The 57,671-nt window shown below is 63.5% G+C and carries 52 protein-coding genes (1 of these 52 running past the window's edge); 36 read left to right on the forward strand and 16 right to left on the reverse strand.

The genetic code is table 11. The features are described 5' to 3' along the window. Positions 1-4 precede the first annotated feature (4 nt). From hrpA to GTP90_RS11180, 4 genes are all read left to right on the forward strand, one after another. Positions 5-3,991, forward strand: a complete 3,987-nt coding sequence (hrpA, locus tag GTP90_RS11165; RefSeq protein WP_161083679.1) for an ATP-dependent RNA helicase HrpA — start codon at positions 5-7, stop codon at positions 3,989-3,991. Between the two features lie 77 nt (positions 3,992-4,068). Then, the gene (locus GTP90_RS11170; RefSeq protein WP_254451822.1) at positions 4,069-5,256 is read left to right on the forward strand and encodes an extracellular catalytic domain type 1 short-chain-length polyhydroxyalkanoate depolymerase; all 1,188 of its coding nucleotides are present in this window, start codon (positions 4,069-4,071) and stop codon (positions 5,254-5,256) included. 110 nt (positions 5,257-5,366) lie between these two features. Continuing rightward, positions 5,367-5,654, forward strand: coding sequence for a type II toxin-antitoxin system RelE/ParE family toxin (locus GTP90_RS11175; RefSeq protein ID WP_161083596.1), 288 nt, complete (start codon positions 5,367-5,369; stop codon positions 5,652-5,654). Positions 5,655-5,660: 6 nt separating this feature from the next. Continuing rightward, positions 5,661-6,014: an addiction module antidote protein gene (locus GTP90_RS11180; protein ID WP_161083681.1), complete on the forward strand. Its 354-nt coding sequence runs from the start codon at positions 5,661-5,663 to the stop codon at positions 6,012-6,014. Here the strand turns inward: GTP90_RS11180 and GTP90_RS11185 are convergent. Then, on the reverse strand, positions 5,950-7,203 hold the full coding sequence (locus GTP90_RS11185; RefSeq protein ID WP_161083597.1) for a putative Na+/H+ antiporter: 1,254 nt from the start codon (positions 7,201-7,203) through the stop codon (positions 5,950-5,952). The two genes, GTP90_RS11180 and GTP90_RS11185, sit on opposite strands and share 65 nt — an antisense overlap. Positions 7,204-7,341: 138 nt before the next feature. On the opposite strand from GTP90_RS11185, the gene imuA reads away from it, so the two are divergent. The 4 genes from imuA to GTP90_RS11205 all read left to right on the forward strand — a co-directional run bounded on the left by imuA (position 7,342) and on the right by GTP90_RS11205 (position 11,330). After that, positions 7,342-8,061 carry a translesion DNA synthesis-associated protein ImuA gene (imuA, locus tag GTP90_RS11190; RefSeq protein ID WP_028819599.1) on the forward strand — a complete coding sequence of 240 codons (720 nt, stop codon included), beginning with the start codon at positions 7,342-7,344 and terminating at the stop codon, positions 8,059-8,061. Further along, complete coding sequence (locus tag GTP90_RS11195) at positions 7,991-9,469, forward strand: Y-family DNA polymerase (protein ID WP_161083598.1); 1,479 nt, start codon at positions 7,991-7,993, stop codon at positions 9,467-9,469. Before imuA ends, GTP90_RS11195 begins: the two co-directional genes overlap by 71 nt. Positions 9,470-9,512: 43 nt before the next feature. Beyond that, the gene (locus GTP90_RS11200) at positions 9,513-10,268 is read left to right on the forward strand and encodes an alpha/beta hydrolase family protein (protein ID WP_161083599.1); all 756 of its coding nucleotides are present in this window, start codon (positions 9,513-9,515) and stop codon (positions 10,266-10,268) included. A gap of 69 nt (positions 10,269-10,337) precedes the next feature. After that, positions 10,338-11,330, forward strand: coding sequence for a thioredoxin fold domain-containing protein (locus GTP90_RS11205; RefSeq protein ID WP_161083600.1), 993 nt, complete (start codon positions 10,338-10,340; stop codon positions 11,328-11,330). A gap of 3 nt (positions 11,331-11,333) precedes the next feature. Here GTP90_RS11205 and GTP90_RS11210 read toward each other — a convergent pair whose 3' ends face one another. The 3 genes from GTP90_RS11210 to GTP90_RS11220 form a co-directional block, all read right to left on the reverse strand. Beyond that, positions 11,334-11,681 (reverse strand): hypothetical protein, encoded by a 348-nt coding sequence (locus GTP90_RS11210; protein ID WP_028819595.1) that lies wholly within the window; start codon positions 11,679-11,681, stop codon positions 11,334-11,336. A 57-nt stretch (positions 11,682-11,738) separates the two neighbouring features. Then, on the reverse strand, positions 11,739-12,608 hold the full coding sequence (locus tag GTP90_RS11215; RefSeq protein WP_371875043.1) for a sensor domain-containing diguanylate cyclase: 870 nt from the start codon (positions 12,606-12,608) through the stop codon (positions 11,739-11,741). Between the two features lie 120 nt (positions 12,609-12,728). After that, positions 12,729-14,603, reverse strand: a complete 1,875-nt coding sequence (locus GTP90_RS11220; protein ID WP_254451823.1) for a M61 family metallopeptidase — start codon at positions 14,601-14,603, stop codon at positions 12,729-12,731. Between the two features lie 257 nt (positions 14,604-14,860). On the opposite strand from GTP90_RS11220, the gene GTP90_RS11225 reads away from it, so the two are divergent. From GTP90_RS11225 to GTP90_RS11250, 6 genes are all read left to right on the forward strand, one after another. Then, positions 14,861-15,319, forward strand: coding sequence for an Hsp20 family protein (locus tag GTP90_RS11225; protein WP_117011535.1), 459 nt, complete (start codon positions 14,861-14,863; stop codon positions 15,317-15,319). Between the two features lie 166 nt (positions 15,320-15,485). Beyond that, on the forward strand, positions 15,486-16,991 hold the full coding sequence (locus GTP90_RS11230) for a DegQ family serine endoprotease (protein ID WP_161083603.1): 1,506 nt from the start codon (positions 15,486-15,488) through the stop codon (positions 16,989-16,991). Between the two features lie 43 nt (positions 16,992-17,034). Next, complete coding sequence (locus tag GTP90_RS11235) at positions 17,035-17,694, forward strand: response regulator (protein ID WP_161083604.1); 660 nt, start codon at positions 17,035-17,037, stop codon at positions 17,692-17,694. Between the two features lie 5 nt (positions 17,695-17,699). Then, the gene (locus tag GTP90_RS11240) at positions 17,700-19,091 is read left to right on the forward strand and encodes an ATP-binding protein (protein ID WP_161083682.1); all 1,392 of its coding nucleotides are present in this window, start codon (positions 17,700-17,702) and stop codon (positions 19,089-19,091) included. A 32-nt stretch (positions 19,092-19,123) separates the two neighbouring features. Continuing rightward, positions 19,124-20,272 carry a pantetheine-phosphate adenylyltransferase gene (coaD, locus tag GTP90_RS11245; protein ID WP_161083605.1) on the forward strand — a complete coding sequence of 383 codons (1,149 nt, stop codon included), beginning with the start codon at positions 19,124-19,126 and terminating at the stop codon, positions 20,270-20,272. A 133-nt stretch (positions 20,273-20,405) separates the two neighbouring features. Beyond that, positions 20,406-22,070, forward strand: a complete 1,665-nt coding sequence (locus GTP90_RS11250; RefSeq protein WP_161083606.1) for a phospholipase D-like domain-containing protein — start codon at positions 20,406-20,408, stop codon at positions 22,068-22,070. 4 nt (positions 22,071-22,074) lie between these two features. On the opposite strand, the gene GTP90_RS11255 is transcribed toward GTP90_RS11250, so the two are convergent. From GTP90_RS11255 to GTP90_RS11270, 4 genes are all read right to left on the reverse strand, one after another. Continuing rightward, complete coding sequence (locus GTP90_RS11255) at positions 22,075-22,581, reverse strand: hemerythrin domain-containing protein (RefSeq protein WP_161083607.1); 507 nt, start codon at positions 22,579-22,581, stop codon at positions 22,075-22,077. Positions 22,582-22,958: 377 nt separating this feature from the next. Beyond that, positions 22,959-23,702 carry a tetratricopeptide repeat protein gene (locus GTP90_RS11260; protein ID WP_161083608.1) on the reverse strand — a complete coding sequence of 248 codons (744 nt, stop codon included), beginning with the start codon at positions 23,700-23,702 and terminating at the stop codon, positions 22,959-22,961. Positions 23,703-23,754: 52 nt separating this feature from the next. Continuing rightward, on the reverse strand, positions 23,755-25,851 hold the full coding sequence (locus tag GTP90_RS11265) for a bifunctional 2',3'-cyclic-nucleotide 2'-phosphodiesterase/3'-nucleotidase (protein ID WP_161083609.1): 2,097 nt from the start codon (positions 25,849-25,851) through the stop codon (positions 23,755-23,757). Between the two features lie 97 nt (positions 25,852-25,948). Then, positions 25,949-26,863, reverse strand: a complete 915-nt coding sequence (locus tag GTP90_RS11270; protein ID WP_161083610.1) for a DMT family transporter — start codon at positions 26,861-26,863, stop codon at positions 25,949-25,951. Between the two features lie 99 nt (positions 26,864-26,962). On the opposite strand from GTP90_RS11270, the gene GTP90_RS11275 reads away from it, so the two are divergent. Continuing rightward, a complete protein-coding gene (locus tag GTP90_RS11275) occupies positions 26,963-27,886 on the forward strand; it encodes a LysR family transcriptional regulator (protein WP_161083611.1) in 924 nt (307 codons plus the stop codon). Between the two features lie 12 nt (positions 27,887-27,898). Here GTP90_RS11275 and GTP90_RS11280 read toward each other — a convergent pair whose 3' ends face one another. The 7 genes from GTP90_RS11280 to GTP90_RS11310 all read right to left on the reverse strand — a co-directional run bounded on the left by GTP90_RS11280 (position 27,899) and on the right by GTP90_RS11310 (position 37,555). Further along, a complete protein-coding gene (locus GTP90_RS11280; protein ID WP_161083612.1) occupies positions 27,899-29,674 on the reverse strand; it encodes a DUF3443 domain-containing protein in 1,776 nt (591 codons plus the stop codon). An 11-nt stretch (positions 29,675-29,685) separates the two neighbouring features. Next, on the reverse strand, positions 29,686-30,126 hold the full coding sequence (locus tag GTP90_RS11285; RefSeq protein WP_254451824.1) for a DUF2844 domain-containing protein: 441 nt from the start codon (positions 30,124-30,126) through the stop codon (positions 29,686-29,688). Positions 30,127-30,250: 124 nt separating this feature from the next. Next, positions 30,251-31,591, reverse strand: coding sequence for a glucarate dehydratase (gene gudD, locus GTP90_RS11290; protein ID WP_161083614.1), 1,341 nt, complete (start codon positions 31,589-31,591; stop codon positions 30,251-30,253). 9 nt (positions 31,592-31,600) lie between these two features. Further along, a complete protein-coding gene (locus tag GTP90_RS11295) occupies positions 31,601-32,899 on the reverse strand; it encodes an MFS transporter (RefSeq protein ID WP_161083683.1) in 1,299 nt (432 codons plus the stop codon). Positions 32,900-32,984: 85 nt separating this feature from the next. Beyond that, positions 32,985-34,058, reverse strand: coding sequence for a porin (locus GTP90_RS11300; protein WP_161083615.1), 1,074 nt, complete (start codon positions 34,056-34,058; stop codon positions 32,985-32,987). A 114-nt stretch (positions 34,059-34,172) separates the two neighbouring features. Beyond that, positions 34,173-35,057 carry a LysR substrate-binding domain-containing protein gene (locus GTP90_RS11305; RefSeq protein ID WP_161083616.1) on the reverse strand — a complete coding sequence of 295 codons (885 nt, stop codon included), beginning with the start codon at positions 35,055-35,057 and terminating at the stop codon, positions 34,173-34,175. 95 nt (positions 35,058-35,152) lie between these two features. Continuing rightward, a complete protein-coding gene (locus tag GTP90_RS11310) occupies positions 35,153-37,555 on the reverse strand; it encodes a TonB-dependent receptor plug domain-containing protein (RefSeq protein ID WP_161083617.1) in 2,403 nt (800 codons plus the stop codon). Positions 37,556-37,753: 198 nt separating this feature from the next. Here GTP90_RS11310 and GTP90_RS11315 point away from each other — a divergent pair, with 198 nt between their 5' ends. After that, entirely contained in the window at positions 37,754-40,906 is a 3,153-nt protein-coding gene (locus tag GTP90_RS11315) for an error-prone DNA polymerase (RefSeq protein ID WP_161083618.1), read from the forward strand. On the opposite strand, the gene GTP90_RS11320 is transcribed toward GTP90_RS11315, so the two are convergent. Next, positions 40,907-41,329 carry a PRC-barrel domain-containing protein gene (locus tag GTP90_RS11320; RefSeq protein WP_161083619.1) on the reverse strand — a complete coding sequence of 141 codons (423 nt, stop codon included), beginning with the start codon at positions 41,327-41,329 and terminating at the stop codon, positions 40,907-40,909. A 203-nt stretch (positions 41,330-41,532) separates the two neighbouring features. Between GTP90_RS11320 and pyrG the strand changes: the two genes are divergently transcribed. The 20 genes from pyrG to GTP90_RS11420 form a co-directional block, all read left to right on the forward strand. Next, positions 41,533-43,221, forward strand: a complete 1,689-nt coding sequence (gene pyrG, locus GTP90_RS11325; protein ID WP_161083620.1) for a CTP synthase — start codon at positions 41,533-41,535, stop codon at positions 43,219-43,221. Then, a complete protein-coding gene (gene kdsA, locus GTP90_RS11330) occupies positions 43,218-44,072 on the forward strand; it encodes a 3-deoxy-8-phosphooctulonate synthase (protein ID WP_161083621.1) in 855 nt (284 codons plus the stop codon). Before pyrG ends, kdsA begins: the two co-directional genes overlap by 4 nt. Before the next feature lie 129 nt (positions 44,073-44,201). Then, positions 44,202-45,485, forward strand: a complete 1,284-nt coding sequence (gene eno / locus GTP90_RS11335; protein ID WP_161083622.1) for a phosphopyruvate hydratase — start codon at positions 44,202-44,204, stop codon at positions 45,483-45,485. A gap of 43 nt (positions 45,486-45,528) precedes the next feature. After that, positions 45,529-45,849 carry a cell division protein FtsB gene (gene ftsB / locus GTP90_RS11340; protein WP_116990291.1) on the forward strand — a complete coding sequence of 107 codons (321 nt, stop codon included), beginning with the start codon at positions 45,529-45,531 and terminating at the stop codon, positions 45,847-45,849. A 6-nt stretch (positions 45,850-45,855) separates the two neighbouring features. Next, complete coding sequence (locus GTP90_RS11345; protein ID WP_161083623.1) at positions 45,856-46,653, forward strand: substrate-binding periplasmic protein; 798 nt, start codon at positions 45,856-45,858, stop codon at positions 46,651-46,653. Positions 46,654-46,657: 4 nt separating this feature from the next. Continuing rightward, positions 46,658-47,056, forward strand: a complete 399-nt coding sequence (locus GTP90_RS11350) for a VOC family protein (RefSeq protein ID WP_161083624.1) — start codon at positions 46,658-46,660, stop codon at positions 47,054-47,056. Between the two features lie 7 nt (positions 47,057-47,063). Next, positions 47,064-48,020 (forward strand): SRPBCC family protein, encoded by a 957-nt coding sequence (locus GTP90_RS11355; RefSeq protein ID WP_254451825.1) that lies wholly within the window; start codon positions 47,064-47,066, stop codon positions 48,018-48,020. A 38-nt stretch (positions 48,021-48,058) separates the two neighbouring features. Continuing rightward, positions 48,059-48,973 (forward strand): L,D-transpeptidase family protein, encoded by a 915-nt coding sequence (locus GTP90_RS11360; protein ID WP_161083625.1) that lies wholly within the window; start codon positions 48,059-48,061, stop codon positions 48,971-48,973. Between the two features lie 78 nt (positions 48,974-49,051). After that, the gene (locus GTP90_RS11365) at positions 49,052-49,360 is read left to right on the forward strand and encodes a DUF4124 domain-containing protein (RefSeq protein WP_161083626.1); all 309 of its coding nucleotides are present in this window, start codon (positions 49,052-49,054) and stop codon (positions 49,358-49,360) included. Positions 49,361-49,479: 119 nt separating this feature from the next. Continuing rightward, a complete protein-coding gene (locus GTP90_RS11370; protein ID WP_161083627.1) occupies positions 49,480-49,887 on the forward strand; it encodes a DUF3997 domain-containing protein in 408 nt (135 codons plus the stop codon). 1,050 nt (positions 49,888-50,937) lie between these two features. Then, the gene (locus tag GTP90_RS11375) at positions 50,938-51,231 is read left to right on the forward strand and encodes an ExbD/TolR family protein (RefSeq protein ID WP_161083628.1); all 294 of its coding nucleotides are present in this window, start codon (positions 50,938-50,940) and stop codon (positions 51,229-51,231) included. Positions 51,232-51,292: 61 nt separating this feature from the next. Further along, positions 51,293-51,934 carry a DUF6928 family protein gene (locus GTP90_RS11380; RefSeq protein ID WP_161083629.1) on the forward strand — a complete coding sequence of 214 codons (642 nt, stop codon included), beginning with the start codon at positions 51,293-51,295 and terminating at the stop codon, positions 51,932-51,934. A 46-nt stretch (positions 51,935-51,980) separates the two neighbouring features. Next, the gene (locus GTP90_RS11385) at positions 51,981-52,508 is read left to right on the forward strand and encodes a hypothetical protein (RefSeq protein WP_161083630.1); all 528 of its coding nucleotides are present in this window, start codon (positions 51,981-51,983) and stop codon (positions 52,506-52,508) included. A gap of 503 nt (positions 52,509-53,011) precedes the next feature. Further along, complete coding sequence (locus GTP90_RS11390) at positions 53,012-53,392, forward strand: hypothetical protein (RefSeq protein ID WP_161083631.1); 381 nt, start codon at positions 53,012-53,014, stop codon at positions 53,390-53,392. A gap of 106 nt (positions 53,393-53,498) precedes the next feature. Next, on the forward strand, positions 53,499-53,693 hold the full coding sequence (locus GTP90_RS11395) for a hypothetical protein (RefSeq protein WP_161083632.1): 195 nt from the start codon (positions 53,499-53,501) through the stop codon (positions 53,691-53,693). 792 nt (positions 53,694-54,485) lie between these two features. Then, positions 54,486-55,349, forward strand: coding sequence for a hypothetical protein (locus tag GTP90_RS11400; protein ID WP_161083633.1), 864 nt, complete (start codon positions 54,486-54,488; stop codon positions 55,347-55,349). Positions 55,350-55,548: 199 nt separating this feature from the next. Continuing rightward, the gene (locus GTP90_RS11405; RefSeq protein ID WP_254451826.1) at positions 55,549-55,857 is read left to right on the forward strand and encodes a VOC family protein; all 309 of its coding nucleotides are present in this window, start codon (positions 55,549-55,551) and stop codon (positions 55,855-55,857) included. A gap of 85 nt (positions 55,858-55,942) precedes the next feature. After that, complete coding sequence (locus GTP90_RS11410) at positions 55,943-56,635, forward strand: aspartate/glutamate racemase family protein (protein WP_161083634.1); 693 nt, start codon at positions 55,943-55,945, stop codon at positions 56,633-56,635. Between the two features lie 15 nt (positions 56,636-56,650). After that, the gene (locus tag GTP90_RS11415; protein ID WP_161083635.1) at positions 56,651-57,271 is read left to right on the forward strand and encodes a glutathione S-transferase family protein; all 621 of its coding nucleotides are present in this window, start codon (positions 56,651-56,653) and stop codon (positions 57,269-57,271) included. Between the two features lie 19 nt (positions 57,272-57,290). Further along, a protein-coding gene (locus GTP90_RS11420; RefSeq protein ID WP_161083636.1) for a gamma carbonic anhydrase family protein crosses the window boundary here: on the forward strand, positions 57,291-57,671 show its 5' portion. 150 nt of this gene lie beyond the right edge of the window; the window shows 381 of its 531 coding nt (coding positions 1-381); the start codon lies at positions 57,291-57,293; the stop codon falls past the right edge of the window.

Genomic DNA, 57,671 nt, shown 5'->3' on the forward strand with positions numbered 1-57,671 from the left:
CGCGCTGCCGCCGCCGCGCCGCGAGGGCCGGCCGCCGCGCCTGACGCCCGAGGAACTGGCCGCCCGCGAAGCCGAACGCGCCTTCCGCAACCCGCTGCCGCCGATCACCTACCCTGAAGACCTGCCGGTCTCCGGCCGCCGCGACGAAATCGCCGAAGCGCTGCAAGGCCACCAGGTCATCATCGTCTCCGGCGAGACCGGCTCCGGCAAGACCACCCAGCTGCCGAAGATCTGCCTGGAGCTGGGCCGAGGCCAGAAAGGCCTGATCGGCCACACGCAGCCGCGCCGGATCGCCGCCTCGTCCACCGCCAAGCGCATCGCGCAGGAACTGGGCACGCCGCTGGGCGTCACGGTCGGCTTCAAGGTGCGCTTCGCCGACACGCTGACCAAGGGCGCCTCGGTCAAGCTGATGACCGACGGTATCCTGCTGGCCGAAACGCAGACCGACCCGCTGCTGAAGAACTACGACACCATCATCATCGATGAAGCGCACGAGCGCAGCCTGAACATCGACTTCCTGCTCGGCTACCTGAAGCAGTTGCTGCCGCGCCGCCCGGACCTGAAGGTGATCATCACCTCCGCGACCATCGACGCCGACCGCTTCTCGCGCCACTTCGGCACGCCGGAGAAACCGGCGCCGGTGATCGAGGTCTCGGGCCGCCTGTACAAGGTGGAAGTGCGCTACCGCCCAATTGAAAGCGACGTGCAGAATCCGGCCGTGGCCAACGCCGAAGGCAAAGGCCAGCGCACCGCCGCCGCCCGCGAAAAGCGCGACCTGATGGACGCCGTGGTCGACGGCGTCGACGAACTGGCGCGTCTCGGCTCGGGCGACGTGCTGGTGTTCCTGCCCGGCGAACGCGAAATCCGCGACGCCGCCGAAGCCCTGCGCAAGCACCATCCGCCGCACGTGGAAATCCTGCCGCTGTTCGCCCGCCTGTCGGCCGAGGAGCAGGAGCGCGTGTTCAAGCTGACCAACGCGCGCCGCATCGTCCTGGCCACCAACGTCGCCGAAACCTCGCTGACCGTGCCGGGCATCCGCTACGTGGTGGACGCTGGCCTGGCGCGCGTGAAGCGCTACAGCTACCGCAACAAGGTCGAGCAGCTGCAGATCGAACCGATCGCGCAATCGGCGGCCAACCAGCGCGCCGGCCGATGCGGCCGCGTGGCCGATGGCGTCTGCATCCGCCTGTACGAAGAGCAGGACTTCCTGCAACGGCCCAAATTCACCGAGCCGGAAATCCTGCGCTCGTCGCTGGCGTCGGTCATCCTGCGCATGAAGTCCCTGCACCTGACGGACGTGGAGACCTTCCCGTTCATCGAACCGCCGCTGGCGCGCGCCATCGCCGACGGCTACCAGCTGCTGCAGGAACTGGGCGCGGTCGACGAATACAACCAGCTCACGCCACTGGGCAAGAAGCTCGCCAAGCTGCCGCTGGACCCGCGCGTGGGCCGCATGATTTTGGCTGCGCTGGACAACGTCTGCCTGGACGAGATGCTGATCATCGCCTCCGCGCTGTCGGTGCAGGACCCGCGCGACCGGCCGATGGAGCACCAGCAGGCCGCCGACGAGGCGCACAAGAAGTTCGCCGACGAGAAGTCGGAGTTCCTCAGTTATATCAAGATCTGGAAATGGTTCGAAAACGCGATTGAGCACAAGAAGACCAATCGCCAGCTGATGGACAACTGCCGCACCAACTTCCTGTCGCAACTGCGGCTGCGCGAGTGGCGCGACGTGCACTCGCAGCTGCTGACCATCGTCAAGGAGCAGGGCTGGCGCATCAACGAAACCCCGGCCACGTACGAGAACCTGCACCTGGCGCTGCTCACTGGCCTGCTGGGTAACATCGGCTTCAAGAGCGAGGACGAACCGGGCGCCGGCTACCTGGGCGCGCGCGGCATCAAGTTCAACATCTGGCCGGGTTCCTCGCTGCTGAAGAAGCCGGGCAAGTGGATCATGGCGGCGGAACTGGTCGACACCACGCGCCTGTACGCGCGCTGCGTGGCGCAGATCCAGCCGGAGTGGCTGGAGAAGGTCGGCGGCCACCTGCTGAAAAAATCGTGGGGCGAACCGCGTTGGGAAAAGAGATCGGCGCAGGTTACCGCGTCCGAACGCGCCACGCTGTATGGGCTGGTGGTGTACAGCCAGCGCCGCATCAACTACGGCTTGTTCAACCCGGTGGAGGCGCGCGAGATCTTCATCCGCGATGCGCTGGTCGGTGGCGACTACGAAACGCGCGCGCCGTTCTTCGCGCACAACCATAAGCTGATCAAGGAAATCGAAAACCTTGAGCACAAGTCGCGCCGCCTCGACGTGCTGGTGGACGATGAACTGATCGCCGCCTTCTACGACAAGCTGATTCCGGCCGATGTGGTCAACGGCGCCGGCTTCGAGAAGTGGCACAAGGATGCGACGGCCGCCGAGCCGAAGCTGCTGTACCTGAACCGCGACGAATTGATGCGCCACGAAGCGGCCGGCGTGACCACCGACCTGTTCCCGAAGATGATGTCGGTGACGGGGCTGGAGATGCAGCTGACCTATCACTTCGAACCGGGCAGCGTGCGCGATGGCGTGACCATGGCCGTGCCGCTATACGCCTTGAACCAGCTGCCGCGCGAGCGTTGCGAGTGGCTGGTGCCGGGCATGTTGAAGGAGAAGGTTCACCTGCTGCTCAAATCCCTGCCGCAGAAGCTGCGCCGCCATTGTGTGCCGCTGCCGGACTACGCCGCCAAGTTCTGCGAGCGTGTGCACGAAGCGGGCGTGTTCGGACGGGGCGACTTGATCGACGCGATCATCGCCGACATCCGCGCGCAGATCACCATCTCGGTGCTGACCAGCGACTTCAAGCCGGAGACGCTGCCGGCGCACCACTTCATGAACTTCAAGGTGATCGACGAGCACGGACGCCAGCTGGAGATGGGCCGCAACCTCGCCACGTTGCAGGCGGAATTCGGCACACAGGCACGCGAGAGCTTCCAGAAGATGGCCGAGTCGTCGGGCGGGCAGGGCGTGAGCATGCGCGCGTTGGGCACGGGCGGCAGCGCAGCGCCGTCCGCGTCGGCGAAAGCCGGTGCGCCAGCGGCGGCGCAAGGCAAGGGCGCGCAGGCGACGGCCGCCGCGCCGACCGCCACCAGCGGCATCACGCTGACCGGCCTGACCTCGTGGACCTTCGGCGAGCTGCCGGAGCTGCTGGAAATCGCCCAGGGCAAGCTGACGCTGATCGGCTTCCCGGCGCTGGTGGACAAGGGCACGCACTGCGACCTGGAAGTGTTCGACGATCCGACCGTGGCCGCGCGCACGCACCGCATCGGCCTGCGCCGCCTGTTCGCGCTGCAGATGAAGGACCAGATCAAGTTCATCGAAAAGAGCATCCCCGGCCTGCAGCAGATGGGCATGCAGTTCATGAGCATGGGCACGCAGGAAGAGCTGCGCGAACAGATCATCAACAAGGCTCTGGACATCGCCTGCTTGCAGGATCCGCTGCCGATCGACGCGGCCAGTTTCGCCAAGCGCAAGGACGAAGGCAAATCGCGCCTGGTGCTGCTGGTGAACGAGATCGCGCGCCTGCTGTCGCAAGTGCTGACCGAGTTCCACGGCCTGCCCAAGCGCCTGCAAGGGCTGCCCGCGCAGGCGGCGGCCGACATGCAGTCGCAGTTGCAGGGATTGGTCAACAAGCGTTTCCTGTCGGAGAACGAGTACAGCCAGCTGTCGCACTTCCCGCGCTACCTGAAGGCGATGAACGTGCGCATCGAGAAGCTGCGCGGCGACCCCGCGCGCGACGCCAAGCTGATGGCCGAATGGCAGCAGGCCGCGATGCTCTACCAGCGCGCCAACAAGGACAAATCGGCCGGCAAGAACACCGATCCGAAGATGGTGGAATTCCGCTGGATGCTGGAGGAGTTGCGCGTGTCCCTGTTCGCGCAGGAGCTGCGCACGCCGATGCCGGTATCGGCCAAACGGCTGCAGAAAGTATGGGAGTCGATGCAGCGCTAAGCACCTGTTATGCGCGCTGGCGCACGCAGGCTGGGGCGGGTTTCAAGTAGACTTTATCGCAACAGGAGAACGCCGCGATGAAGAAAGCCGCCAGCAGTTTGTTGCGCACCTTGGTCCGCTCGGGGACGCGGCAAAGCCGCTCCGTCAGCAAGCTCGTGACGGCACTGTTCAGCGCCCCTGCCGCCGCCAAGCCCAAACGAAAACGCAAGCCCGCCGCCAAGGTGGCCAAGCCGGCCAAGCCGGCTGCCCCACGAGTGCGCGTCGCCACGCCACTCGCCGCGCCGCGAGTTCGCACCACGCCGCCCGCAGCGCCAGACGCCACGATCCGCCGCAGCGCCGCTCCATCGCCCGCCGCACACGTCCCGCCGTCGCCGGGCAAATGGCTGGCATCGCACTACGCCACCCCGACACGCCGCATGAGCTACTGGCTCTACCTGCCAAACAATCCGCCTGAAGAAACGCAACGCAAAGGCCTGCCCCTGCTGGTGATGCTGCACGGCTGCCACCAGACCGCGACCCAATTCGCACAAGGCACGCGCATGAACCAGTGGGCCGAGCAAATGGGCTACGCCGTGCTTTACCCGCAGCAACTGGTCAGCGTGCAGGCGCAACGCTGCTGGAAATGGTACGACCGCGCCACGCAGGAAGGTGGCGGCGACGTCCCCACCATCGTCGGCATGATCGGCAAGGTGATGACGCAATACGCCATCGACCGTTCGCGCATCTACATCGCCGGCATCTCGGCCGGCGCCGGCATGGCCAACATCATCGCGCTGAATCATCCGCAATTGTTCGCCGCCGTCGGACTGCATTCAGGCCCGGTCTTCGGCGCGGGCCACAACACCATCGGCGCGCTGGGTGTGATGCAGCACGGCGCCGCCACACGATCCGAGGCCGCCGCACAAGAAGTGCTGACGCGCCATCCGCAATTCCCCGGCATGCCCGCGATCCTGATCCAGGGCGAAGGCGACCAGGTAGTCCGACCGATCAACCAACTCCAGCTGCTCCGCCAAAGCCGGTTGTTGAATAACTTGTCCGCCGCACCGAAGATCACCCACAAGCCTCAAGGACGCGGAGGCCGCCACAACGCCCACCAACTGCACGATTTTTACGAAGGCAGAAAATTGCTGCTACGCGTCGCCCGGATCGCCGACCTCGAGCACGCCTGGAGCGGCGGCGACCCCGCACTAGCCTTCAACGCCAAAGCCGGCCCCGATGCCAGCAAGATGATGCTGGAATTTTTCTCACGCCATCGGCGCACCTGATGCATATCATTGAAGTTCGCAGTTGCTCATTCTGATGCCGAATGATGGGATAAAATCGTCCTTGTCTTGGTGTATCCCATGGAATACAATCAGATTAGGCCCTCTGGAATATGGATATCCTTCAGACCGAACTTTTTAGTTCATGGTTTCGTTGCCTGAGAGACCGTAGAGCCCGTACCTACATTCAGGTACGTATTGATCGAGCGGAGGACGGCAACCTGGGCGATCATAAGTTTGTAGGAGATGGCGTTTCCGAGATGCGTATCGATTATGGTCCCGGATATCGCCTGTACTACACGTTCCGAGGTGCTTCGCTGATTATTTTGTTGGCGGGCGGAGATAAATCGTCCCAGGCCAAGGACATCGTAGCTGCGCAAGCGCTGGCACAACAACTGTAGGAGGTCATAGTGGAGCTGAAATTAAAAAAATGGGATAGTGCCGAACATCTTCAGACCAAAGAAGACATGGCTCTGTACTTTGAGGTTTGCCTTGAGGAGGCGGGCGATGACGTGGCGTTCATTGCCAAGGCGCTTGGCAACATCGCCCGTGCCTACGGGATGACGCAACTTGCCAACGAGACTGGCATGGGCCGCGAAAGTTTATATAAAGCCCTGTCCGCCGATGGCAATCCAAGCTTCGCGACCATCCTGAAAGTCGTGCGCGCGCTTGGATTGAAATTCCACGTCGGAGTGCTTACAGCAGAAAAGCCAGCGCAGCCACGATCGTCGGCGCCAGCGCGCCGGCCAGCAGGCCGATAGCGCCTATCGATTCATCCTGGAAGCCGCGCCGCAGCAGCGAGACGCCGGCTGGATTCGGCGCGTTGGCGATCACCGTCAAGCCGCCGCCGGCCACCGCGCCAGCCACCAGCATGTATTGCGACTGCGCCGAAATCCCCTGGATCAGCGAACCGAGATAGGTCAGCGCGGCGTTGTCGGTAATCGCCGTCAGCCCAAGCGCGCTGAAGAACAGCGCCGTCGGCGGCAAGCTTTCGACGATGGGCTGCAACCACCATTGCTGCATGCCGCCCAACACCACCAGCCCGGCCAGGAAGAAGCCCACCAGCAAGCCCTCCTTGATGATCAGCGGATTCTGGTAGCGCTGGTAAGCCTGCGTGAATCCCAGGAACAGCATGAAGATGCCGAGGAACAGCACCGGATGATGGCCCAGCAGCACCACCGCCGCCAGGAAGGCCAGGTGGATCGCGGTGACCGCCAACGGCACCGCCGGCGCCGCAGCAGCCTCAGCCGACGGCGCGGCCGGCGTCCGCAGATGTTTGCGCAGCATGAAAGTGACAGCGGTCGCGTTGATGGCCACCGCGACGGCCGCCTTCCAGCCGAAATGCGTGACCATGAAAGCGCTGTCCCATTGCCAGGTGCCGGCCACCATCAGCACCGGCGGCGCGGCGTAGGCGGTCAGCGTGCCGCCGATCGAGACGTTGACAAACAACACGCCCAGTGCGCCGTACTTCAGCCACTCCGGCATGCCGTCGCGGAACACCAGCGGCGCCAGCATCAGCGCGGCCAGCGTCATCGCGGCCGGCTCCGTGATCAGCGAACCGGTCAGCGGCACCAGCGCCAGGCCGAACCACACCAGCGCCAGTTCGACCCGCATCGGCAGCAGCTTCGCCAGCACCAGCAGCAGGCGCTCCATGATGTCGAGCACCGGCCGCGAGGCGGCCACCACCATCACGGTGAACACGAACAGCGGCTCGGTGTATTGGCGCGACTCGGCGTAATGGACGGCCGCCTCGCCACCGCTCAGCAGCGCGATGGCGGCGATCAGGATGAAGGCCCAGAAGCCGAACACCACCTCCACCTCGCCCAGCAGGTGGAACAGGCCCGCGTGGCGCGGGTGGCGGTGCGACAGGATTTCAAAGGATTTGGCCGCGAAAGTGTGCAGCAGCGCCAGTCCGAACAGGATGGCGCCGACCAGTTGAATGGTTTGCAAAGGATGTCCTTATTGTTAAGTTGCCTGAACCACATGGTACAGCATGGGGCGCACGATACAGAGATCGGCCTTGCCAAAAGCCGCCGCAAATAGTACTGTGTATTTGTACAGTATTTGCGGTAGAATCCCATCCACACCATGAGCCGATCCGCCACCTCTTCAGCCACCCTGGCGCCCGAAGCCGTCCACCCATCGTTATGGCTGGCGTCGCAACTGGCGCACAGCGCCACCCGCTGCGCCGACACCGGCTTTGCCGCCTTGTCGGCCCAGCTGCCGGGCGGCGGCTGGCCGCTGGGTGTGCTGATCGACCTGCTGGTGCAGCAGCACGGCATCGGCGAGCTGCGGCTGTTGCGGCCGGCGTTGCTGGGGCTGGGCAAGCGGCCCATCGTGCTGCTGCAGCCGCCGCACGCGCCGCAGGCATTGGCGCTGGCCGCGCTGGGGCTGGAACCGTCGCAGCTGGTGTGGATACGCAGCGGCGCCAAGAGCGGCGACGCTTTATGGGCGGCCGAACAAGTGCTGCGCAGCGGCTGCTGCGGCGCGCTGCTGCTGTGGCAAAACCACGCGCGCGGCGAAACGCTGCGCCGCCTGCACCTGGCGGCGCAAAGCGGGGACACGCTGTTTTGCATGCTGCGTCCGCTGGCCGCCGCGCAGGATGCCTCGCCGGCGCCGCTGCGGCTGTCGCTGCACACGGCGCCGGGCGGCGTCAACATCGGCTTTGTCAAGCGACGAGGGCCGCAGCGCGACACGCCCTTGTTCTTGCCCCTAACCCCATCGCTCTTACAACGCCATGCGCCTCTGGATCGGACTACACCTGCCACGGCTCCCGCTCGAAGTATTCTGCCCGCGCTGGTCGGCTGACCACTGCACCGTGGTGCTGGAGCAGGAGCGGGTGGTGGCCATGTCGGCGCTGGCGCGGCAGGCCGGCGTCGAGGCCGGCATGCGGCGCGGCGGCGCGCTGATGCTGGCGCCGCAATCGCAGTTCCAGCAGCGCGCGCCGCAGCTGGAGGCGGACGCGCAGCACGCGGTGGCGATGGCGCTGCTGCAGTTCACGCCGCAGCTGGCGCAGGCGGAGGAGGGCACGCTGCTGCTCGACATCGGCGCCAGCCTGCGCCTGTTCGGCGGCATCCGCGCGCTGTGCCGGCAGGTGGCGGCCAGCATGGAGGCGCTTGGTTTCACGGCCTGGCTGAGCTGCGCGCCCACCGCGCGCGGCGCCTGGCTGCTGGCCCGCAGCAACGCCGGGCGGGCCTTGACGATGGACGCGTTAGTGCGGCGCATGGACCGCTTGCCCTGCAGCCTGCTGCCTCCGGCTCGGCCCTACCTGAGCTGGTTGGAAGGCATCGGGTGCTTGACGCTGGGTGAGATGCGCCGCCTACCGCGTCCCGGCTTGCAGCGCCGCTGCGGCCGCGCCTTGCTGGACATGCTGGACGACGCCCACGGCGAGCGCGCCGAGATGCACCAATGGCTGGAGGCGCCGGCCAGCTTCCGCGCCAGGCTGGAATTGTTCGACCGCGTGGAAAACGCCGAGGCGCTGCTGTTCGGCGCGCGCCGCCTGTTGCAGCAGCTGACCGGCTGGCTCAGCGCGCGCCAGTTCGCGGTCGAGCGCATCCGCCTGCTGCTGGAGCACGAGCGCGGCAAGGTGGCCGGCCCGCCGACCGTGATCGACATCGTGCTGGCCGAGCCGACCTGGCGCGATGAGCATCTGGTGCGGCTGCTCAAGGAGCGCCTGGCCAAGCAGGTGCTGGATGCGCCGGTGATCGGCCTGTGCCTGGAGGCGCCGCAGGTGCAGCCGATGGCGCCGCCGAGCGACTCGCTGTTCCCCGAGCCGGGCGGCAGCAAGGAGGACTGGCAGCGCCTGCTGGAACTGCTGACCGCGCGGCTGGGGCCGGAGAACGTGCTGCAGGCGGCCCCGCGCGCCGACTACCGCCCCGAGCAGGCCAATGCCTGGGTCAGCGTGCAGGAAAAAATCCGTCCGGCCGACGCCCGCGCCCAGCTGCCGCCGGACATGCCCAGCCTGCCGCGTCCGGCGTGGCTGCTGGCCAAGCCCATCCCCCTGCTGATGCGCGACCACCGGCCCTACTACGGCTCGCCGCTGAAGATCATGTCGACCGGTGAGCGCATCGAGGCCGGCTGGTGGGGCGCCATGCAAACCCGCGACTACTTCATGGCCGAGGGCGAGGACCACGCCCACTACTGGCTGTACCGCGAGCGCACCGGCCACGAGGGCGAGCAGTCGGCGCGCTGGTATCTGCACGGTTTGTTTGGTTAAATAGCGTCTGCCATCAACCACGGGACAGGGACAAGGACAGCGCATGCGATCACATCGACAGGAATTCCACGGCGCCGACGGCCAGAAGCTGGCCGCGCGGCTGGACGTGCCGGACGGCGCCATCCGCGCCTACGCCTTGTTCGCCCACTGTTTCACCTGCGGCAAGGACGTGTTTGCCGCCAGCCGCATCGCGCAGGCGCTCACCGAGCATGGCTTTGCCGTGCTGCGCTTCGACTTCACCGGCTTGGGCGCGAGCGAGGGCGAGTTCGCCAACACCAATTTCTCGTCGAACCTGGCGGACCTGCTGGCGGCGGCCGCCTACCTGCGCGCCAGCCACCAGGCGCCCAGCCTGCTGATCGGCCACAGCCTGGGCGGGTCGGCGGTGCTGGCGGTGGCTGGCGATGTGCCGGAGGCCAAGGCGGTGGTGACGCTGGCCGCGCCCAGCCATCCGGTGCGCGTGACGGGTCTGTTCAGCCAGCACCTCGACCAGATCGCCGTCGAGGGCGAGGCGCAGGTGCAGCTGGCGGGCAGGCCTTTCCGCATCCGGCAACAGTTTGTCGAGGATGCGGGCGGGCACAATTTGAAGGTGAAGATCGCGGCCCTGAAGCGGGCCTTGCTGGTGATGCACGCGCCGGGCGACGACACGGTCGACATCAGCAACGCGATGGAGATTTTTACCGCCGCCAAGCATCCGAAAAGCTTCATCTCGCTCGACAGCGCGGATCACCTGCTGACCGACCGCGACGACGCCGTCTACGTGGCCAACCTGATCGCGGCCTGGAGCGATCGCTATATCTGAATAACGTTGATATATAATATTTTCTTTTGTTTAATTCCCGGCGACGCCGGCACATCAGGGATATTAGCGATGAACGTATTCAAACAGAGCATCGGACAGTGGCGCGTACTCGGCGCCGTCATGGGCTTGGCTGGCGCGCTGCTGGCGCCGCCCGCGCAGGCGGATGGCCGCAGCGCGACGCACAACCTGCTGGCCAATATGGCGCGCGCCAACCGGACCTTGGGCATCACCGAAAACAATAGCCGCGCCATACCGACGCTGGTGCGCGGCATGTACGTGTTGAACGACAACACGGGCGCGTTCGTCGGCATCATCAACGAAGCGGGCACGATCTACGGCGACATCAACGGCTTCCAGGTGCTGAGCACCACCACCACCCCGCCACGCAAGATGACCGGCGAAGAGCTGCGCGATCTGCAGCAGGAAGTGCTCGCGGCCATCGATTACGACAAGCTGATCAAGGTCAGCTACGGCGATGGCGGCGGCCGCAAGATCGTGCTGTTCTCGGCGGTCGACTGCGGCTTCTGCCAGCGCTTCGAGCAGGACTTCATGAAAAAAGGCAGCGGCGTGAACACTACTTTCTACGTCGTGCCGATGTCGCTGCAGGATTACAGTGGCGGCGTGGCGAAGTGGCAGACCGTGTCGCGCATCTGGTGCGCCGACAACAACACCGCGGCGTGGAGGAAGTATTGGACCACGCTGGACGCGGCGCCAAGCCATGGCTGCGAATTCGATCCCAAGAATGCCGAGCAGGCGGCGCGCTATCTGAAGCAGGTGCTGGCGGCGGTGGGCAGCCGCGCCGGCGGTACGCCCAGCTTTGTGCGTGAAGACGGCTCCATCCTGAACAACAAGGCCGATATGGATCTTGCCTACATGAAGAAGACCTTCGGCGCTGAAGCCATGCCCAAGCTGGCGGCGCCCAAGCCGGCGCAGTGGCTGGTGGCGGCGGCGGACATGCCCTCCGATGCGCAGCAGCCCGCTGCCGTCCAGCCGGGCGAGCAGCAGCAGTCGAAGAAAATCAAGATCGACGTGAAGGATGCGTTGAAGAAGTTATTTAACTAAGGCTTATTCGTCGCCGAATTCTTCGGCGAGGTCTTTCCAGCCCTTGCCGGCGGCGAAGGTGTTGAATTCGTCCGGCGCTTCCAGCACCAGCAGCTTGCTTTCCTGGAGCACGGAATCGCCGGCGGTCAGGGCCGGGCCCTTGTAGCCGACGGTGCGCAGTTGCGCGACCACGGCGTCGATCAGCGATTTGTCCTTGTGCAGGCCGCTGATCGAACCGGAAAAGTCCACATACACGTCGATCGCGCCGTAACCTTCGTCGAAGATGCGGATCGCCTTGGCGTCGTGGGCACGGCCGGAGCCGTCGGTGGCCTTGAAAGGGCCGCTGAGTTGGATGTCGGTGTCTTTGTTCATAGCGCTCAGCATACACCAAAATCCGCAAACGCCAAGGCCGGGCCAGGGCGGGGCAGCCTAGCGCGAAACGGTGTTGCGCCCCAGGCGCTTGGCCCGGTACAAGGCCTGGTCGGCCTGTTCGTAGACCTGCTCCTGGCTCAACGCCGCGTCCGGCGCGATGAAGGCCAGCCCCAGCGACAGCGTCACATGGCCGCTCGGCGCGTTGCCCTGGTGCGGGATGCGGCGCGCCGCCACGTCGGCGCGGATGCGCTCGGCCAGCACCTGGCTTTCATCGGCGCTGTTGCTGACGAACAGACAGGCGAACTCGTCGCCGCCGATGCGGAAGCACAAATCGCCCGGACGGTTGAGCGCGTGGCGCATGGCGTCGGCCACCGCCTTGAGCACCTGGTCGCCCCGCGGGTGGCCGTAGCTGTCGTTGTATTCCTTGAAGCGGTCGACGTCGATCAAGAGCAGCGTCAGCAGGCGCTGGTCGCGGCGGGCGCGCTTCAGTTCCTCGCCGAAGCGGATGTTGAGGTAGCGGCGGTTTTTCAAGCCGGTCAGCTCGTCGGTCACGCTGTCGATCTGCGCGGCCTTGGTGTCCGTGATGTCGGTCGAGACGGCGCAGGTGGCGTAGACCCGGCCCTCGTCGTCGAGCAGCGGGAACTTCACGGTCATGTAGGTGTGCAGCGTCTTGTCTCGATGGTAGACCGTTTCCTCCTCATGGATGGCGCGCCGCTCCAGCGCCGCCGTGCGGTCGTTGCGCCACAGCTGTTCGGCGATCTCGCGCGGGAACAGCTCGAACACGTTGGCGCCGACATAGTGGGCGGCGTCGTAGCCGTCGAGGATGTCGAAATGGCGGTTGGCCATCGTGATATTGCCTTGCAAATCCTTGGTCGATATCAGGATGGGAGCGTTGTCGAGCAGGGCGTGGAAAATGCGGTCGGACACGCGCAGCTGGTCTAGCTCGGTGCGCGGTGGAGGGCGGGGATCGGTCCGGTCTGGCATGGAACCAGTATAACCCGGCGGGGCGCCGCCACAAGCGGCCGGCGCCCCGTCGAAACGACAATGTTACTTCAGCGGTTGCAGAATTGCCTCAAGACGGTCCGGCGTGCCCTCGATGCGCTCCAGGCGCGGATACTTCAGGCCGCCGTGGTAGTCGAGCGCATAGGTCTGGTACAAGCTGCCCTTCTTGACCAGCAGGTTGATCGGCTCCTTGCCGGTCCTGGCGGCCGTGACGGCGGCGCGCAGCACCTCGGCCTTGTAGGCGCGGCCGTTGACGGCCAGCAGCGTGCTGCCGCCCGACAGGCCGGCCTTGAAGCCCACGCCTTCCCACACGAAGCCTTCCAGCTTGCCGTCCGAGCCCACCGAGAAGCCCAGCGAGTACTGGAAGTTGGCCGACTTGCTTTGGTCTTCCCTGGCTTTCAGGAACTCGGTCTGCTTGTCGGTGTAGACCAGCTTCCAGCCGGCGCGCGCCAGGCCGTCCAGCGGCGCGCCGGGGCCGTGGCCGTCCAGGCGGGTGCGCAGGAAGCCGGCCCAGTCGTACGGCTGCACCGCGTTGAGCGCCTTCACCACGTCGTCGAAGGTGTAGTGTTTGGCCACGCTGACGCCGTCGTCGACGCCGAAGAAGCTGCGGGCGAAGTCGTTGAGCGAGCGCTTGTCGCCGGATTTTTCGCGGATCAGCGTGTCGGCGTCCAGCCAGATCAACTCGCCTTCCGAGTAGTAGTCCTCGGCGCGCTGCCAGTTGTTCCAGCCTTGCGGACGGCGGGCGTTGACGATCGGGTCGTTGGTGGTGTCCTGCACCGCGCGCCATTCGCGGCCGCGGGTGTTGTCGTAGCGGGCGGCGGTGGCGGCCAGCAGGTCACGCGTGTGCTCGGGCTTGATCAGGCCCGAGCGCGCCGCGATCACCGCGCCCCAGTACTGGGTCTGGCCCTCGTACACCCACAGCAGCGAGTTCTGCAGCGGCGTGTTGAAGTTGGGGACGTTCTGGTCGGCCGGGCGGCGGAACTTGCCGTTCCATGAGTGCGTGAATTCATGCGGCAGCAGTTCGCGGCCGGCCTCGTTCTTGGCCCAGTCGGTGAAGTAACCCGTCCTGACGCCGTTCTCGCTCGACTGGTGATGCTCGCGGCCGATGCCGCCGAACTCGTCGCTGATGGCGAACAGGAAGTCGTAGTGCTGGTAGTGCCGCGAGTTGAACAGCTTGTAGGCCTGCTGCACCATGGCGCGGTGCGGGGCGAGCTGTTCCGGCGTCGCCTCCAGCTGCTCGGGCGTGTCGGCCACCACGTTCAGGTGCACCGGCACCGTGGCGCCCGGATCGAGGTCGTAGCGGCGGAAGTAGCGGCCGGCGAACAGCGGCGAATCCATCATCGCCTCCAGGTCCAGCGGCTTGAAGGCGATCTCGTCGCCGTTGCGCGCGGCCGTTTCCAGCGCGGAGCCGTACTGCCAGCCGGCCGGCAGCGTCAGGTTGGGCTGCATGGTGATGCGGCGGCTGTTGTAGCCGGCCGGGTACAGCGTCACCGATTGCCACTGCACGCCGAGGATGTCGTTGGTCATCGTGTTGCGGCCCTGGTTGGCCTCGGTCGGCGACAGGTACTGGAACTCCACGTCCACCGCCGACGCGTCCCTGGGCACCTCCAGGTGGAAGGCGTAGACGTTGACGGTGTCGCGCTTCCATTCCAGCGGCTTGCCGTTGGCGCTGACCTTGAGGCCGGCGAACTGGCTGAGCGCGCCGCTGGGGCCGTGGTTGCCGACCACCCACTGCGGATACAGCAGGGTCAGCTTGCCGGGCTTGGCGGGGATGGTTTCGCGCACGCGGAAGATCTGCTGCGCCGTGTTGGTGGCGTCCACTTTCAAGACGATGGTGCCTGGGTAAGGCTGTTCGGAGATGGCTTCTGCCTGGGCGCTGAAGGCGGTAGCCAACAGGATGGCGAGGGCGGCACGGGACATGGACATGTGGTCGATAACGAGGTTGGACAAGAAGGCGAGTGTAGCACGCAGGCAACTTATAAATCTTGCAAAAGCATGGCGCGCCGCAGCGAAAATATTTTTAAAATTTTTGCGGCGCTGGGGATCTTGAGGCCGTTTTTCAAGCCCTTGAAAGGCCCGAAAACCATCCTTATATCGGACTCAGTGGTTGCCCAGATGGGGACCACCGAGGGGAATCTTCCCCGCCCATATCGCTTAACTTGAAAAGGATATTCACCATGCGTACTTTTGACCTGACCCCACTGTATCGTTCCGCCATCGGCTTTGACCGCCTGGCACAAATGCTCAACGACGCCCAGCGCGGCGATTCGACCCCGAGCTATCCACCGTATAACATCGAACTCGTTTCGGAAGACAAGTACCGCATCGTCATGGCGCTGGCCGGCTTCGACCGTTCGGAAATCGACATCACCTTCGAGCGCGATTCGCTGCACGTTGTCGGCCGCAAGCAGAAGGACACCACCGAGCGCACCTATCTGCACCGCGGCATCGCGGCGCGCGATTTCGAGCAGCGCTTCCAGCTGGCCAACCACGTCAAGGTGACCGGCGCGACCTTCGACAACGGCATGCTCAACATCGAGCTGGTGCGTGAAGTGCCCGAGGCGCTCAAGCCACGCAAGATCGTCATCGACGGCAGCGACAACGTCACCGCCCTGGAGCAGCGCCAGGCCGCCTGAGCTTCCGTAACTGAGTAGGACGACTGGCCGGTATATCCGGCCAGTTTTGCGTAAACTTTCACATAAGCTCGGCTGCTTGTAAGCAATTGTATTGTTAAGACGGGTCTAAGTTTTTACCTTCATATTGGATACATCTACAAACCTCATTCAATTCAGGAGTGCAGCTATGTCCGAATCTACTCTCAAACGTGCAGCCCTCGCCGTGGCAGTGCTGGGCGTGATAGGCGTGGGTGGCGCCGCCGTTGTCAAACAAGGGAATGCCGTCGCCGCCGCCCCCGTCGTGGTGCAAGCGGCCGCGCCGGTGCAGGCTGCCGCGCCAGTCGCCGTGCCTGCGCCGCCCATCGCGCTGCCCGACTTCAGCGTCATCGTGGCCCACAACGGCCCGGCCGTGGTCAACATCAGCGTCACCGGCAGCACCAAGACCGCCTCCTACGACGGCGACCAGGGCGGCCGTGGCGATCCCTTCGCCGACGATCCCTTCTACGAATTCTTCCGCCGCTTCCAGGGCCCGCAGCAGCGCGGCGGCCAGCGCAGCATGCCGACCCACGGCCTGGGCTCGGGCTTCATCATCAGCGCCGACGGCATCATCCTGACCAATGCCCACGTGGTGCGCGACGCCAGCGAGGTGGTGGTCAAGCTGACCGACCGCCGCGAGTTCCGCGCCAAGGTGCTGGGCTCGGATCCGAAGAGCGACGTGGCCGTGCTGAAGATCGACGCCAAGAACCTGCCGGTGGTCCCGCTGGCCAAGGGCAACGACCTGAAAGTGGGCGAGTGGGTGCTGGCGATCGGCTCGCCATATGGCCTCGACAATACCGTCACCGCCGGCGTGGTCAGCGCCAAGGGCCGCTCGCTGCCCGACGGGAACGTGCCCTTCATCCAGACCGACGTCGCCGTCAATCCCGGCAACTCGGGCGGACCGCTGTTCAACACGCGCGGCGAGGTGGTCGGCATCAACTCGCAGATCTACAGCCAGACCGGCGGCTACCAGGGCCTGTCGTTCGCGATACCGATCGAGGTGGCCGGCAAGATCAAGGACCAGATCGTCTCCACGGGCAAGGTCACCCACGCCAAGCTGGGCGTGACCGTGCAGGAGGTCAACCAGGGCTTTGCCGATTCGTTCAACCTGGCCACGCCGGAAGGCGCGCTGGTGGCCAACGTCGAGAAGGGCAGCCCCGGCGACAAGGCCGGCCTGAAGGCGGGCGATGTGATCCGCACCATCAACGGCACCAAGATCATCAGCTCGGGCGATTTGCCGGCCATCGTCGGCCTGGCCTCGCCGGGTGATAAAGTGACGCTGGAAGTCTGGCGCCAGGGTAAGCCGGTACAATTGAGCGCCACGCTGGGCAACGCCAACGACAAGGTCGCGGCCGCCGATGGCGACGAGCGCACCGGCCAGGCCAGCGCCAAGCTGAAACTGGGCTTGTCGCTGCGTCCGCTGGAAGTCATCGAGAAGCGCCAGTCCGGCATCCCGAACGGCCTGCTGATCGAGGATGCGCGCGGCGCGGCGGCCAACGCCGGCGTGCAGCCGGGCGATGTACTGCTGTCGGTGAACGGCCGGCCGGTCAACAGCGTGGAGCAGGTGCGCGAGGTGGTCGACAAGTCCGGCAAGTCGGTGGCGTTGCTGATCCAGCGCGGCGACGATAAAATCTTCATTCCGGTGCGACTCGGTTAAGTCGGGCCGGCAGAACGCAACACAAAAACAGAAAGGAAACAATATGCGACTTCTGCTGGTGGAAGACGATACGATGATCGGCGAAGTGGTGCTCGACCTGCTCAGGGCCGAGCACTACGCGGTGGACTGGGTCAAGGACGGCGCGATGGCCGACACCGCGCTGCAGACCCAGACCTACGACCTGGTGCTGCTGGACCTGGGCCTGCCGCGCAAGGACGGCCTGGAAGTGCTGCGCTCGATGCGCGCGCGCAAGGAGCTCACTCCGGTGCTGATCGCCACCGCGCGCGACGCCAAGGAACAGCGCATCGCCGGCCTGGACGCCGGCGCCGACGATTATGTGCTCAAACCCTACGACCTCGACGAACTGCTGGCGCGCATCCGCGCCTTGCTGCGCCGTTCAGCCGGCCGCGCCGAGCCGGTGTTCGAACACGGCGGCGTCAGCGTCAATCCGCAAACCCGCGAAGTGATCGCCGACGGCAAGCAGGTCAGCCTGTCGGCGCGCGAATGGGCGGTGCTGGAGGCGCTGATCGCGCGCCCCGGCATCGTGCTGTCGCGCCACCAGCTGGAGGAAAAACTGTACAGCTGGAAGGATGAAGTCAACAGCAACGCGGTCGAAGTCTACATCCACGGCCTGCGCAAGAAGCTCGGCGCGGAACTGATCCAGAACGTGCGCGGCCTGGGATACATGGTCCCCAAGCTATGAAGGCCATGAAGGTCAAGCTGCCGTCGCTGCCACGGGTGCCCGTGGTGACGCACTCGCTGCGCGGACGCCTGCTGTGGTTCCTGCTGGCGGCGATCACCATGGCCGCGCTCGCGCAGGCCATGATCGCCTACCGCAGCGCGCTCAGCGACGCCGACCAGATCTTCGACTATCACATGCAGCAGATGGCGATGTCGCTGCGGTCCAGCGCCACGCTGACCAACAAGGCGGCCGACACGGCCGCCGATCCCGAGAACGACGACCTGGTGGTGCAGGTGTGGACGCCGGACGGCGCACAGGTGTTCCGTTCGCTGTCGCGCGCGGCGCTGCCGCAGCGCGCCGTGCTGGGCTTCTCCAACGTCAAGGCCAACAACACGACCTACCGCATCTTCTCCGTGCAGACCAGCAACCAGACGGTGCAGGTGGCGCAGGACATGGCGGTGCGCCAGCGCATGGCCGGCACCTTGGCGCTGCGCACGGTCGGCCCGATCGCCGTCATGGCGCCGGTGCTGATGCTGGTGGTGTGGTGGGTGGTCAGCGGCTCACTGGCGCCGGTGTCGCGGGTCAAGCGGCAGGTGGCGGCGCGCCAGGCGGACGATTTGTCTCCCGTCTCCGAAAACGATTTGCCCGACGAGGTGCTGCCGCTGGTGCACGAGCTCAACCTGCTGTTCGGCCGCGTGCGCACCGCCTTTGACGCCCAGCAGCACTTCGTGGCCGACGCCGCGCACGAGTTGCGCTCGCCGCTGGCCGCGCTCAAGCTGCAGGTGCTGAGCCTGGAGCGCGCGCAGGACGAGGCGGCGCGCAGCGTGGCCATCGGCCGCGTCACGGCCGGCATCGAGCGCGCCACGCGGCTGGTGGAACAGTTGCTGGTGCTGGCGCGCCAGGAGGGCTCGGCCAACGACGTCAAGCTGGAGCCGGTCAACCTGAGCGAGCTGGTCAAGCGCACGCTGGGCGACATGGCCGGGCTGGCGCAGGCGCGCCAGATCGACCTGGGCCTGCACCACGCCGACGACGACGCGTCGGTGGGCGGCCAGCCGGACGCGCTGATCATCCTGCTGCGCAACCTGGTCGACAACGCCATCAAGTACACGCCGGCTGGCGGTACCGTCGATATCGACCTGCGCCGTAGCGCCGGCGCCACAAAAGCGGCGGCCGGCCGCGTGGTGCTCAGCGTCGAGGATTCCGGCCCCGGCATCCCGCCCGAGGAGCGCGAGCGCGTGTTCGGCCGCTTCTACCGCGTGCCGGGCAGCCAGGCCGGCGGCAGCGGTCTGGGGCTGGCGATCATCAAATCCATCGCCGAGCGCCACGGCGCCGTGCTGACCCTGGGCCAGTCCGAGCGCCTGGGCGGCTTGCTGGTCAAAGTCGATTTTCCCGAGACTGCAAAGGCCACTCCAGTCTAAAATGCCAGTTTGACATGGCGTTGGAGCGGCGTATGAGGAAAATCGGCTTTTCGGGCACACTGGACCCTATCACCAACGGACACATGTGGGTGATGAACGAAGCCCGTTCGCTGGCGGACGAGGTGGTGGTCTTCCTGTCCGAGAACCCGGCCAAGAAGCCCAAGTTCACGGCGGAGGAGCGCAAGAGCATCATCGCCCTCAGCTGCGCGGAGCAGGGCTGGGACAATGTGCAGGTGGTCATCGTCAAGGGCGACTACACGGCGCGCGCGGCCAAGAAGCAGGGCGTGCACTGCCTGATCCGCGGCATCCGCACCACCGCCGATTTCGACTACGAAAACCTGATCCAGCAAACCAACGTCGACGTGCTGCAGGGCGCCAAGACCATCTTCGTCATGCCGCCGCGCGACCTGGGCTCGGTCAGCTCCAGCTTCGTCAAGGCGCTGGAAGGGCCGATCGGCTGGAACTGGATCATGAAGAAGTTCGTGCCCGGCCCGGCCTACCACGCCTGGGTGCTGAGCTGGCTGCGCAAGGAGTGGGAGGCGCTGTGGGACTACGAGCACCGCGACGCCACCGCCATCGCCCACGCCGACCAGTGGTTCGTGCAATTGACCGGCGCCACGGCCTACGGCGGCCCGGCGCGCCACTACCACAACCTCGACCACCTGGTGCACGGCCTGTGCGAGATCCGCGTGTGGGCGGCCAACACGCGGCCCGATCCGGTGGACGTGGACATCGTCAAGCAGGCGTTCTGGTTCCATGACGCCGAGTACGGCCACAGCGGCGAGCCGGGCGCGCTGACCAACGAGGAAGCCAGCGCCCAGCTGTGGCTGGGCAGCCACCTGGGCCAGGAGATGGCCGACGCCGCCGAACTGATACGCGCCACCGACCACTTCCAGGAAGCCTCGATCAGCCACCGCCTGAAGGACACCATGCTCAGCGTGGACCTGGCGATCCTGGGCCAGGACGACGAGGTCTACCAGAACTATGCGCGTGCCATCCGCCAGGAATACATCCACCTGCCGGACGCCAAGTACCGCGAGCAGCGCGGCGGCGCGCTGGCCCACCTGTGCCGCAAGGCGGAGTCGGGATTGCTGTTCGGCAACGACTACTTTGCCGACCAGTACAACGAGCGCGCCATCGACAATATGCAGCGCGAGATGGAACGCCTGGCTGGATCGTGAAATAATTTCACGTTACCCGCCGTCATAGCGGCGGGGCGGCCGGCAGCGGCTTCCGGTGAGAAAGTGCGTAGATGTTGCTGCACATTGCGAACTATAGTGCATTGACTTTCCGCAAACTTTCTGAGGGGGCACTATGGCTGCAAATCTGCAAGTGGTGACGAATTCCGATGACGCGCTGCTGGCCTGGACGCCAGATCCCTGGAGCGACGACCTGGTCGGCTTCCGTCTGGAACGCAAGGATCTGAAGACCGGCAACGTCACGGTCCTCAACAACCGCATTCCGGCCGGGGCCGACGGCACGCAGGTGCCGGTGGGCGGCCTTGCCTCGACCGCGTCGCCGATTCGCCGCTGCATGTGGGTGGACCACGATGTCGAACAGGCCGGCCACGCCGCCTACCGGGTCACGCCGATGGCGGCCTCAGCCGATGGTTTCGTGGTGCGCGAGGGCGAGGCCTCGCCCTGGGTATCGGCCGAGGCGCCGGACAGCGACGACGAGGGCACGGCCGTGTACTTCAATCGCGGCACGATCATGTCGCAGGTGGTGTCGCGGCTGGCCGGCGGCGAGGTCAGCCCCAAGTCGCTCAAGGCCCTGAAGGCCCACCTGGCCGAGCCCGGCTATCCGGGCCGGCGCTACCTGGCCGGGCAGGCGCGCCACGCGCTGCTGGACTTCATGGCCAACGCCGACCGTCGCGGCAACCACATCTACGCGGCCCTGTACGAGCTCAACGATCCCGAACTGGTCGCCGGCCTGAAGGCGTTCGGCGCACGCTGCCATCTGCTGCTGGGCAACGGCAGCTCGACCTTCGACGACACCGCGCACGAGCTGGAGGCGGCCGATGTCATCGTCAAGCACCGCGACCTGTCGCACACGGGCGCGTCCAGCCCCAGCGTGCACAACAAGTTCGTGGTGGAGGTGGACACCGCCAGCGGCCAGGCGCTGCGCATGCTGACCGGCAGCACCAACTGGACCACGACCGGCCTGTGCACACAGCTCAACAACGTGCTGGTGCTGGAGCGTCCCGGCACGGCCAACCGTTTCTACCAGCAATGGCGCAAGCTGGCCGAAGTGGGCGACGACATGCCCGAGCAGCTGCGCATCGACAACGGCAAGGCCTCGGTCGACGGCAACATCACCACCTTGTTCGCGGCCACCAAGGGCCAGGCGGAATTCGCGCCGGTGCTGGACGCCATCGCCAAGGCCAAACATGGCGTGCTGTTCCTGATGTTCATGCCGGGCCAGTCGCCGCTGCTGGAGGCGCTGCTGGCGCGCGTGGCCGAGGCGGACGCGCCCTACATCCGCGGCGTGGTGTCGGCGGTGACGCAGAGCGAGAAGGGCGTGGTCACCGAGCACAACGCGCAGGTGATCGCCAACGGCGTTGATCCCGAACGCTTCCACAACGAGGTGCTCAAGCCGGACGGCCTGCCGCCAGCCAACCTGCCCAAGTGGGCGCTGGAGGAATTCCAGCGCAGCATGTACCTGAGCGCCGGGCTGAACGCGATCGTCCATTCGAAGACGCTGGTGATCGATCCGTTCTCGGACGATTGCGTGGTGGTGACCGGCTCGCACAACTTCTCGCCGGCGGCGTCCGGCAGGAACGACGAGAACCTGGTCATCATCCGTGGCGACAAGGCGCTGGCGCAGGCGTACGCGGTGCACATCGAAGGCGTGTACGACCACTTTGCCTGGCGCGCCTTCCTGTCGAACGGCGGCGACCCGGCGTCCATCTACCAGCCGCTGACCGGCTGGCAGAGCGGCAACCGCGCCAGGGAACTGGCGTTCTGGATGAACCGGGCCTAGCGCATTAGTGCGGCGGCAGCTCGATTTGCTCCTTGCGCGCGGCGATCTCGGCGCCGAGCGCATCGAGGTCCAGCTTGGCGTTGCGGGCCTTGGGGAAGACCTCGCCTTCCTCTTCCTGGACATGGTGCTCGATCAGCTCCGACAGCACCTTGACCTTGGCGTCGTACAGATCGTCGGTGGCCTCCATCGAGATGATCTGTGCGATCAAGTCCTTGGCGGACGCGTGCTCGACCAGGGCTTCGTCCATCAGGTCGTCGGCCTTGGTTGCGGCGCGCACGGCGGGGTAGAAAATTTCCTCTTCCGCCGTGGCGTGCTTGGTCAGTTCGGTGCAGATCTGCAGGGCCAGTTTTTGCTTGCTGACATGCGCGCGGTCGCCCAGTTCTTCGTATTGCTCGAACAGCGACTTGACGTGTTCATGGTCTTCCGTCAGCAGCGTGATGGCGTCCTGCGGCTCGGTCTCGGTGGGGAGGGGCTTGGGCATTTTGTCTTGCGGGCGGGAGGTGGTTCTCATATCGGCTCCTTGCGTGGCGAATGAATGGGATACTGCGGACCCAGTCTAGGAGCGCGATCAACGACGGTCTGTGCGATGTTCAACGGAGTCGTTGTTGCCGTTGGCTTTGGATGGCGAGCTCAAGGCGTGCCATGCTCAGGGAATAAAAGTTCTAGGTACTGGCGGTGGAATTGTTTCGCCAGCAGCGCGTTTTTCTAGATAGATGCTGACCTCCGCCCAAGGGACCGACTGCTGGTTCTTTAAGAATTCCTCGAACCGATCATCAGCGATCGCGTAGACCGCTAATTTGACGGTGAATTTGGCATGGCAGTCTCCCGCAGTGAGTGACAATTTTAGCACTGCGGATTGACCGGTCTTCCAGCTGAATCAAACGCGCGTCAGAAGCGATTCCAGTTGTTGTGGCGGTGCTCGGCGGCTTCCTTGAGCAGGTAGCCGGCGCGGCGTTCGTCTTTTGGGCTGAGGGCGTCGCCCAGCTGCACCGTCATCGCCAGTTCCTGGATCGCCGGCGGATATTCGTTCTCGGCGGCTTCCTCCAGCAGATGGCGCGCCTGGGCGCTGTCCTGCGCCACGCCACGGCCGTCCCGGTAAATGTAGGACAGCAGAAACATGGCGTGCGGATTGCCAAGATCGCTGGCGACCTTGAGCCACTGCGCCGCCTGCGCATCGTCGCGCGCGACGCCGTCGCCGTTCTTGTAGAGCATGCCCAGCATCAGCGCCGCGCGCGCGTGACGCTGCCTGGCCGCCATCTCATACCACGTTGCCGCAGCGGCCGGCGCCGCCGCCACGCCGGCCACGCCCACGCGCAACATCTCGCCCAATTGATAGGCCGCGTCCACATCGCCGCCGCGCGCCGCCTGCTCGAACAGCTTCAGCGACTGCGCCCGCTGCTCGGGACGGGTCTGGTACAACAGCCCCAGCTCACGCTGCGCCACCGGCATGTTCTGCGCCGACCACGACATCAGCTTGCGCTCGGCGCTGGCGTCGGCCTGCTGCATGGCCTTCATGCCGACCGTCTCGATTTGCGCCGAAGTCGGCTTCTCCTGCTGCAACTGGCAGCCGAACAGGAACACACCGGCCAGCAGGCCAATCAACGCAACGCCGGGATAATTTTTCACTTGCATGATAGTGACCTCACGATAAACGGAGCCGGCCAAGCCAGCTCCGCACATCCACTTACTTGCTCAGATCGATAGCGTACTTGGCGAAGCCGCTGGCATCCAGTGCGCCCTCGGCCGTGACGGCGGTGATGCCGCTGCTCTTGGCCAGTGCCAGGTGGCCCGGCGCCGAGCGCAGGATCACCGGACCGGCCGTCGCCACCTTGACGAAGCTCCAGCTGCGCGCGCTGCCGTTGCCCGCCAGCGTGACCTTGCCGCTGGCCGCGCCCTGCGCCGTCAGGTAGTTGCTGACCACGGTCTGGTTGGCGTCCGGCGACTTGATGATGGTCTTGCTGCCGTCGATGCCAGGCACGGCGCCGCCGCCACCGGCGCGGTAGTCGTTGGTGGCGACGATGAAGTCGTCACCATCGGCCACCGCCTTGCCCAGGTAGGTCAGGTTGACGATGCGGCTGCCGACCGGCTTGGTCACGTCGATCTGGTAAGTCAGCGCGTTGTTCTCGGCGTAGAACACGTCATAGTTGTAGATCGTGCCGTACGACGGCACCAGGTCCTGCTCGGTGGTCTTGGCCGGGTCGATCTGGCCGAACTGCTTGGCCGCCGTCTCCAGCCAGGCCTTCAGGTCCGAACCCTTGATCTTCACCGCCTGCAGGTTGTTGTTGCTGTACAGGTAGAGGTCGCCCGGATTGCGTACCTGCAGGCCGACCGGCGCGGCCGCGCTGGCGCCTGGCGCCACGTCGGTGAAGTCGGAAGGACCGTTGCGGCCGGCCTTGAACGGCGCGCTGCACGAGATCACCGGAATGTTCTTGTAGCTGGCGATGGTGGCGTCGGTGCTGGCGGCGATGAATTTTTTCACGTAGTCCAGCTGCGCCTGGTTGACCAGCTGGATCGCGCTGACGTCGCCCACCAGCGAGAAGTAGGCTGACATTTCGAAGTCGGTGCTCACGCCCAGCGGCTGCTTGGCGTAGGCGATGGTGGCCGCGTGCTCGGTGGCGACGATGGGCGCGATGGCCGGATCGGCCTTGACGATGGTGGCGCCATCGGCGTACTTGAAGCCGCGCGATTCCACGCTGGTCTTATCCTGCTGCACCACCCACTTGCCCCCGGTGTAGACCAGGGTCATCTTGATGATGCCCAGACGGCGGCCCCAGCTTTGCGCCATCACGGTCGGCACGCCGTTGACGAAGCCGTTGATGGCGTCGATCTTGGCGCTGGCCGGGAAGGCCGCGAACGACGAGTCCAGCGGGGCCGCGCCGGTTTCCTTACCCTTCGGGAAGATCAGGTGCGAATGGCCGATCAGCAGCGCGTCGATGCCGGTGCTGGTCAGGTGATAGCTGCCGTTTTCCATTTTCGGGCTGTAGGCGCTCGGGTCCAGGCCGCCGTGCGACAGCGCCACCACCAGGTCGGCGCCCTTGGTGCGCATCTCCGGCACGTACTGCTTGGCCGCTTCCTGCACGCCGGTCACGGCGACCTTGCCGGCCAGGTTCTTCTGGTCCCAGTCCAGGATCTGCGGCGGCACAAAGCTCATGATGCCGATGTTCAGTTTGACGTCCACCTTGCTGCCGTCCGGCTTGGTGGCGGTGAAGGTGCGCGGCAGCAGCGTGTACGGCTGCACGATGGGCTTGTTGCTGGCCACGCCGGTGACGTTGGTCAGCACCAGCGGGAAGGCCGGCGCGCCGCAGGTGCCGCTCGGCTTGGCCACGCCGGGAATGCCGAAGTCGGTGTTGGTGATCTGGCTCAGCAGCGGCAGGCCGTAGTTGAACTCGTGGTTGCCGAAGCCGCCGCCGTCGTATTTCATCGCGTTCATGACCTTGTGCACGGCCATGGTGTCGGTGCAGGCGATCGGTTTGGTGACGGCCTGCATGTCGCCCAGCAGCGTGCCCTGGATCACGTCGCCGTCGTCCAGCAACACGTTGTTCGGGTTTTCCGCACGCGCGGCAGTGACCAGGGTCGAAGTGCGTTCCAGGCCCAGGCTGGTGTCTTCCGCCAGTGAGTAGTAGTTGTAGCTCATTACGTTGGCGTGGATGTCGGTGGTCTCCATCAGCGCCAGTGTGACGGTCGTGCCTTCCGCGATGGCCGGCGGTGGCGTGTAATCGCCACCGCAACCGACCAGACCCGCTGCCGTCATCGCAGCCAACATCACCAGATTCAGTTTCATTGCTTCCCCGCAAATTTAGAAAATTTAAGCTGGGAACTGTATCCAATTTACGTGACATTGTCGTGACAATACAAAAACATTGTGCACCCGGCTGCCGTCACCTGGCCGGGCCGCCGCTCCACCGGTTCGCCATGCCCAGCCAGACACCCGACAGCGCCAGCAGGCCGCCCAGCGCGTGGTAGCCGTGCAAGCGTTCATGCAGCAGCACGGCGGCGGCCAGCGCCACGAATACCGGCAGCAAGTTCATGAACAGGCTGGCGCGTGCGGGACCCAGGTGCTTGATGCCGCTCATCCAGCAGAACGGCGCGCCGATCGACGCCAGCGTGCCCGCATACAGGATCAGCGGCATGCTGGCCGCCGTCACCGGCGATGGCGGCGCCAGCCACCAGAAAGGCAGGATGAGCAGCAGGCCGCAGGCGATCTGCACATACAGCTGCAGCCATGTCGACAGCGGCATCGCCCATCGCTTGATCAGCACGCCGTACAGGGCGTTGGAGCCCACCGCCACCAGCATCAGGCCGTCGCCGGCGTGCACCGCGCCCTGCAGCAGGCCGAGCGGCTGGCCGCGTGTGCTCAGGATGACCAGCCCGGCCAGCGACAAGCCCGCGCCGCACAGCCGCTCCACCGACAACGATTCGCCCGCAAGCCGGCTCGACAGCAGCGCCGACATCAACGGCATCGTTGCCACGATGACGCCCATATTGATGGCCGATGTGGTCTGCGCGGCCTGGTACGCCAGGCCCTGGTAGAGGCCCATGCCGAGGCAACCCAGCAGCGCCAGGCGCGGCAACTGCGTGAGCACGGCCGCGCGTTGCCGGATCAGCGACGGCAGCACGAACGGCGTTAGCACCAGGCCGGCCAGCAGCCAGCGATAGAAAGTGATGGCGGAGGGCGCAATCAGGCCGGCCGCCGCCTTGGTGACCAGGGTGTTGCCGGTCCAGATCAGCACGGCGAGCAGCGGGTAGATGGAAAACGCGGGCGCCGCCTGGCGCGCAACGGGGGAAGATGACATCGGAGATCCTTGCTTGGTCGGGTTGCAAGGATCGTCTCACGCGGTTCATTGCTGTGTACAGTGATATGATTGCACGAAATAAATGCATGGGATGCACGAATGAGCCAAGTCGATTTCAATATGCTGCTGGACCTGGATGCGCTGCTGCGCGAAGGCAGCGTGGTGGGCGCCGCGCAGGCCCTGCATGTCAGCCCGTCGGCGATGAGCCGCCGCCTGGCGCGGTTGCGCGAGGCCGCCGCCGATCCATTGTTTGTCGCCGCAGGGCGGGGACTGGCGCCGACCCAGCGCGCGCTGGCCATGCACGAGCGGGTACGCGCGGCGATCGACGAGGTGCGCAGTATTTTCTTCTCCGACGAGCTCGACCTTTCGCAACTGCGGCGCACCTTCACGCTGCGCGCCAGCGACGGCTTCGTCGGCGTCTGGGCCACGCGTCTGGTGAGCGCGATGATGGCGGAGGCGCCTGGCGTCAGCCTGCGCTTCGTGCCGCGCGCGAACAAGAACACCGATGTGCTGCGCAGTGGAGCGATTGATCTGGACATCGGCGTGCCGGCGGCATCGGAGCCGGACATCGTTGATGAGGCGCTGTTCGAGAGTTCATTCGTCGGCGTGGTGCGGCAAGGGCACCCGCTGTTTGCCAACGGACCCCGCAGCAAGGTTGGCTTGAAGGCGTTTGTGGCCTGGCCGCATATCTCGGCGTCCCAACACGGCTCGGGCATCAGCCGGCTCGACGCGGCGCTGGAGGCGGCGGGCGTGCGGCGCAACGTCGCCATCGTCGCGCCCGGCGTGCAGGCGGCGCTGGTCATGGCCTCCACCTCGGATTTCATCGCGGCCATGCCCGAGCCGTTTGCGCGCTGGGGCAAGGAACATCACCGGCTGCAGCTGTTTCGCCTGCCTATCGAGGCGCCGACGGTGCAGGTGTCGCAAAGCTGGCACAAGCGCCACCAGGCCGATCCCGCACACCGCTGGCTGCGCGCGCACGTCGGCGCGATCTGCGCGGCCGGCGTGCGCGCCATGCAGGGGTAGGCAAGCGGCGCGTTAGTACGCCCAGAGCGGTCCGCTCTTGCCGTTGACGCTGGCGCCCTCCATCACCACGAACACGCGGCGGCCGTAGAAGAAGGGCAGGCCCCAGTCGAAGTAGTTGCCGGTGCCGGCGGTCCCGCCGACCTGCGCCGCCGAGATGGTCGATGCCAGCTGCACCAGGTTGGCCACGTTGAAGTTGACCACGCCGCTGGCGCTGCCGTCGGAAGCGGCGTTGGTCGCGCTGAGCGACAGCGTGCTGGCCGGGCAGTAGAAATCGCCGCCCGAGCACGTGCGTATCGTGCTGTCGTTGAAGAAGTAGCCGTTCGAGCCGCTGTCGATGAAGCTGGCGCCGTAGGTCTTGCCCTTGTAGGTGGTGCTGAAGTCGCCGCCGCTGTTGGTGGTGAACAGCGTCTCGCCGGCGATGGTGTTGTTGGCCTGCGTGTTGACGCCGAAGATCAGCGTGCCGCTGACCGAGGTCAGGCCGGACGCGCCCACGCCGGGCAGCACCAGCAGCACGCCGTTGTTGTTGACCGCGAACGAGGCCACAGGATTGCTGACCTGCGAGGCCAGCGCCATGCTGCTGGCGACGCAGCCGTTGCCGGTGCAGGCGTAGTAGGCGCCGGCGACCGCCGAGCGGGCGCAGCTGTCGCCGCAATCCTGCTTGAACAGGCCGACGCCGAGGATGCCCTTGGCGCCCAGCGCCGCCAGCGTGCCGAGGTTGTTGCCGGCGCTGCTGCAGCTGGACGGCGTGGCCGCGTAGTTGGCGCCGCTGTCGCCGATCACCTGGATCGAAATCCCGGACGCGGTCTCGTCCGCCATCTTGACGTCGGCCTGGCGCACCGCGCCCCAGGTGTAGCCGCTGATGAACTTGCCGCATGTGCCGGCGTCGGCGCCGGACGGCGTCTGCACCGCCGGCAGGTTCAGTGCCGCGTCGAGCGGCGCCAGCAGGCGCAGTCCGTAGGAGCCGGTGTCGAGCAGCACATGGTCGATGGTCTGGCAGGTGGTGGTGCCGGGCCGGCACACCGTCACGCTGACGTACGGGATGTTGATGGCGCCGTTGACGCCGGTCGGGCCGCTGTCGACCACGATGGCGGTGCTGTTGCTGAGCGGTGCGGTCACGCTCAGCGCGGCGCTGGCGTTGACGGTGCCGCCGTCGCCGGCGCAAGACAGCGTGTAGACGTAATTGCCCGCCACGCTGGACGCGATGCTGATCGAGCCGGAGCTGGCCTTGGCGCCGCTCCACGCGCCGCTTGCCGTGCAGGCACTGGCGTTGGCCGACGACCAGCTCAGCACCGAGGTCTGCGCGGTGGTGATGCTGGCCGGCGCCAGCGTCAGGTTGACGGTGGGCGAGGGCGGCGGCGAGCTGACGATCACGCTGGTGGTCTTGCTGACTTCGCCGCAAGTGACGGTGTAGTAGGCGGTGCCGGCCGCGCCGGCCGTGACGGTGCGCGAGCCGCTGTTGTCCAGCGCGCCGCTCCAGGCGCCGGACGCGGTGCAGCCGGTCGCGGTGGGGTTGCTGACGCTCCAGCTCAGGGTGATGACCTGGCCGACGGTGGCGGCGGTCGGCGTGGCGCTGATGCTGACCACCGGCGTGCCGGTGCCGGCCTGGCTGGTGGATTGCGTGGTCTGCGCGGCGGACGTTGCGGCGGCGCTGCCACCGCCACCGCAGGCGCTGAGCATCAGCGCGAGCATGAAGCTGGCAAGGAAGATGAACCAGGTCGAGCCGGACGCGGCCAGCAGGGCCGCGCCGGCGCGCTGGCGCAGCCGGCCGATGGCGAGGGAACGGTGCATGCGCCTCACCCCTATTCGATGACCGACGTGTCGAAACCGGCCGGCAGCGCGGCCGGGATCCACGCGTGGCCGGCGTAGGCGCGCATGTGTCCGCCCGAGACGATCACCACATCCTGCTGCGCCAGCGCCAGCTGCGAGTGCCCCGCCTTGGGACGCTTGGCGGCGGCGTTGGTCAGCACGGCGAACTTATCGCCCAGCAGGGTGCGCAGGTCGGGCAGGGTTGGGCCGTTCCAGCTGACGGCGAACACCTTGCCGTCGGCATTGACGTATTCGCGCACCACGGTGCCGCTGTCGAGCGTGCTCTGGCTGACGGTGTAGACGGCCGTGCTGTCGGCGCCGGCCGCAGCCAGGCTGCGCGCGGCCTGCCTGACGGGCGTCGCGCCGAAATTGGAGGGCGAACTGCCCAGCGCCGCATAGGCCAGCGCGCCTTGCAGCAGGGAGAGCAACAACATGAGTAGGAATGCCCGGCGCATCAATCGCTCCTGTGCCTAAGATGCAGGCAGTGTAAAACGGCGCCGGGTTGGATGGCGTTAGCGATGTGTAAGCAAACGTTACACATCGACGGTGGACAACGCCTCAGCGCACCAGGCAAGGGCGCTTGTTGTCGAACTTCCAGCCCGGGACCAGGAACTGCATCGCCACGGCATCATCGCGCGCGCCGAGCCCCATATTCTTGTAGGCCTGATGGGCCTTCTCCAACTCGACCGGATCGAGCTCGATACCCAAGCCGGGCCGGGCCGGTACATGGATCATCCCGCCCTCGATTTTCAACGGCGCCTTGGTCAGGCGCTGGCCGTCCTGCCAGATCCAGTGGGTATCGATCGCGGTCACCTTGCCCGGGGCCGCCGCGCCGACGTGGGTGAACATCGCCAGCGAAATATCGAAGTGGTTGTTCGAGTGCGAACCCCAGGTCAGGCCGAACATCTGGCACAGCTGCGCGACGCGCACCGAACCCTGCATGGTCCAGAAGTGCGGGTCGGCCAGCGGGATATCCACCGATTGCAGCTGGATCGAATGCGCCATCTGGCGCCAGTCGGTCGCGATCATGTTGGTGGCGGTCGGCAGGCCCGTCGCGCGGCGGAACTCTGCCATCACTTCGCGGCCCGAGTAGCCATCCTCCGCGCCGCACGGGTCTTCCGCATACGCCAGGACGCCGTGCTTGTCGCGGCAGACGCGGATCGCGTCCTTGAGCAGCCAGCCGCCGTTCGGGTCCAGCGTCACGCGGGCTTCGGGGAAGCGCTCGTGCAGGGCGACGATGGCCTCCATCTCCTCGTCGGCGGACAACACGCCACCCTTCAGCTTGAAATCGTTGAAGCCGTAGCGCGCGTGCGTCGCTTCGGCCAGGCGCACGATGGCTTCCGGCGTCAGCGCTTCCTCGTTGCGCAGCCTGAACCATGCATCATCGGCGCCGGGCTCGCTGCGATAGGCCGTCGGCGTCTTGTTGCGGTCGCCGACGTAGAACAGATAGCCCAGCATCTCGACCGCGTTACGCTGCAAGCCTTCCCCCAGCAAGGCCGCGACCGGCACGTTCATGAACTGCCCCAGCAAGTCGAGCAGCGCCGACTCCATCGCCGTCACCGCGTGGATGGTGGTGCGCAGGTCGAAGGTCTGGAGGCCGCGGCCGCCGGCGTCGCGGTCGGCGAAGGCGGTGCGCATCGTGTTGAGCACGGCGTTGTAGTCGCCCAGCGTTTTGCCAATGACAAACGGCCGTGCGTCCTCGAGGGTCTGGCGGATTTTCTCGCCGCCGGGAACCTCGCCCAGGCCGGTGTTGCCGGCGCTGTCGGTCAGGATCAGGATGTTGCGGGTAAACCATGGACCATGGGCGCCGCTGAGATTGAGCAGCATGCTGTCCTGGCCGGCAACGGGAACGACGCGCATGTCGGTGACGACCGGGGCGTTGGTGACGATGTGATTCATAAATAAGCTCTAGCGTGGTTGAGATATTGGGTTCAGCGAAGTGGTCAGCGAGACGCGTTTGATATCGCCGACAATGAACAGATAACTGAAGATGGCCATCGCGGCATTGGCGCCGACAAACACCAGCGCGCCAGAGAACGAACCGGTATTTTGCACGATGTAGCCAATCACGATGGGCGTGGTGATGCCGGCGGTGTTGCCGAAGGTGTTGAACAAGGCGCCGCTCAGGCCGCCGGCTTCCTTGGGCGACGTGTCCGACACCACCGCCCAACCCAGCGCGCCGATGCCCTTGCCGAAGAAGGCCAGCGACATGATGGCGACCACCAGCATGTCGGTCTCGATGTAGTTACAGGCGATCATGCTCATCGACAGCACCATGCCGATCACGATAGGCAGCTTGCGCGACACGGACAGGGAATAGCCCGCCTTGTTCAGGCGATCCGACAGCCAGCCGCCGCTGACGCCGCCCAGGAAGCCTGCAATGGCCGGCAGCGAGGCGACAAAGCCGGCCTTCAGGATCGTCATGTGGCGCTCCTGCACCAGGTACACGGGGAACCAGGTGAGGAAGAAATAGGTGAGCGTGGTGATGCAATACTGGCCGATGTACACGCCCAGCAGCATCCGGCTGCAGAGCAGCTCTTTGATGCAAGCCAGGGTGTTGACCTGCGCGGGCTGGGCGGCGTGCGCTCCGCTTTCCAGGTCGACCAGCGCGCCGCCTTGCTGGATGTACTGCAGCTCGCTGGCGCTGATGCCGGGGTGGTCCTTCGGACCATAGATCGTCTTCAGCCAGACAAACGCCATGAAGATGCCCAGGGCGCCCATGACGAAGAAGACACTCTGCCATCCAAAGAAATGCACCAGCCAGCCCATGATGGGCGCGAACAGCACCGTGGCAAAGTATTGCGCCGAGTTGAACACGGCGGCGGCCAGGCCGCGCTCGTGGGTGGGGAACCACGACGAGGCGATCCGGCTGTTTCCCGGGAACGAAGGCGCTTCAGCGGCGCCGACCAGCAGGCGCAGCACGAACAGCAGCACCACCGCCGCGCCGCCGGTCACGAATCCCGCCGCGCCGGTGAACAGCGTGAATGTGGACCACAGGAAGATGCTGAAGAAGTAGGTGATCTTCGAGCCGAAGCGGTCCAGCAGCCAGCCGCCCGGCAGCTGTGCCAGCACGTACGACCAGGCAAACGCCGAGAACACAAAGCCCATCTGGATCGCGTCCAGGCCGAGCGCCTTTTTGATGTCCGGCCCGGCGATCGAAATCGTCGCGCGGTCCGCGTAGTTGATGGTGGTGATCGCGAACAGCATGGCCAGGATGACCCAGCGCTTGCGCGTTTGCGGCTTGGTGAATTGAGCTTGTTCCACGGTATGCCCTGTCTCTTGTTATGCCGGTTTAGAAGGTGTGGCGCATGCCGAGGTTGTAGCCGGTGTTGCCGGTGCCGCTTTCCGTGTTGTTGGCGACCGTGTAGCCGGCGCCGTTCTTGTTGCGGATGTGGGCGTATGCGGCGTACAGCGAGGTGCGTTTCGACAGGGGATGCAGATAGCCGATGCCCCAGGCATTGGCGTCCTGGTTGAAGCTGGTGCGGTCGTCCTTGTGCATCACCGAGCCCAGCACGGTACCTGTCCCGGCCGGCATGCTGAAGCCCAGCAGGTAGTCGCGGCCATCGGTCGAGGCGGTCGGCTTGACGCCGCCATACGGATTGTTCGAGTTGCCCAGCGGCGCGGCGTTGTAGCCCTTGTCGATGCCGTAGCCGGCATGGACCTTGATCCAGCCGAAGTTGTAGTTCGCGCCCAGCAGCGTGTTGCGGCCCAGGGTGCGGTCCACCGCCGGCGTGCTGCCGCTGGCGGCCACGTCGGAGTTCTTGCTGTTATAGGCCAGGCGCACGCTCAACCGACCTGCGGCGTAGCCGATCGCTCCGCCGAACTGGCGGCCGGCGCGGATATCGGCCTGCTCGCCGGCGCTGTAGGACAGTTCGCCATCGACGCCGTTCACGCGCGGCGAGGCATAGCTGATCGTATTGCTGGTGCGGACGTTCGTGCCGGAGTCCGGGAACAGGTTCTTGGAGGTGCCCGCGTAACCCGTGCTGAACGGGTCGACGATATTGACCAGCGTGGTGTGGTAGGGCGTGTACTGGCGGCCGAGGGCGACCGAGCCGAGATCGCTTTTCAGGCCGACGAAGGCCTGGCGGTTGAATATGGTGCCGGCCGCGTCGATCTCGCCGGTGTCGATCTTGGTGCCGGCTTCCAGCGTGAAGAACGCCGACATGCCGCCGCCCAGGTCCTCGGTGCCACGGAAGCCGAGGCGCGAAGCGGAGCCTGCGCCGCTGGTGACCTTGGTGAGGTTGCCGGCGCTGCCGCCGCGTTCGCCAACGATGGCGGCATCGACGATGCCGTAGATCGCGACGTTGGACTGGGCGTGTGCCGTGGTTGCGCCCAGGGCGAGGACAATAGCTGCCGCTAGTTTCATGCTGTCTCCTTGATTTTTATGATTGGCTTGCAAATCAATCATAGGACTGGCATCCATGCATCACCAAACCAAAGAGTGTCGCCAGCAATTCAAATAATGAATCGCCGCGCGGGATCAGTCAGCGTGAAAAGTTGGCAGCACCTCGCGTTTAAAGACGCGTAGCACGGGGTTTTCGTTATCGCGCCGGTGGACGCAGACCATGTGCACCGGTTCGGTCGCCATCTTCCGCATCACCAGGCCGTTGAACCCCAGCCGCCCGGCGCCCTCGGCGATCAGTGCGACGCCCAGGCGGGCGCGTACCAGGGCCAGCATGGTATGCACCTGGCCGACGTGCTCGACGATGTCCGGCTCCACGCCGGCCTTGGCGAACCGCTCGCTGAGCATGTGATGAAACGGCCGCGCGTCGAACGGCGAGTACATCACGAACGGCTTGCCGTGCAGGCTCTGCAGCGTGGGCTCCAGCGGCCAGTTGCCGGCGTCGTCCTCGTGGATGGCCAGCATCAGCGACTCGGTCACCAGCGGGATGGTTTCGAGTTCCGCGTTGAGCGTGTGGGGACGCATCAGGCCGAGGTCCAGCTCGCCTGAGTTGAGCGCCTCGACCTGAGCCGTGCTGACCAGCTCCTTCAACGTCAGCGAGACGCCGGGGCAGTGCTCGCGCAGCCGCCGCACCACCTCGGGGAGCAGGCTGTAGCCCGATGCCGAGGTGAAGCCGATCGCGAGATGCCCCTGCTCGCCCTTGGCCGCACGGCGCGCCGTGAGCGCCGCCTCATGCGCCAGCCGAAGGATCCTAACGGCCTCCGGCAGGAAAGCCTTGCCGGCGGCGGTCAGCCGGACCATGCGGCTGTTGCGCTCGATGAGCTCGGCGCCGACGTTGTGTTCCAGCAGGCGGATCTGGCGGCTCAATGGCGGCTGCGTCATGTTCAGCCGCTCGGCCGCGCGGCTGAAGTGCAGCTCCTCGGCCACGGCGACAAAACAGCGCAGCTGGCTGATCTCAAACATTTTCCACCTTTCGTGACGACATAAAAAAGCCCCGAAAGCTGCAAGCAACTTTCGGGGCTTAGTCTACATGCGCGGAAGATTCCGCGCGCGAGAGCTTAGAACTTGACGAACAGGCGGCCGAAGTACGACGCGCCGTTCAGGCCGAACTGCACGCTCTCATACTTGAAACCGTTGTCGGTCTGGTCGGCGTTCTGGGTGGTCGGCTTGACGTTGAAGATGTTGTTGCCGCCGAACGTGAACTTCATGTTTTGGTTGATGGTGTAGGTGAAGCTCAGGTCGGCCGAGGTCTTCGACTCGTAGTGCTGGTTAGGCACGCCAGCTGCGGTACCGTCGAAGGTGCCCAGCGTCTGCGGACCGAAGTGGATGATCTTCAGGTCGCTTTCCCACGGGCCGGTCACGTAGTCGAAGCCCAGCGTGGCCTTCGAGCGCGGCGCGCCTTGCTCGATGTACAGGCGTTCCTTCTCCGACAGCAGCACGTCCTCGAAGCCCTTCAGCGAAGCCGGCGCGTGGATGCCGGTCACCTCGGTCTTGCTGACGTTGAGCGCCAGGAAGGTGGTCAGCTTGTTGGAGCCGAAGTTGGTCTTGTGCGACGCGGTCAGGTCCAGGCCCTTGGTCTTGGTGTCGACCGAGTTGACGAAGAACTGCGCCTCGCCCACGCCCAGCTTGGCCAGGCGCTCGGCCAGGTCGGGATAGGTGTCGGCGTTGAAGCGGCCCGACAGCACGATGCGGTCCTTGATCTTGATGTCGTACAGGTCGGCCGTCACGGACAGCGCGGCGTTCGGCGTCCAGGTCGTGCCCAGCGTGAAGCTGGTCGACTTTTCTTCCTTCAGCTTCGGAATGCCGGCCGCGTTGGCGACGGTGCCGCCGTTCGGCGCCAGCACCACGTCGGTCGGCACGCCGCCGATGAAGTCGGTGAAGGTCGACGAGAAATAAACTTGTTGCAGCGACGGCGCGCGGAAGCCGGTGCTGGCCGATCCGCGCAGCAGCACGCTGTCGGCCACGCGCACGCTGCCGGCCAGCTTGCCGGTGACGGTGGAGCCGAAGTCGCTGAACTTCTCGTAGCGCACCGCGCCCTGCAGCTTGACCATTTTGCTCAGGTCAGCTTCCAGGTCGAGGTAGGCGGCGGTGCTGTGGCGCTTGGCGTTGACCTGGTCGCCTGGCTGGAAGCCGGGGAAGCCCTGGCTGCCGGCGTTGCCGCCGAAGCCGACGCCGTCGACGTCGTTGTACGAGCCCGGTTCGCCGGCGAAGATCTTGTAGTTCTCGCTGCGGTACTCGCCGCCGAAGGCGACGTTCAGGCCGTCACCGACCAGGCCGTCGTAGTAGTGGTTCAGGTCGAGGTTGGTGGTCAGTTGCTGGAACGAGAAGCCGCCCGCGTCGAAATGGTCCGGGCTGATGCCCTTGCCGCCGGCCAGCAAGTCCTTGTTGGCGATCGAGGCGTTGATCGTATGGCTGATGTTGTACTTCATCTTGTTGTAGCCGTAGGTCTGAGACACGTCCATGTTCCAGTCGCCCACCATGCTGCGGTGGCCGAGGATGGCGTAGCGGTCGTCGATGTCGGCGTTGATGAACGGGACGAAGCCGTTCGGGTACATCGCGGCCGAGTTGCGGCTCGGGATGTCGTCGGAGCCGACGCCGCCGCGCGCGAAGGCGGCGCTGGAGGCGTCGCGGGTCTGGCCGCCGGCGGTGAAGTACAGCTTGCCGGTGCCGACGGTTGGCAGTTCGCCGTTCAGGTAGATGGTCTGGTTCTTGGTCTTGCTGTCGCCGATGATGCGCGGATTGTCGGCGTCGGCGCGGTTGGAGCGGCCGCGGTCGAGGTACTCGCCGGTGATGCCGAGCGTGCCGCCGTTGCCGATGCCGAAGCCGCAGTAGGCCGAGGTCATGTAGTTCTTGCCATCGCGCTTGGAGTATTCGCTGAAGCCGGCGACCGCTTCGCAGCCCTTGCTTTTCTTCAGGCCGATGTCCATCACGCCGGCGATGGCGTCCGAGCCGTACTGGGCTGCGGCGCCGTCGCGCAGCACCTGCACGTCCTTGATCGCCAGCAGCGGAATGGTGTTCATGTCGGTGCCGGTGTTGCCGCGGTTGCGCGCGCCGAACAGGTTGACCAGCGCGGTGGTGTGGCGGCGCTTGCCGTTGACCAGCACCAGGGTCTGGTCGGAACCGAGGCCGCGCAGCGCGGCCGAATCGACCAGGTCGGCGCCGTCGGAGCCGCTCTGGCGGGTCGAGTTGAACGATGGCGAGATATAAGTCAGCGTTTGCGCCAGGTCGAACTGGCCGCCTTGTTCTGTGGACTTGCTCATCGGAATGATATCGACCGGCACCACGGTGTCGGTGGAGGAACTGGTCGCACGGCGCGACCCGACGATGCTGACCGACTGGATGGCGGAGTCGGCTTTGGCTTCCGGCGCGGTCTGTGCGAAGGCGGAGGGTGCGAGGCTCAGGGCGGCTGCGCCGTACAGGCTAAGCAGTACGGCATTACGAAGTGGCGTGGTGGCGAACAAGTTTTCTCTCCCGTGAAAAATTTGATTCTAGTCAAATTGCTCATCAGGACATGGCGTTTTCGACAATTTCTCGATCAAACTTTATTGAGTGTTGTTTTACCGCGCCACGTGGCGCCATGCGCTGCGTAGTACTACTTAGAGGGGCGACGACATGGCCGCGCAGGTGTATTATACTGTATAAAAACACAGTACATCGCCATGAGCACCATCTTGCCGGCCTATGCAGAGCTGTTCTGCATGACCAATTTCTCCTTCCTGCAAGGCGCGTCCAGCGCCGAGGAATTGGTCGCGCGCGCCGCTCAGCTGGGCTACGCCGGCCTGGCCATCACCGACGAATGCTCACTGGCCGGCGTAGTGCGCGCTCACGCCCAGGCCAAGGATGCCAACCTGCCGCTGGTGATCGGCAGCCATTTCCACCTGAAGAACCCGGACGGCAGCCAGGCGCTGTCGCTGCTGGCGCTGGCGCAGGACCGCGAGGGTTACGGCAATCTCTGCGAGCTCATCACGATAGGGCGCAACCGCGTCGCCAAGGGCAGCTACCTGCTGACGCCGGCCGACCTGGCCGCGCCGCCGCCGGCCTACGCCCACCTGAAGGGCTTGCCCGGTTGCCTGATGATCCTGCTGCCGCATTACCCGGCCTTCCAGCCGGACGACGTCGACCGCCTGCACGCGCAGGCGGCGTGGATGGAGGTGACGTTTCCCGGCCGTAGCTGGATGGGACTGAACCTGCTGCAGCGCGCGCTGGACGAGGCGCACCGCCTCAGCATCGACGAGGTGGCGCTGCAGCACGGCATGCCGGTGGTGGCGCTGGGCCACGTGTGCATGCACGTGCGCTCGCGCAAGCCGCTGCTCGATACCCTGTGCGCGGTGCGCGTCGGTAAGCCGGTGGCCGAGTGCGGCTATGCGCTGGCGCAGAACGCCGAACAGCACCTGCGCTCGCGGCTGCGGCTGGCCAACCTGTATCCGCCGCAGGCGCTGGCCGAAACGCTGAACGTTCTTCAACAATGCAAGTTCAGCCTGAGCGAGCTGCGCTACGAATACCCGCACGAGCTGGTGCCGCCGGGCCACACGCCGGGCAGCTATCTGCGGCAGGAGGTCTATGCCGGCGCGCAGGGACGCTTCCCGGCCGGCGTGTCCGCCAAGGTGCGCGGGCAAATCGAGAAGGAGCTGGACCTGATCCGCGAGCTGAAATACGAGCCGTACTTCCTGACGGTCTACGATATCGTCCGCTACGCCCGCTCGCAGGACATCCTGTGCCAGGGCAGGGGATCTGCGGCCAACTCGGTGGTCTGCTACTGCCTCGGCGTGACCGAGGTCGATCCCGAGCGCAGCAACATGCTGACCGGGCGTTTCATTTCCCGGGAGCGCAACGAGCCGCCCGACATCGACGTCGACTTCGAGCACCAGCGGCGCGAGGAAGTGATCCAGTACATCTACAAAAAATACGGCGCCGACCGCGCCGCGCTGGCTGCCGTCGTCATCAGCTACCGGCCCAAGAGCGCGCTGCGCGACAGCGGCAAGGCGCTGGGCGTGGACCTGGCCATCGTCGAGAAGGTGGCCAAGGCGCACCACTGGTTCGACAGCCGCCACGACCTGCTGGGCCGGCTGGCCGAGTGCGGGCTGGACCCGGAATCGCAGCTGGCCCAGCAGTGGGCCGCGCTGGCGATCGCCTTGCTGGGCTTCCCGCGCCATCTGTCGCAGCACCCGGGCGGCTTCGTCATCTCGCACGAGAAGCTATCGCGGCTGGTGCCGATCGAGGCCGCCACGATGGAAGGGCGTTGCGTGATCCAGTGGGACAAGGACGATCTTGAAGAGCTGGGCTTGATGAAGGTGGACGTGCTGGCGCTGGGCATGCTGTCGGCGTTGCGGCGCGCGCTGGCGCTGGTGGGCGCACAGCGTGGCGCGCCGTTTCGCATGCAGGACATTCCCAAGGAAGACAAGCCCACCTACGCCATGATGTGCGAGGCAGACACCATCGGCGTGTTCCAGATCGAATCGCGTGCGCAGATGAGCATGCTGCCGCGCCTGCGGCCCAAGGAATTCTATGATCTGGTGATCGAGGTCGCGCTGGTGCGGCCGGGGCCGATCCAGGGCGGCATGGTACATCCGTATCTGCAACGGCGCATGAACCCCAAGCTGATCGATTCTCCGCCGGGGCTGGATGAAGCGCTCAAGCGCACACTGGGCGTGCCCATCTTCCAGGAGCAGGTGATGCAGATCGCCGTCATCGCCGCCGGCTTCAGCGAGGGGGAGGCCGACCAGCTGCGGCGCGCCATGGCCGCGTGGAAGCGCAAGGGCGGGGTCGATAAATACCAGCAACGCATCATGGACGGCATGCGCGAGCGCGGCTACGACGAAACCTTCGCCGCCGCCATCTGCGAGCAGATCAAGGGTTTCGGCGAATACGGCTTCCCCGAATCGCACGCCGCCAGCTTCGCGCTGCTGACCTATGCCAGTTCCTGGCTCAAATGCCACGAGCCGGCCGCCTTCCTGTGCGCGCTGCTCAACAGCCAGCCGATGGGTTTCTACAGCCCGTCGCAGCTGGTGCAGGACGCTAAACGCCACTGCGTGCAGGTGCGCGAGATCGACGTCACCGTCAGCGGCTGGGATACCTCGCTGGAGGAGCGGGTGGGCAAGCGCAACCAGCCGGCCGTGCGGCTGGGCTTGTCGTTGATGAAGGGCATGCGGGAGGAGGCGGCCCAGCGCATCGAGCGGGAGCGCGCGCTGCGGCCGTTCGCCAGCGTGGCCGACCTGGCGCGGCGCGCCGACCTCGACCGTCACGACCTGCAGGTGCTGGCCGCCGGCAACGCGCTGCAGGCGCTGGCCGGCAACCGGCGGCAAGCGCTGTGGCAGGCGGTCGGCGCCATGCCGGACAAGGATTTGCTGCGCCCCACCACGCCGGTCGAGGACCAGCCCGAGCTCAAACCGCCGACCGAGGGCGAGGACATCCTGGGCGACTACCGCTCGCACGGGCTGACGCTGGGCCGCCATCCGCTGGCGCTGCTGCGGCCCAAGCTGCTGGAACATCGCTTCATGCCGGCCTCCACGCTCAACACCTACACCAACGGCATGCTGGCGCGCGGCTGCGGCATGGTCACGGTGCGCCAGCGTCCGGGCACGGCCAAGGGCGTGCTGTTCATCACCATCGAGGACGAGACCGGCAGCGTCAACGTCATCATCTGGCCGGCGCTGGTCGAGCAGCAGCGGCGCGAGGTGCTGGGCGCGCCGCTGCTGGGGGTGTACGGCGTCTGGCAGCAGGAGGGCATCGTGCGCCACCTGGTCGCCAAGCGGCTGGTCGACATGTCCCACCTGCTGGGACGGCTGCCGACCGTCAGCCGCGATTTCTGCTGATCAGCGCCGCAGGCCGGCGGCGCGGTTGCCGCTGGTGCCGTAGTAGGTGTGGATCTGGCTGGCCCAGGTCTGGTTGGCCATGTCGGGCCAGTGGTCGGAATCGAAACCCGGGGCGTTTTCAATGCGCTCCTTGTCCAGGTTCAGCGTGAAGCGCTTGTTGATCGTGTCCAGCGCCAGCGCCTCCCAGGGCACGGCGAACAGTTTTTCGCCCAGCGTGAACACGCCGCCGTACGACATCACCGCGTAGGCGATGCCGCCGGTGCGCATGTCGAGCATGATTTCCTTGATCTCGCCCAGGTGCTCGTTTTTCAGGTTGTGGACGTGGTTGCCGATCAGCGTGTCGGCGCCCATCAGTTCCGGGCCGGGGCCCTTGTGGCCGTGGTCCACATACATGCCCAGGGCATCGAGTTCTTCGTAGTTCATTTTGACCTCCCAGATTATCAATGAGGCATCATTTTTGACCGGCTGGACAGGGCGGTCTGTACGGTGCAGCACAGTGGGAGCGCATGGGCACGGCCAGGGGCGGGCACGCCCGGGCGTGGATTTTTCCGGGCAGGAAGGTGAAGAATCGCATCTTTTAGGGTATAATTTCAATTTCCCGCACGTGCCGTTCGGCACCATCTGCAATGACCAAATTTGTCTTCGTCACTGGCGGCGTCGTGTCTTCCCTTGGTAAAGGGATTGCCGCCGCCTCTCTCGCCGCGATCCTCGAATCGCGCGGCCTCAAAGTCACCATGCTCAAGCTCGACCCGTACATCAACGTCGATCCTGGCACGATGAGCCCTATGCAACACGGTGAAGTCTTCGTCACCGACGACGGGGCGGAAACCGACCTCGACCTCGGCCACTACGAGCGCTTCATTTCCACCCGGATGAAAAAGGTGAACAACTTCACCACCGGCCAGATCTACGAATCGGTGATCCGCAAGGAACGCCGCGGCGAGTACCTGGGCAAGACGGTGCAAGTGATCCCGCACATCACCAACGAAATCCAGGATTACATCCGCCGTGGCGCCGAAGGCTACGACGTGGCGCTGTGCGAAATCGGCGGCACCGTGGGCGACATCGAATCGCTGCCGTTCCTGGAAGCCGCTCGTCAGCTGAGCCTGCGCGCCGGCCGCAAGAACACCGCCTTCGTCCACCTGACGCTGGTGCCGTTCATCGCCTCCGCCGGTGAACTGAAAACCAAGCCGACTCAGCACTCGGTGCAGAAGCTGCGCGAGATCGGCATCTCGCCGAACGCGCTGCTGTGCCGCGCCGACCGCGCCATCCCGGAAGACGAACGCGCCAAGATCTCGCTGTTCTCGAACATCGAAGAGCAGGCCGTGATCTCCGTGTGGGACGTCGACACCATCTACAAAGTGCCGCAGATGCTGCACGACCAGGGCCTGGACGCGATCATCTGCGAAGCGCTGGACCTGAACCCGGCCCCGGCCGACCTGTCGGTCTGGAGCCGCCTGATCTACACGCTGGAACATCCGAAGACCGAAGTGTCGATCGGCATGGTCGGCAAGTATGTGGAACTGACCGAGTCGTACAAGTCGCTGACCGAAGCGCTGCGCCACGCCGGCATCCACAACGAATGCAAGGTCAACATCGAGTACATCGACTCGGAAGAGATCGAGACCACCGGCTGCGCCGCGCTGGGCAAGTACGACGCCATCCTGGTACCGGGCGGCTTCGGCAAGCGCGGCGTGGAAGGCAAGATCATGGCCGCCCAGTTCGCCCGTGAGAACAAGATCCCTTACCTGGGCATCTGCCTCGGCATGCAGGTGGCGCTGATCGAATACGCCCGCCACAAGGCCGGCCTGACCGCCGCCAACTCCACCGAGTTCGACCTGGAAACCTCGCAGCCCGTGGTCGCCCTGATCGACGAATGGCAAGGCCAGGACGGCAAGGTCGAGAAGCGCGACGAGAACTCCGACCTGGGCGGCACCATGCGCCTGGGCGCGCAGACCTGCGCCATCAAGCCGGGCACGCTGGCTTCGGAAATCTACGGCGCGGTGGTCACCGAGCGTCACCGCCACCGCTACGAAGCCAACAACCACTACCTGCCGCGCGTGGAAGCGGCCGGCCTGGTGGTCGCGGCGCGCACCCCGACCGAAGACCTGTGCGAAATCATGGAACTGCCGCGCACCGGCGAGAACGCGCACCCCTGGTACATGGGCGTGCAGTACCACCCTGAATTCAAATCGACCCCGCGTGACGGCCATCCGCTGTTCACGTCCTACATCAAGGCAGCACTGGCCCACAAGGCCGCCGGCGGCAACCGCCTGCACGCTGTCGCCGATGCACTGCAAGGAGATGCGGCATGAAACTCTGCGGATTTGACGTTGGCCTCGACCAGCCGTTCTTCCTGATCGCCGGCACCTGCGTGATCGAATCGCGCCAGATGGCGTTCGACACCGCCGGCGCGCTGAAGGAAATGACGGCCGCGCTGGGCATCCCGTTCATCTACAAGTCCTCGTTCGACAAGGCCAATCGTTCCTCCGGTACATCGTACCGCGGTCCCGGCCGCGACAAGGGCCTGGAGATCCTGGGCGACGTCAAGCGCGAGCTGGGCGTGCCGGTGCTGACCGACGTGCACTCGATCGACGAAATCGCCGAAGTCTCGGCGGTGGTCGACGTGCTGCAAACCCCGGCCTTCCTGTGCCGCCAGACCGACTTCATCGTCGCCTGCGCGGAATCGGGCCTGCCGGTCAACATCAAGAAGGGCCAGTTCCTCGCCCCGCACGACATGAAGAACGTCATCGACAAAGCCCGCCTGGCCGCCCGCGCCAAGGGCCTGAACGAAGACAACTTCATGGCCTGCGAGCGCGGCGCCTCCTTCGGCTACAACAACCTGGTCTCGGACATGCGTTCGCTGGCCATCATGCGCGAATCGAACTGCCCGGTGGTGTTCGACGCCACCCACTCGGTGCAACTGCCAGGCGGTAACGGCACCTCGTCCGGTGGCATGCGCGAGATGGTGCCCGTGCTGTCGCGCGCGGCCGTGGCCGTGGGCGTGGCCGGCGTCTTCATGGAAACCCATCCCAACCCTGCAGAAGCCCTGTCGGACGGCCCGAACGCCGTGCCGCTGGGTCGCATGAAGGAGTTGCTGTCCACGCTGATCGAGCTGGACCGCATCACCAAGAAAGCCGGCTTCCTCGAAAGCAGCTTCAACTAATGCAGCATACCTGGCGTACGGGTTTCCGTATGAGTGGCGCCCGCGCGCCGGGTACAATCCCCGTTATTTCGTCCGCAACGCGCATCAGAACGCGTAGCGACTTCGCATCGCCTAACTTTGGAGAATGACATGAGTGCTATTGTTGACATCATCGGACGTGAAATCATTGACTCGCGCGGCAATCCTACCGTCGAATGCGACGTGCTGCTGGAATCGGGCGTGATGGGCCGCGCCGCCGTGCCGTCGGGCGCGTCGACCGGTTCGCGCGAAGCGATCGAGCTGCGCGACGGCGATCCGAAGCGTTACTTCGGCAAGGGCGTGCTGCAAGCCTGCGAAAACATCAACACCGAAATCTCGGAAGCCATCATGGGCCTGGACGCCAATGAGCAAGCCTTCCTGGACCGCACCCTGATCGACCTGGACGGCACCGAGAACAAGGCCCGCCTGGGCGCCAACGCCATGCTGGCCGTGTCGATGGCCGTGGCCAAGGCCGCCGCTGAAGAAGCCGGCCTGCCGCTGTACCGCTACTTCGGCGGTTCGGGCGCGATGCAGCTGCCAGTGCCGATGATGAACGTGATCAACGGCGGCGCGCACGCCGACAACAACCTGGACATCCAGGAATTCATGATCATTCCAGTGGGCGCACCGTCGTTCAAGGAAGCGGTCCGCTACGGCGCCGAAGTGTTCCACACGCTGAAGAAGATCCTGCACAAGAAGGGCCTGAGCACCGCCGTGGGCGACGAGGGTGGTTTCGCGCCATCGCTGGCCAACCATGAAGAAGCGATCAAGCTGATCATCCAGGCGATCGAAGAAGCCGGCTACGAGCCAGGCACCCAGGTCGCCATCGGCCTGGACTGCGCAGCTTCCGAGTTCTACAAGGACGGCAAGTACGAGCTGGAAGGCGAGGGCCTGAGCCTGACCGCCACCGAGTTCACCAACCTGCTGGCGACCTGGTGCGACAAGTACCCGATCATCTCGATCGAGGACGCGATGCACGAAGGCGACTGGGACGGCTGGGCGATCCTGACCAAGGAACTGGGCAAGAAGGTGCAGCTGGTCGGCGACGACCTGTACGTCACCAACACCAAGATCCTGAAGGAAGGCATCTCGAAAGGCATCGCCAACTCGATCCTGATCAAGATCAACCAGATCGGCACCCTGACCGAAACCTTCGCCGCCATCGAGATGGCCAAGCGCGCCGGCTACACCGCCGTGATCTCGCACCGTTCGGGCGAGACCGAGGATTCGACCATCGCCGATATCGCCGTTGGCCTGAACGCCCTGCAGATCAAGACCGGCTCGATGTCGCGTTCGGACCGCATGGCCAAGTACAACCAGCTGCTGCGCATCGAGGAAGACCTGGGCGATATCGCTTCCTACCCAGGCCGCGACGCGTTCTATAATCTGAAGTAATTTAGCAAGCGCGGCCGGACCCGTTCCGGCCGCTGTCGACTCCATGCGCCTGATCACCCTCGCACTGGCAGCCCTGCTGCTGTTGATCCAGTACCCGCTCTGGCTGGGGAAGGGGGGATGGCTGCGCGTGAAGGACTTCGAAGGGCAGGTCGACACCGCCCACAAGAAAAACGCGGAACTGATCGCCCGCAACGCCAAGCTCGACTCCGAAGTGCGCGACCTCAAGGACGGCACCGGCGCGGTGGAGGAGCGTGCTCGCTACGAGCTCAGCATGATCAAGCAAAACGAAATCTTCATCCAGATCGTCGGCAAGGGCCAGGCCGCAGCGCCGCCGCCACTTGCTCCTAAACCTCCCGAAAACTGATCACGCATGGCGATTCGCGCTGGCATATTGCTGATGTTGGCCACGCTTGCCCCCGTAGCGCACGGCGCCGGCGCCTGCACGCCGTTGCGGGTTGGTTATATGGACCAGAACCGTCCGCCATACTGGATCGGAGAGGGCGAGCAGGTGCCCGAACCGCCCGGCGCGGCGGTCGACCTGATCCGCAGCGCCGTCATGGAATCCGGCTTCAACTGCCCGCCCACGCTGGTGCGCCTGCCGGTGGCGCGGCTGCGCGTGGCGCTGGAGGCGGGCGACATCGACATGACGCCGCTGGGCGAGTTGCCCAGCTACGCGCCGTCGGTGGCGCTGCCGCGCGACAAGGACGGCAACGTCGACCTCAACCGAGCGCTGCACAACACGCTGGTGGTGCTGGTGCGCGCCAGTGACAAACTCCCGGCCAGCACCAATCCCGGCGAGTATTTTCGCGGCAAGGTGCTGGGCGCGACGCAGGGCAGCAGCTCCAACGCCCGCCTGCGTGAATCCGGCCTGACCGTGGACGACGGCGCCCGCGACCTGGAGCGCAACATCGAGAAGCTCAAGCTGGGCCGGGTGGACGGCGTGGTGGTCAACCTGGTCAAGCCCGAGCACCTGGCCGCCACCTTGAAGCGCTATCGCGGCGTGGTGGTGCAGCTGCCGCAGCCGCTGATCAACACGCGGCTGTGGCTGGCCTTCAACGCCAGCTACTACCGCGCCCATCCTGCGCAGGTCGAAGCGCTGTGGAGCTGGCTGGACGCCCATCGCGGCCACCTCGGCACCTTCGTGCAGCGATACCGGAAACCGGACTAGACCCATGACAAATCCTTTGAACCATATCAGCGCCATCAGCCTGTTCGTCGAGGACGTGGCGGCGGCCAAGGCGTTCTACGTCGACGTGTTCGGCGCGCCGGTTGTGTATGAGGACGCGGTATCGGCCGCGCTCAAGTTCGACACGCTGATCGTCAACCTGCTGCACACGGGCAGCGCGCCGGAGATCATCGCGCCGGGCGTGGTGGCGCCGCGTGAGGCGGGCTCGCGCTTCCAGCTCAGCATCTGGGTGCCGGACGTGGACGCGGTCTGCGCGCACCTGCGACAACGCGGCGTGACGCTGCTCGCCGGCCCCGTCAACCGCCCATGGGGCATGCGCACCGCAAACTTCGTCGACCCCGCCGGCCACAGCTGGGAAGTCGCACAACAACTGGAATCGTCGTAAACCGTCCATGAAAAAACTCTATCTATTTGCCTTTGGCGCGGCCTACGGTTTGTTGATGCGCGTGGTGTTCGGGTTTGCGCCTTTCTTCCACACCGAATACATGGGTGCCGCAAGCGGGCCGATGCTGACTTCCTTTGTGGTGCTGGTGCCGCTGGTGCTTGGTATTTACACCGTCTACGCTGCGCGCGATGACGCGCCGGAGTATGGCTATGCGATCCTTGCGCCCTGGGCGCCGATGTTTGCCTTCGTCGGCGGCACCGCCTTGCTGCTGATCGAAGGTTCGATCTGCATCGTCATGGCCCTGCCGATTTTTATGATCAGCGCTTCGCTGGGCGGCCTGCTCGGGCTGGTCCTGATCCGCAACGTCAAGTTCAAATCCAGCTCGATGAACGCGCTGCTGATGCTGCCTTTGCTGAGCGGCTACGCCGAAACCCACGTGGCGCTGCCGCAGCAAATCAGCCAGTCGACCGAGACCATCCACATCGCCGCCAGGCCGGAAGTGGTGTGGGGACTGATCAATCACGCGGTCGACATCCAGCCGGCCGAGATGAGCGGCGGCCTGGCCTACATGATTGGCGTGCCGTATCCGATCGAGGCCGTCACCCAGCCAGGCGCCGCCGGCCGCGTGCGCAAGCTGCGCTGGGACAAGGATGTGCGCTTCGACGAGCCGATCACGGCCTGGGAAGAAAACCGCTACATCAAATGGACCTACGACTTCAAGCCCGACTCCTTCCCGGCCGGCGCGCTGGACGACCACGTGCTGATCGGCGGCCGCTACTTCGACCTGGTCGACACCTCCTACCGCCTGCAACCCGAGGCCGGCGGTACCCGGCTCGACATCGTGGTCAGCTACCGCGTCAGCACCAATTTCAACTGGTACGCCGCGTGGTGGGGCAGGGTGCTGGTCGACGATTCCGCCAACGCCATCCTGCGTTTTTACAAGCGCCGCAGCGAGCGGGCTTGAGCTAGAATAGGCGCCCACATCGTCAGTCGAGTTCTGGTTTGAGAGTCTTGTTTTTTGCAATAGCGCTGGCGACGGCCGGCATCGCCCAGGCCGCCACCGTCGGCCCGCACGCCAAGGGCGATCAGGTTCTACGGGCACAAGTGCTGCTGGACCGCGCGCACTTCTCGTCCGGCGAAATGGACGGCGCCTACGGCAGCAATATGCGCAAGGCCATAATCGGTTTCCAGAAACTGCACCAGCTGCCGCTGACCGGCGTGGTCGATGCCGCCACCTGGACCGAACTGGAGCGCGACCAGGCGCCCGTGCTCGACACCTACACCGTCACCGCGCAGGACGTCGCCGGCCCGTACGCACCAATCCCGGCCGGCATGATGGCCAAGTCCAAGCTGCCGGCGCTGGGCTACGTCAGCCTGGCCGAGGCGCTGGGCGAGCGCTTCCACAGCAGCCCCGACCTGCTGCGCCGCCTCAACCCTGGCAAATCGCTCACGCGCGCCGGCACCCAGCTGACCGTGCCCAACGTGGCCGCCGCCAAGCCGTTGCCGAAGGCCAGCTCGATCCTGGTCGACGCCCACGACGGCACGCTGACCCTGCTCGACGCGGGCGGCATGCCGTTCGCGCAATTCCCTGCCAGCACCGGCAGCAAGCACGACCCGCTGCCCGAAGGCCGCTGGCAGGTGCGCGGCGTGGCCACCAATCCCGAGTACCGCTACAACCCCAAGCTGTTCTGGGACGCCAAGGCCGGCGACGCCAAGGCCCGCCTCGCGGCCGGCCCCAACAACCCGGTCGGCGTCGCATGGATCGAGCTGAGCAAGGAACACTACGGCATTCACGGTACGCCCGAGCCGGGCAAGATCGGCAAGACCCAGTCGCACGGCTGCATCCGCCTCACCAACTGGGACGTGATGGCCGTGGTGCACTCGATCGCGCGCGGCGCTGTGGTATTGCTGCAATAGTGGTGACATTTCAATAGATTTCTCGGCAGAACTTTTTCGTACAATCGGCGGGTCGATTCTCCATGAGAACAACCCATCATGTCCCGGACCCTGCTCACCATCGCCTTGCTGTGCGCCTGCGCCAGCGGCCACGCCCAGATCTACAAATGGGCCGACGCCCAGGGCCGCATCCACTACACCGACAACAAGGATGACGCCGGTGACGCCCCGGTCGCCGAGTTGAAGATGAACGGCGAGCCGACCGTGCTGCCGGCGCCGAAGGCCCGCGCGCCGACCTGGCAGCAGCGCGAAGCCGAGTTCAAGCAACGCCTGCAATACAAACTGCTGGCACCAAGCTATCGTGTCCGCAAACAGCTCGAGCCGGAGAGGGGGGAACGTCAGTCCTGAACATTGGCAGCCGTGGCCGCTTACGTGTTTAAATAATTTCCCAGACTGACAAGGGCAGTCTGGGCGGATAGGAAAGGGCTTGGTCTGGTATCGGCCAGAACCGGACAGTGAAAAAAACGATGCAAAAGACTATCTTGCTCATTCTACTGCTGTTGACGCAGCTTGTTGGTTGCTGGCAAACCGTCGTATTTGATGAAAAAATCACTGGCCCTTACCGCTTGTCGGCCATAGACATCACAGAAGAAATGAGTGTTTGTTATGAGTTGAAAGAAGAAGATACTTGTATTGGACGCATCCCTGAGATGGTATTTTCGGTTGGCTGGAATGAGAACTTCATCGTAGCGAAGCAACATCCATCGGGTAACAAAGCCGTCACTAATTATTTCATCTTGGACCGTAAAAAAGATGCGAAGTATGTGGACCCAAGTGTTACTGTTAAAGGTCCACTATCTGAGCTGGAATACAAGGAAAAATCCAACCTTATGTCATTGCCCGAGTTTACTCGGACTTTTGATGATTTACGATAGCCTTCAGCTTTCGGCCATTACCAGATAGCCGAATTGAAATAGGCTATCAGATGACCAGTGCATTGGAGAAAATATGGCGCTTCCAGATAAAAAACCGTAGAAGAAGTTGCTAAAGTCGTACGCATTACTTTTTTATACTGATTTAGAAGGTGCAGTATATTCAGTTAAGTCAGGATTTTCATGGAACGAAGACGATACAATTAATCGCGGACGATCAAAATTTAAGAAACTAAGTGATCCACAGCCGCTTTAGGAAATTTTTATTTTCAATGCCAGTCCTTGGACTGTAGAAAAAATTGTCGATTGCATATGTAGGTAATGATGTCAACGTTCTGATGAGTAGCGGCGTAGATTTTTCGATGTGGAGTGGTCCCAAAACAATTGAGCGGACTCCGCGCCTCTCGTGGGTTGGCTTTAGAAATCTGGAAATTATGGCGGATAACTTGAAAAGTGAAGGCTGGTGTTTCGATGACAATTGGCATTCATTTTAAAGTGAATCTGGAAAAAGGTGAAAGCGCTGCTGAAGGCTACGCCGAACCCGAATGATAGGCATTTACCGAGCTTCTCAAAACGGCCAGAAGCAGACGGAGTTGGATTGTCGAACGGGGCTCCAATTTTTGTGAGTAAATTGCATGAGGATTCGAAGTATTCTATTAACCATAGTAGCGCTATTCACGCTGAGCAGTTCGGCGAGCGAGTCAAGAATAGTCGAAAAGCTGAAGCAAGCTAAGAATAAGCAGCAGTGTATTGAGCGAGGTGGGAAATGGATTCTTTTCCCAATGGGCCAGTTCTATTTTTGTGCAATCGAAACCGGTGACTCGGGTAAGACATGTTCTGATGATAACGAGTGCCAAGGTGACTGCACTCCCGTGAAGAACAAGGCGGTGAAGCCAGGCATCTGTGCACCGACATTGCCTATGCCAAGCGGATGCTCGGAGCATATAGTTGGCGGCAAGATAGTCGCGGAGCCGTGTGTTTAAACCGGAGCTGAAACCGGCTATTACCGGACAATCTTGAAGCGAGCTAGTACGCAATTAGGGAGTTAAAAAAATGCGCTTAGGAGTGAAAATTTCCCTAATGGCTTTGATTTTAATTTCGGGGTGCGCAATCGAAGAAAAGCGGACTGAAATCGCGATTTCCAGCTTTGAGTTTAAGGTTGATGGCGAAACCTACACCTCTCGACAATCGCTTGCCGCTGCTTTAATTTCGAAGAAAGTGAAACGAGTTCAGTTCCTGCCAGACAAGAATACTAGTTATCAACAAGTTAAGGCTGCGATGGAAGCCGCGCAAGAGGCCGGAGTCGCTGATATTGGACTGGTTGGCAACGTGAGAGACAACGAATAAGTGACAGTTTAGCCGCTTCAGCAACCGGCCAGCAGCAGACGGACAAAAATAAAGGAATTTAATGGGTGCGAAGACTTGGATGCTCGTTTATAGCAAAGGCAATCCCGAAGAGATCTTAAAAAGCAATCCCATACTTGATCAAGCGGCTACAAGCGAATTTGCGAAGAAGTTATTTTCGCCTGAGAAGATAACGCCTTCAGGTGACGGAGATTTGTCGTTCACCTGCCCAGCTGATGATAAGTTGGTTGTTGGATGCTTCCCTGGGCTCACCATAGTTGCGGCCAAAGAGTTTGGCATCGACCTTCCTTCGCAGCTGCCAGCTAAATTCATTGATGCCTGGCCAGGTCACTCTGTTTATTTGCACGCGATGCACAGCTCCGTTGATTGGTTCGCATATGCGGTGTGGAAGGACGGGAAACTGCAGCGTTCACTTAGTTTGTCGCCGGACAGCGGTATATTGGAGAACACGGGAGACAGGCTAACTTTCGAGGAGCCCTACTGGAACGGTGAGCATCCTGCTTTGGATCCCGAGGAAGAAGATGACGACTACCCATTCCCATTTCATCCGCTAGAACTAGGCGAAGCAGCTTTACTTTCGTTGTTTGGCTACCAGCTTGAAGGGTTTATAGACCCCACGCAGTTGGCTCCGGAAAAAATACCACTGATGCAGTTCACTCGAAAAAAATCATGGTGGCGGCTTTAACGGCTCAAACCGGCCAACAGCGGACCGTGACCTATAAAATTAAAATATGGAAATTCATTTCACGGACAAATTCGATGAAGGACAATACGACCGAGTCATTACTGTTGGCGGTGACGGGGCAGACACTACCGTTGCCACAAGCGTTGCCATTTTCGATGATGAAGGTCTACGAACCCGAGTGAACGTGCTATCCAACGCCGGAGCCTCGTGCTTCCAAGACGTTCGATGTATAGCCAGCCTCGTGTTTATTGGCTTTGGTCGATATGTATTTATTTTGGATGCAAAGGCTGGTGAGGTAACTGGCCATCGACTCGATGGCTATTTCGGCCGTATATACGATGGTAGCGATTTCGAAAATCTTCCCACAAAATTTTCCATACTCGTTACATCCGCCTCAGAGGCGCTAGCGTTCTCGAGGACGGGTGAGTTGCTTTGGATACGGGAAAATCTAGGAATTGACGGAGTGCTTCTGCATGCAGCAGATTCGAGACAATTCGACGGCGAGGGGGACTGGGACCCACCTGGCGGATGGCGGAAATTTTCGGTGTTGGCGGATACAGGTACCGTCTTATAACGGCCACAAGTGGCCCCATAGGCGACCGAGTAGATGAAGGTCTAAGTGAGATGACTGATAAAGAATTTTTGCCGGAGAATTTTGCGCGTCGGTCAGGCATTGGACAGGACGATACTGAGCTTCGTAGGTGGCTACGGTCGCGCCCAGTGACAGAACGATTGGCGTTTATTAACGAACTTTTCGGCCATAATTACAGATACGCAATTTCTCTCACGCGTTCCTCGCAGCTCCCGATAGAGGACGTGGTACAGCTACTTGAAGGGTGGCTGTTATTAGGGAAACATAACTGTAGCTATGGCCTCATGCAAGGGCTAATTCCTCTACTCGGTGAGCGACGGTTTTGGACGACGGCAGCGAAACTTGAACTGACGCCGGACATGTCGGATTTCTTGAATTACCATAGCCACGGAAAACTTCGGAATTATGTGGCTGAAATTAAGCCGCTGACTGTGTCGTAGGCGTCTCTCGGCCAGAAGCCGCCGGTCATATAAGGGTACTCAAGAGTGCAGATAAGTAATCAAGACGTTGATGACGCGGCACTGAAGGCCGTTGGGCATGATGCCGTTCGCCTTCTGTGTTCCGGGGACATAACCACCTTGGCTTCTCGCTTTGGATATGCTACTGCACTTGGCCGGGAACCAGCTGCAGCTATTCAGGAGGACCTAAAAGAGTGTTTAGAACAGATTGGCGCTTCCGGTTTAGCATATAAACTTGAACTCGGCTATGAAGTGAAATTCTTCGCCCCGAACGCTCCCAATCTCTTCGCGTTAGTCGAATGTGTCATTCCTGTCAAACATGTCAGTGGTGGCGTTTTGGTCGAAGTTATCGTGACGTCGAACGGAACTGATAAGTATGCGACGTTAGAGCAAATTAGCGTGGCATAGTGAGGCCGATTCCGGCCAGGAGCCGTCTTTGAGGTCGCGCGAGCCAACAAAATTCGACAAAAAAGTAGGGTAAAAAGTGAAAATAAGTTTCTTCAAGAGAAATGCAATGTACATCGTACCTATACCATGGATTTTTTTGTCGGCCTTGGAATTTTGGATGGCGCTCCATCAGGGCGGCGATACGAAATACATTGCCGCATTTGGTTTTGGTGGTTTAGCGGCTCTGTTCTATGTTGGCCAGAGGCGCCGTTATGAGGCGCTCCTGACTAGCGAAAAAGTGAATCGTAATTTGGGCAGCTGACGGCCAGTTACAGACATTCGCGTAAGCTGGGACATCTTGGCTTCAACATTTTTCTGGAACCTTCGCGAAAATACAGCAGGTAAGCAATGAAATTTAAATGCAACAAATGTGGAACAATACTGACGAAAGAAGTTACAAATTATCCTGTCGAGCTATGTGAGGAAGATGGGCAAGACCTGATTCCTGAAGGAGCTACGATCCAGGATGACGAGTGGTCAAATGGGCAGTGGGTCATTAATTCTAAGGATGCTTTGTCAATGGAGGTGATTGACAAACCTGGAAGGCTAAACGGTTGTTGTGACTTAGATGGGTGCGACGGCCCCAATTTAGTATGTGGAACATGTAAAGCAGAGGTCGCCACCGCAAAATATGACTGCTGGATGCCTCGACACATAATCATATCAAACGAAGGTGCTGATGCCGTTAGCTAAAAAATGATGTCGTCTATCGACGACTGAAGTCGGCCATAAGCGGCCTGTTTTTTACAAATTTCCCGTGGAAGCCGTGGCGAGATTTTTCAATCGATACGGCATCCTAGATTACTATATTTTTATCTATAGCTATGGGTTACGATCTACACATTACAAAAGCCACTGAGTGGTCACAGAGTTCGGAAATCGCATCTATAAGGGATGTTTATCAACCGAGAGTCCCAAAACCGTTGGAAGATTGTGGTTTTACAGAAGTTACAACCGAAAATAAAAGTTCGCTACCCTCGTCGAATGAAGTTCATGCTGATTCTAATTAGGGAGGCTTATGCGTAAATTACGGACCGACCCAGTCGAGTTCGATATGTCGGCAGTAACAAAATCTGGCACCCACATAACTTTTGACATAAACGACGTAAAAAGTACGATCAGTTTATTGGACAACACGACGATTGGAGTCAAACGTAATAAAAACTCAAAAAAAGAGACACGTCATACAAAAATTAACGTAACGTTTCGCCAACCAATGTATTTTAGCCGTGCGTGTCTGACTATGGATGGGCGATCAATCCAAATCTACGGACGCCCTGCTTCAATCCTTGACTTGCCAGATTCGTTATTGAGTCCAAGCGAGGTGGAGGTTCTCACATTCTATGAGGGAAAGGAGAAACGCAGAGTTATAAATGCATTTTATTTCGAAAATTCATCCCCGCCTGCCACAGTTCATCGTCTATTAGAGCGGTATAACCACCTTTATGCAATTGATACCAATACAATAAATTTCAAGGATATAGGAACGATATCGTTTACCACTGTCTATAAAGGTTTTCTAAAAGACTTGGGGGGGGGAGCGTACGGGCAAAGTTCAGGAGAAACGGTATTCCAAGATTACCGCCTAAATGTTCCTGGCAATCCAGAGGTGTCGGCGTGGCGTGTTTTGATTTCAAGGATTCAAGAGTCTGATCCAAAGCCTTTGGGGCGAATCGGGATAATCGTCGATTCTGAGCTTGGAAAAATCAAAGACATCAATTTTAGACGAGAGCCACTTATTGATGATTTCTACCTTCCGCCTAATTTCGAACTCATATTCGCTTCAGATAAATCAGGAAAAGAAGAATATTTCTCAAATAAACTCATTGCATCGTGCGAATCAAATTCGAAGCGCATGCTTGGAGAAATTGAGCGTGACAATAGACTTGTTCGAGTAACGGATAAAGTTGCCGTATGACATAGATTTGATTAAAATCCGGTAACTTAATTAAACGATTTCGCCAATGACCGTTTTGGGGCGCAAGCGGTCTGGCCATCTCCGCGCGCCCTCGCTAAAATGACAGCCGGAGGTGCATATGGCTATTTATCTTGATCATTTGTTGGTGCCCGTGAGCGACAAGCTCGCGGCGGCAAAGTAGCTGGCGGAATTGCTGGGCGTGCCATGGTCCCCCACCGGCGTCGGCCCGTTCGCGCCGGTGTTCGTCAATGACGGCCTGACCATCGACTTCGACCAGTGGCCCGAACCCATCCCGCTGCAGCACTACTGCTTCCGGGTGGAGCAGGCGGACTTCGACGCCATCCTCGGCCGCATCAAGGCCGCCGGCATTCCCTACCGCAGCTCGGTGCACGCCGATATCGACTATCAGGTCGGCAGCTACAACGGTGGCCGCATCGTCTACTGGAACGAGCCCGGCGGCCATCAGTGGGAGATCCTGACCGTCAGCTACGCCCGGGCCGAAGCCTGAAACGCGCGCCGTGCGCACCAGCGGCCGCTGCGCAAATGCGCGGCGCCGTGTATGCTTGCGTTCCGGACTTCTTGGGGGAGTGCAATTGAAAACGATAGGGCTGATAGGCGGCATGAGCTGGGAATCGACGGTGCCTTACTACCGTCAGGTCAATGAGACGGTGAAGGCACACCTGGGCGGTCTGCACTCGGCCAAGGTGGTGCTGTACAGCGTGGACTTCCACGAAATCGAGCGCCTGCAACACGCCGGCGACTGGGACGCGGCGGGCACCATGCTGGCCGATGCGGCCCGCGCGCTGCGCGCCGCCGGCGCCGACTTCCTGGTGCTGTGTACCAACACCATGCACAAGGTCGCGCCCGCCATCGAGGCGGCGGTGGACATCCCCCTGTTCCACATCGCTGACCCCACGGCCGCCGCCATCAAGCAGGCCGGCCACACCAAGGTGGGCCTGCTGGGCACGCGCTTCACGATGGAGCAAGCCTTCTACAAGGACCGCCTGCGCGAGCGCCACGGCCTCGACGTGATCGTGCCCGGCCAGCACGACCGCGACATCGTCCATCGCATCATCTACGAAGAGCTGTGCCTGGGCCGCATCGTCGACGCCTCGCGCGCCGAGTACCGCCGCATCATCGCCGGCTTGGTGGAGCAGGGCGCACAGGCTATCATCCTGGGTTGTACCGAAATCTCGTTGCTGGTCGCGCCGCAGGATGCGGACGTGCCGCTGTTCGACACCACCGCCATCCACGCGCGCCAGGCCGCCGAGTGGGCGCTGGCTTAACTCATTGGAGAAAATATGAAACTGATCGGCATGCTTGACTCGCCCTATGTCCGCCGCGTGGCGGTGACCTTGCAACTGATGGGCGTGCCCTTCGAGCACCAGTCGCTGTCGGTGTTCAGCACCTTCGATCAATTCCGCCAGATCAACCCGGTGGTCAAGGCGCCGACCTTCCTGGCCGACGACGGCACCGTGCTGATGGATTCGACGCTGATCGTGCAATACGCGGAAGCGCTGGCGATGCCGTCCAGCCGCCTGACGCCGTCGATGCCGACCGAGCTGCTGCGCTCGCTGCGCGTGCTGGGGCTGGCGCTGGCCGCCTGCGACAAGGGCGTGCAGCTGGTGTATGAGGGCATGGTGCGCCCGACCGCGCACCAGCCGTGGGCCGAGCGTGTGACCGTGCAGCTGCTGGCGGCGTTCGACGCGCTGGAGGCCGAGCTGCGCGCGCATCCGTTGTCGGTGGCGGCGCTGGACCACGCCGGCGTGATGACCGCCGTGACCTGGCACTTCATGCAGCAGATGCTGCCGCAAGTGGTGGACGCGTCGCGCTATCCGCTGCAAGCCGAGTTCTCGCGCCAGGCGGAAGCGCTGCCGGCCTTCCGCGCCGCGCCGCATGGCGACAGCACTTACATCGCTTAACTACCGATACCACGAAACCATGCCTATCTCCAGCTACCTCAACACCAGCCCCTACTTCGGCGAGAACATCTACCTGCACGCTTCCGCGCAAGTGATCGGCGACGTGCGCGTCGGCCGCGACAGCTCGATCTGGTGCAACACCGTGCTGCGCGGCGACGTCAACCGCATCGTTGTCGGCGAGTGCAGCAACGTGCAGGACTTCGCGATGTGCCACGTCTCGCACAAGCACCCTGGCAAGCCCGAGGGCTCGCCGCTGATCATCGGCGACTACGTCACCATCGGCCACTCGGTGCTGCTGCACGGCTGCACCATCGGCAACGAATGCCTGATCGGCATGGGCACCATCGTCATGGACGACGTCGTCGTGCAGGACCGCGTGATGGTCGGCGCCGGCAGCCTG

This window comes from Duganella vulcania (genome assembly GCF_009857655.1).
GTDB classification, from domain to species: domain Bacteria; phylum Pseudomonadota; class Gammaproteobacteria; order Burkholderiales; family Burkholderiaceae_D; genus Rugamonas; species Rugamonas vulcania.

Coding starts and splice junctions, on each gene's coding strand:
- GTP90_RS11170 (WP_254451822.1), top strand. CDS start 4,069: ATGAAGAAAGCCGCCAGCAGTTTGTTGCGCACCTTGGTCCGCTCGGGG.
- GTP90_RS11175 (WP_161083596.1), top strand. CDS start 5,367: ATGGATATCCTTCAGACCGAACTTTTTAGTTCATGGTTTCGTTGCCTG.
- imuA (WP_028819599.1), top strand. CDS start 7,342: ATGAGCCGATCCGCCACCTCTTCAGCCACCCTGGCGCCCGAAGCCGTC.
- GTP90_RS11195 (WP_161083598.1), top strand. CDS start 7,991: ATGCGCCTCTGGATCGGACTACACCTGCCACGGCTCCCGCTCGAAGTA.
- GTP90_RS11200 (WP_161083599.1), top strand. CDS start 9,513: ATGCGATCACATCGACAGGAATTCCACGGCGCCGACGGCCAGAAGCTG.
- GTP90_RS11205 (WP_161083600.1), top strand. CDS start 10,338: ATGAACGTATTCAAACAGAGCATCGGACAGTGGCGCGTACTCGGCGCC.
- GTP90_RS11210 (WP_028819595.1), bottom strand. CDS start 11,681: ATGAACAAAGACACCGACATCCAACTCAGCGGCCCTTTCAAGGCCACC.
- GTP90_RS11220 (WP_254451823.1), bottom strand. CDS start 14,603: ATGTCCCGTGCCGCCCTCGCCATCCTGTTGGCTACCGCCTTCAGCGCC.
- GTP90_RS11225 (WP_117011535.1), top strand. CDS start 14,861: ATGCGTACTTTTGACCTGACCCCACTGTATCGTTCCGCCATCGGCTTT.
- GTP90_RS11230 (WP_161083603.1), top strand. CDS start 15,486: ATGTCCGAATCTACTCTCAAACGTGCAGCCCTCGCCGTGGCAGTGCTG.
- GTP90_RS11235 (WP_161083604.1), top strand. CDS start 17,035: ATGCGACTTCTGCTGGTGGAAGACGATACGATGATCGGCGAAGTGGTG.
- GTP90_RS11240 (WP_161083682.1), top strand. CDS start 17,700: ATGAAGGTCAAGCTGCCGTCGCTGCCACGGGTGCCCGTGGTGACGCAC.
- coaD (WP_161083605.1), top strand. CDS start 19,124: ATGAGGAAAATCGGCTTTTCGGGCACACTGGACCCTATCACCAACGGA.
- GTP90_RS11250 (WP_161083606.1), top strand. CDS start 20,406: ATGGCTGCAAATCTGCAAGTGGTGACGAATTCCGATGACGCGCTGCTG.
- GTP90_RS11255 (WP_161083607.1), bottom strand. CDS start 22,581: ATGAGAACCACCTCCCGCCCGCAAGACAAAATGCCCAAGCCCCTCCCC.
- GTP90_RS11260 (WP_161083608.1), bottom strand. CDS start 23,702: ATGCAAGTGAAAAATTATCCCGGCGTTGCGTTGATTGGCCTGCTGGCC.
- GTP90_RS11265 (WP_161083609.1), bottom strand. CDS start 25,851: ATGAAACTGAATCTGGTGATGTTGGCTGCGATGACGGCAGCGGGTCTG.
- GTP90_RS11270 (WP_161083610.1), bottom strand. CDS start 26,863: ATGTCATCTTCCCCCGTTGCGCGCCAGGCGGCGCCCGCGTTTTCCATC.
- GTP90_RS11275 (WP_161083611.1), top strand. CDS start 26,963: ATGAGCCAAGTCGATTTCAATATGCTGCTGGACCTGGATGCGCTGCTG.
- GTP90_RS11280 (WP_161083612.1), bottom strand. CDS start 29,674: ATGCACCGTTCCCTCGCCATCGGCCGGCTGCGCCAGCGCGCCGGCGCG.
- GTP90_RS11285 (WP_254451824.1), bottom strand. CDS start 30,126: ATGTTGTTGCTCTCCCTGCTGCAAGGCGCGCTGGCCTATGCGGCGCTG.
- gudD (WP_161083614.1), bottom strand. CDS start 31,591: ATGAATCACATCGTCACCAACGCCCCGGTCGTCACCGACATGCGCGTC.
- GTP90_RS11295 (WP_161083683.1), bottom strand. CDS start 32,899: ATGCTGTTCGCGATCACCACCATCAACTACGCGGACCGCGCGACGATT.
- GTP90_RS11300 (WP_161083615.1), bottom strand. CDS start 34,058: ATGAAACTAGCGGCAGCTATTGTCCTCGCCCTGGGCGCAACCACGGCA.
- GTP90_RS11305 (WP_161083616.1), bottom strand. CDS start 35,057: ATGTTTGAGATCAGCCAGCTGCGCTGTTTTGTCGCCGTGGCCGAGGAG.
- GTP90_RS11315 (WP_161083618.1), top strand. CDS start 37,754: ATGAGCACCATCTTGCCGGCCTATGCAGAGCTGTTCTGCATGACCAAT.
- GTP90_RS11320 (WP_161083619.1), bottom strand. CDS start 41,329: ATGAACTACGAAGAACTCGATGCCCTGGGCATGTATGTGGACCACGGC.
- pyrG (WP_161083620.1), top strand. CDS start 41,533: ATGACCAAATTTGTCTTCGTCACTGGCGGCGTCGTGTCTTCCCTTGGT.
- kdsA (WP_161083621.1), top strand. CDS start 43,218: ATGAAACTCTGCGGATTTGACGTTGGCCTCGACCAGCCGTTCTTCCTG.
- eno (WP_161083622.1), top strand. CDS start 44,202: ATGAGTGCTATTGTTGACATCATCGGACGTGAAATCATTGACTCGCGC.
- ftsB (WP_116990291.1), top strand. CDS start 45,529: ATGCGCCTGATCACCCTCGCACTGGCAGCCCTGCTGCTGTTGATCCAG.
- GTP90_RS11345 (WP_161083623.1), top strand. CDS start 45,856: ATGGCGATTCGCGCTGGCATATTGCTGATGTTGGCCACGCTTGCCCCC.
- GTP90_RS11350 (WP_161083624.1), top strand. CDS start 46,658: ATGACAAATCCTTTGAACCATATCAGCGCCATCAGCCTGTTCGTCGAG.
- GTP90_RS11355 (WP_254451825.1), top strand. CDS start 47,064: ATGAAAAAACTCTATCTATTTGCCTTTGGCGCGGCCTACGGTTTGTTG.
- GTP90_RS11365 (WP_161083626.1), top strand. CDS start 49,052: ATGTCCCGGACCCTGCTCACCATCGCCTTGCTGTGCGCCTGCGCCAGC.
- GTP90_RS11370 (WP_161083627.1), top strand. CDS start 49,480: ATGCAAAAGACTATCTTGCTCATTCTACTGCTGTTGACGCAGCTTGTT.
- GTP90_RS11375 (WP_161083628.1), top strand. CDS start 50,938: ATGCGCTTAGGAGTGAAAATTTCCCTAATGGCTTTGATTTTAATTTCG.
- GTP90_RS11380 (WP_161083629.1), top strand. CDS start 51,293: ATGGGTGCGAAGACTTGGATGCTCGTTTATAGCAAAGGCAATCCCGAA.
- GTP90_RS11385 (WP_161083630.1), top strand. CDS start 51,981: ATGGAAATTCATTTCACGGACAAATTCGATGAAGGACAATACGACCGA.
- GTP90_RS11395 (WP_161083632.1), top strand. CDS start 53,499: ATGTACATCGTACCTATACCATGGATTTTTTTGTCGGCCTTGGAATTT.
- GTP90_RS11400 (WP_161083633.1), top strand. CDS start 54,486: ATGTCGGCAGTAACAAAATCTGGCACCCACATAACTTTTGACATAAAC.
- GTP90_RS11415 (WP_161083635.1), top strand. CDS start 56,651: ATGAAACTGATCGGCATGCTTGACTCGCCCTATGTCCGCCGCGTGGCG.